A 57,671-nucleotide genomic window follows, 5' to 3' on the forward strand; every position below is an offset into this window, starting at 1 on the left:
AAACCTGCAGCTGGACGAACAGGGACATTTGTTTCATCAGAAAAATGCTCATTCAGGGCGCTAACTTTTACTTTTATTTCTGCATTTCCAATTGCCTTATCAGCTATTAATTGGAAAGCCAGCAGCCCCTCGCTATTTGCATTCAATTGTATGCTTTGAGTTATATCTCCATCAATTTTTACAGGCCCATTAACACTAATAGTTACTTTCGCTTTTGTTGATTTTGTTGTTGTATTCGTTAATGTAATGGGGAAGACAAGCTTATCACCCGGACTCAATATGCGCGGTAAAGCTGAACTTATTACAATTGGATCGGCAACTTTCATTTCTTTTTCAGCCGATCCAAACTGATTGTCCTTATAAGCAACTGCCATTATTCGAACAGCACCCGAGAACTTAGGAAGCCAGGCTTCGAATGTGCATTCTCCTTTTGAGTTTGCTTTTAGCTGTCCACTCCATAGCGATAGTAACTTTACTCGTTTATTGGTTAATGGATTTACCCGTTTTGATAAATCCAGACTTACATCTCCCGCTGAGCTTGAACTTTGACCAACTTCAGGATATAAGTATTTGTATAAGTCGTAAGAATTGACTTCCAAAGCCCTTCGTTGATAGAAAAACTCATATGGATTAGGTGAGTGGTAATTGGTCATTTGCAAAATACCTTCATCCACAATGGCGATGGTTACTTCTGCACCAGGCTTGGTTTTGACGGTAATCTTTTGCTTGGCTTTAGATCTTGATTTCTCAACAGCTGTAATAGCTACATCAAGTAAATTTGACTTATCCTCTACTACTAAATTGGTTACTCCATGAGCAATGGTCAAGAAAATATCTCTGTCGTCAATTCGTTTTAAAGCTGTAGCTGTAATATAAACATTGGGAATATGTTCGTTGGTAAGCGGCAGTGTTAATTTAGCAGCCTTGTTTTTAGTATCCAGGTGATAATAATCCATGATTCCAGCTCTTTCAACTGTTACTATCAATTTGCCTTCAAAAGGAGATTTGAATAATAGTTCTGCTTTTTCCCCTTTCAAATAGGATTCCTTATCTTTTTCTATAGATATTTCGCCTTCTTTACTTACTTCAAAAGAGGTATACTCAGTATCTGCCCAGCCGTAGGCGAAAAACTTGCGATAAACATATCCTTGTCCATTGCTTGACATAACCCGGATTTCATATTCTCCAGAATTGGCTGGTGAAAAATTCAGGTAAGAACTTTTTCCCTTAATTTGGATCTTTTTACTGAGAACAACTTGTTCGCGTTTTTGGGAATTGTAATACAACCTTCTACCACTCTTTTCCATTACTGTTTCCCAATAATAGCGCTTGATCACCACTTCTGCTTCTGAACTTTTCAGCATTTGCCCTTCTTTGTTCAAAGCAATCAGGTTAATTTTAATCGGCTTTCGTGTGCTAACCCAATAATCAAAATTCTGAATACCATAAAAAGTGTTTTGAGTAAACAAGTCAAAAGAAGATATTCGATTAACAGGTCTACCTGTTTCATCAAAAACAGTTGTATACACTTTTCCACTAATCACACCTATACCGGTTGAAGTTGGTAAATCAAAGTCAACCACTGCTTCACCATTTGCATCAGTTACGGTCTCATTCACTGTTTGATCGAAATAAATGGTGTTATCAGTTTTAACATTAAATGTATAGTCTTCATATCCTTTGGGATAAAAATATTTTTTTGACAGATTAAGTTCAACCTCTACATTTCTATTTGCTGCTGGTGGTCCAAAAAGATTGGTTGCCTTTACAGCTACCTGAAAATTATCGCTTGGTTTGTATTCCTTCTTATCCAGTTTTGCTTCAACACGAATTCGATCAGGCATAAACTCTTCCACACTAAAACGATAGGTATTTAATAGCACATCATTTCCTCCATAAACTTCCAGCGAATACATACCTGTCATACTTGCCTGAGGCAATGAAAAAGCAATTTCACTCGCTCCTTGTAGGTTTACTTCTTTTTTAAAACTCAAATATTGCCTGCCATTTGGCAATATTACCTTCACTTTTAAAGGAATCGATTTTTCAATCTGCCATTGCATATTTCGAACAACCGTATTGATAAAAACAGAATCTCCCGGACGGTAAAGATTGCGATCTCCATATACAAAAACATCATAATCCAAATTAGCTGTAATTTTCCCGCCTACATCATATCTCGACATTTCAAGTCGACATTGATTCATGGAAAGGAAATTAAAATCATTTCCTTGCTGTGCGGTAATCATGGCAATGGAATAACCATCAATTTTTGATTTCAGATTATCGAGAACTGCCACCCCATTATTATCGGTTGTAGCCGTATACACATTTTGATTATTCGTACTGATAAAGCGCACTTCCATTCCTGAAATAGGCTTGGCATCTTTTAAGGAATTGGCAAAAACAAAAATCTCATCCAAACCCTCTTTAACCATCAATCCAATATCAGAAACAGAAACCATCTGCATATCTTTCAGCCACCGCTTGTCGGCTGATTCAATTTTAACCAGATAAAGTCCTTTCAGAGAATTATTATAATCGAATTCATCCAGTTTTATATTTAGCAAGGAAACATTCCCGCTGCGCTGTAAAGATTTTGTATTGATTTCTTTTGAAAATATTTCCTGTCCATAATTCGAATTAGGCTCGTAACCATAATACTCATACCAACGCTCATTCTCATAATAATCATCCCAACCTTTGCCTTCTCTCAAATAATGCAAAATATTATTTTCAAATATTTTATAAACTGTGAGTTTAACTTTCGGAACACTGATAATTCGGACAGCAATGTTTTTATTTCCTTTGGGCGAAAGATAAATGTTGCCCTGATCTGCAAATTCAATGTGAGGTTCGGGGGATCCAAAATTTATTGTTTCTGAATAGTCCTTGCCCATTTCTTTATCAAAAACACCTTCTATAGCAGCAGAGATGGTTACAATATAGGATTCGCCTTCCAGAAAATCTCCTTTTATCGTAAATCCATTTGGCAACATTTCAACTTCATACGAAATCGATGGCTTAATCTTAATAAATTGCTTTAAATCGGTGCTTATTATCGGCTGACTAAACAATACATTCAGCGAGCCTTTACCATCTTCGAAAAAGGAATTCATGCTTAAAACCTGCAATTTATCTTTAGGCGGTATACTTACCGTTTGCGTTATTGATTTGTCTGTAGTGTAATCATGGTCTTTCAGTTTCAAACCTTTTTTAATTGTCAGGTTCACCGAATTAGCCGAGTTTTTTTCAAAGGAAGATGCCTTAACTGCAATATCCACTTTTACAGAAGCTTCTTTTGTTAAAATTAAAAAATCAACAACTTCGCCTTTGATTTCTAATTCCAATAATTCCTGAAGCTGAGCTGGCTCAATATCATAATTAAAATTCAAACCTATCCTCAACAATATATCTCTTTTTCCATCATCGCTTAAAGCCCAATATGAATCTGATGAGCTCAATCCCAAATAAGGTGTATGAAATTTAATCGCCTCTTTGGATATTTTCTTTGCCTCTTTACTAACCTTTTTAATGGCTTTATTAATGACAACTTCATAATCTGTACTTGCTTTGAAAGGATTGTTTGGGGCGAACATCAAACTATTTGGAGACTCCCACATAAAGCGACCAACTACTTCAGGTTTAAAAGTAAGGTAGGCAGTTGAATCCCAAATATTTATTATGGAGTCTTCCACAATATCCTGATTGAATTCAAAATATAGGTTTTGATTCAAACTTATTTCATCAACAAAATTTGTATTCTTAATACTAATTTTACCCTTACCTCCGCAAGATGATAAAAACAGACCGAATGATAATAACAATAATGGTAGATAGCTTTTCATGAGATGTGATTTTTTGATTTAGAATGAGTACATATTAACGCAAAAGTTACTATTAATAATTGAATTAGAAATCGCTTACAAAAACTCAACGAAAAAAGCCGTTTCGTATTTTAATTGTGAATAAATCTTTATAATTTCCGTTTGTCAAACACAAAATATCGACATTTGTATTAATCCATAAATTAACATATCGAACATGGAAATCATTAAAACAGAAATAGAAGGCTTGCTCATTATTAAGCCAAAGGTATTTGAAGACGAAAGAGGCTATTTTTATGAATCCTATAATGAACAAGCCTATCAGGAAAATGGCATTGCAATGAACTTTGTTCAGGATAATCAGTCAAAATCGAAAAGAGGAGTTTTGAGGGGTTTACATTTTCAAAATCCGCCTTTTGCTCAAGGAAAACTAATTCGTGTATTAAGTGGATGTGTTTTTGATGTGGCAGTAGATATTCGAAAAGATTCCGAAACATATGGTCAATGGCATTCTGTTATTTTATCTGAAGACAACAAACTTCAATATTGGATACCACCAGGCTTTGCTCATGGTTTTTTAACCTTAGAAAACGACACTATTCTTTCCTATAAATGTACTGAATTATACAATAAAGAAGCGGAAGGATCCATCCGTTGGAATGACCCTGATCTCAAAATTAGCTGGAGTTATTACGACCCTATCCTTTCTGATAAAGATAAGGATGCGACACTATTTAAAGATTTTGTAAGTTTGTTTTAATTCTTAAATCCATTTAGTCGAAATGCAACTTAAAATCGAACAAACAGCAATTGAAGATGTAAAAATTGTTGTGCCTGAAGTATTCGAAGACGAAAGAGGTTTCTTTACAGAAATCTATCGTGCCGATCAATTTAAAGAATTGGGATTGCCTCATCAATTTGTCCAATTGAACCACTCCCGATCAGCTAAAAATGTGCTACGCGGCATCCATTTTCAATGGGAGCCACCTATGGGAAAACTCATGCGTGTAACTTTTGGAGAAGCTTTTTTAGTTGCTGTTGACATTCGTAAAGGATCGCCTACTTTAGGAAAATGGGTTGGCGTTACAGTCAATGCAAAAGATAAGAAACAAGTTTTTGCTCCAGCAGGATTTGCTCGTGGTTTTTGCGTGCTATCCGATTTTGCAGAAATTCAATACCTGACAACAGGTGTTTATAATAATAAAGCCGAATCCGGTATTTTGTGGAACGATCCTGCTATAGGAATCGAATGGCCTGTAAAAGAGCCCCAGTTATCCGGAAAAGATGAAATTGCTCAAACACTCGACCAATGGCTTAACACTTCTAATTCTGACTATTTTAAATATTAAAAAATGAAAATTCTTGTTGCCGGAGGAGCTGGCTTTATAGGCTCAGTGATGGTTCCCAAATTAGCGGAACGTGGATACGATGTTACAGTACTTGACCTGCTATGGTTTGGTAATCACCTGCCAAAAAGCATTAATGTTCTCAAGAAAAATATTTTTGATCTAACCGATAAAGATTTAGTTGGATTTGATCAGGTCATATTCCTTGCGGGATTATCCAACGATCCAATGGCTGAGTTTTCACCCAAAGATAATTTCATACAAAATGCATCGGCACCTGCTTACCTCGGCTATATTGCAAAAGTTGCCGGTGTTAAGCGATTCATTTATGCAGGTTCATGTTCCGTTTATGGTTATACTGTAAATGAATTGTATGATGAAAGCTCTCCTGCTATTTCTAATTACCCTTATGGTATTTCTAAACTTCAAGGTGAACATTCTGTATTGCAAATGCAAGATGAAAATTTCAGTGTAGTCGCCTTCCGTCAGGGAACTGTTTCAGGATTCAGCCCAAGAATGCGTCTCGACCTGATCGTGAATACCATGTTTAAATCGGCTCTGGAAAAAAATGAAATTACAGTCAATAATCCTTCTATTTGGAGACCAATTTTAAGTATCAAAGATGCAACCAGTGCTTACATTCGTGCTGTTGAAGCAAATTATGATATTTCAGGTGTCTTTAACATTGCTTCTGGAAACTACACAGTAGGTGAAGTAGCCGATCTGGTGAAAGAGGTTGTGGAAGAAAAAATGGATAAAACCATTCACTTGAATATTAAAAACATCCAGGATTTCAGAAATTACAAAGTCAGTTTTGAAAAAGCAATGAATATTCTCAGCTATAAACCAAATCACGATGTGAAAAGCATTGTTGCAGATTTGATTAGTAATCTGGATTATTTTAAGGACTTTGCGAACCCTAATTTTTACAATATCAATGTATTTAGAAGTTTAAAAGAAAATCAGGGTAGTATTTAAAAAGAAAAGATGAAAGTTGCAGTTATAGGAGCAAATGGCCAGTTAGGATCTGATATTATAAAAGAATTTAAGCTGGCAGGAGATGATGTGTCAGGAATCAATCATTGTGATGTTGAAATTTACGATATTGATTCTGTGAACAGTATTTTCAAGCTTATTAAGCCTGATTTAGTTGTTAATACAGCGGCTTATCATAATGTAGAAAAGTGTGAGCAAAACGCACTGAGAGCCTATCAGGTTAACTCCATGGGTGCTCGAAATTTAGCCATGGCCTGTAACGACCAGGATATATATTTGGTGCACATTAGTACCGATTATGTTTTTAATGGAAATCAGAATGTACCCTATCTTGAAACTGATTTGGCAAAACCATTAAATGTTTATGGAAATACAAAGCTTTCTGGTGAACATTATATTGAATCAATAGCTGAAAAATATATGATTCTACGAACTTCCGGCCTTTATGGCAAAAGCCCATGCCGAGCTAAAGGTGGTTTGAATTTCGTTCAGCTTATGCTAAAGCTGGCAAAAGAACGAGATGAAATTCGTGTAGTCGATGATGAGATACTTACTCCTACAAATACGGCTGAATTAGCCAGACAAATTGTTAAGATCAAGCATCCTGATGTTTATGGTCTTGCTCATGCTACAGCAGAATGCATGTGTTCCTGGTATCAGTTTGCACGAGAAATATTTGAAATAACCGGCACAAAAATTAACCTTCAAGTTGCCAGTCAGGATGAATTTCCTTCCAAAGTAAATCGACCTGATTATTCAGTACTGGAAAATAGCCTTTTAAAGCAATACAATCTGAATGTATTCAATCATTGGGAAACAGGACTGAAAGAGTATTTATTGCCTGAATAAGATTTAATACTTACATGAAAAATTTATTTGCTAAAGAAGCAATTCTGCTTCTTTTAATACTATTGTATAGTTTCTCAAGTATTGGCCAAAAGGCTAAAACCTATGAGCTTGATGAAATAGATATCAGCACCAGTCGTGTAAAAAGCACAATGAGCGAAACATTCAAAAGCGTGATCATTATTACAAAAAATGATATTGCTCAAATGCCTGTTCAAAATTTGGAAGATGTGTTAGAGTACTTTGCAGGAATTGACATCCGACAAAGAGGTATTTATGGAGTTCAATCAGATATTTCAATTCGTGGAGGAAGTTTTGAACAAACACTAATTCTGCTAAATGGAGTAAAAGTTAGTGATCCTCAAACGGCTCATCATAATATGAATCTACCCATTCCACTTGATCAAATTGAAAGAATTGAAATTTTAAAAGGCCCTGGAGCCCGAGTTTATGGTCAAAATGCTTTTGCAGGTGCAATCAATATAATTACAAAAACTTCTGACAGAAAAAGTATTCACATTTCGACAGCAATAGGTGAACACAAATACAACAAGGAAAGCTTATCGCTCTCTTTTCCTATAAATAAATACCATCAAAATCTGACTTATTCAACCTCTGGATCAGCAGGATATAAATTAAATACCGATTTCAGAAATCATCAATTGTTTTATCAAGCAACGCTTAATAATGTTTTTAATGTAAATATGGGTTATGTCGATAAGAGCTTCGGTGCAAATGGATTTTATACAAATTTATTTCCATGGCAATGGGAACACACTAAAACATCTTTTATAAATTTAGCTTGGAAGGGAAAGGGCAAAATTCATTTTGAACCAAAATTGTATTATCGCAACAATCAAGATGAGTTTTTATTGAAGAGAGACACTCCCTCATTTTACATGAATCAACACACAACACATATATTTGGAGCTGATTTCAATGCTGAATTTTCATCACAAATAGGGAAAACATCAGTCGGTGGTGATTCAAGATCAGAATACATTTATAGCTCCAGTCTTGGAAATCATAACAGAACTAATTTGGGATTATTTGTTGAACATAAGTTTATTTTTAAAAAACTTGTCGTTTCACCAGGTGCCTATGCTAACTGGAATTCAAGCAATGACTTTTCAATATTCCCTGGGATTGATGCAGGATATCAACTCGGTGCTTTTGCAGAAATATTTGCAAATATGGGAAAAACGTATCGCACACCTAGTTTCACTGAACTATACTATAATTCTCCAGCAAACATTGGAAATGCAGATTTGAAAGCTGAGGAAGCCACTTCCTTCGAACTTGGATACAGATACAAAAAAGAAAAATATAGTTTTTCAATAACAGGATTCAGACAGAATGCAACAAATCTTATTGATTGGGTTCGAAAAAGTGATACACTTGCCTGGAAGGTTGTGAATTTAACTAGGGTGAATACTACCGGTTTAGAAGCAGAGCTCAAATTGTTCCCTCAGAAAATTTTTAATAAAAACACCTTTTTACAAGGCGTATATATTAATTATACGTATTTGGATGCGAATCAGCTTACATCTGAATACCTTTCGAAAAATGTTTTAGATTATCTCCAACATCAGTTAATTGCTTCAGTTTTTTATCATATTACGCCTAAATTACATCAAAGTTGGAAAATCAGGTTTGAAGACAGAATTGGCTATGAAGCGCATACTTTATTTGATAGCCGAATATCCTATAATACTGAAAAAACACGCTTCTATGTAGAAGCAAGTAATTTATTTGGGATAACATATTATGAGTTTGGCGGATTAGAAATGCCTGGCAGATGGATTCGTTTGGGTGTTGATATAAAACTTAATTTGAAAATAAACAAAAAAAAATCCCAACCTTTTGAGTCGGGATAATATCTATTGATAATTATTCTCTATTCTTCGATTTTCCAGTCAGAACCACCTGGCTTGAATGAAATCAATTCAACTTCAAAAATCAATGTTGCTCCTGCCGGGATAACTTCACCAGCACCTCTTTCGCCATAAGCTAATTCTGAAGGAATATAAAATTCATATTTACTTCCTGCATTCATTAATTGTACACCTTCTGTCCAACCTGGGATCACCTGATTCAACCCAAACTCAATGGGTTCGCCTCTATCGTAGGATGCATCAAAAGTTGTCCCATCAAGTAATTTACCTCTGTAATGAACAGTAACCATATCGGTAGCACTTGGGCTAGGGCCTTCTCCTTTTCTGATGACTTTATATTGAAGTCCTGAGGGGGTAACTTTCACACCTTCTTTGCTTTTGTTAGCTTCTAAAAAAGCTGCTCCTATTTTTTTATTTTCTTCTGACATACCACTTGTTTTACCTTGTTGTTCTTCTTGTAATTTTTGCTGGAATACCATGAGTACTTCATTCTTCTGTTCTGCAGTAAAAACAGTGCTCTTTTCTTTAAAATCAAGCATAGCTTTTGCTAAAATCAATGGATTTACAGCAATTTTCTGCTTTTCAAAATTATCAGCTATATCCATTCCAATTGCATAACTAATGGAATCCTCCATGTTTTCAATTTTGACTTTCTTGAGACTTTGCGCTTGCAAACTAAAGGATAAGGCGAAAAATAAGCTTAATGCTAAAAAGATGTACTTTTTCATGTTTATTCAGTTAAAAAAAATCCCAGTATAATAACCGGGATTTCGATTCAAAAATTATTTTATTGTGCTGGAGCATCCAGTGTTTCAAATGATATTAATTCTACTTCAAAAATAAGTGTGGCTCCCGGAGGAATTACTTCACCAGCGCCTTGATCACCATAAGCTAAATCGGATGGAATATACAATTCGTATTTAGCACCTGGGCTCATTAACATAACACCTTCGGTCCATCCTGGAACAACTCTGTTTAAAGGAGTTACAAGAGGTTCGTTTCTGTTATAAGACTCATCGAAAATAGTTCCATCTAATAATTTTCCACGATAATGAATGGTAACAACATCTGTTGCCATTGGTTTGGCACCACTTCCCTCTCTAATCACTTTATACTGAAGACCTGATTGAGTTTCCATAACACCTTCTTTCTTCTTATTTTCTGCCATAAACTCGGCACCTAATTTCTTATTTGGTTCAGCATCAATCAATGCTTTTTCTTGTTGTTTTTGACTGCTTTTTAGTTGCATTTCCTGTTGCCAGGCCATTAATACAGCATCTTTTTCTTCATCTGTAAAGAAAGCATTTTCTTCAATATATTCTTTGTAACCAGCAGCCATTGCATCTGCATTGATTTCATATTCTTGTTCGATAAAATTCTTGGCAATATCCATTCCTATGGAATAGCTAATAGAATCTACATTATTTTCTGGTTCAAAATCTTTTGATCCAAATTTCAATCCATCTTTACAGCTTGTGAAAACAAACAGCACGAGGATTACAAGGCTAAGTAAGTACGTTAATTTTTTCATTATTTTTGATTATTTATTTAATTCTGAGGGCGCAAAGATATTAAAATCATCAGATTAAGACTCCTGCCTGTTTGATTTATTTTTCAGAATCAGGACTATCTTTAATGACTTTTATTAATTCAACATCAAATATTAATACTGCACCACCGGGTATTGATGTTCCTGCACCTTGATCTCCATAGCCTAATTCAGGTGAAATAAAGAACTTGTATTTTGCTCCTTCCTTCATCAATTGCAAGCCTTCGGTCCATCCTTTAATTACACCAGCAAGTGGAAAGGTGATGGGTTCGCCTCTATCATAGGAAGAATCGAATTTCGTTCCATCGATCAATGTTCCACTATAATGTACCATTACCTGATCTGCAGCAGCTGGTTTTGCTCCACTACCTTCTCGCAATACAATATATTGCAATCCAGAAGAGGTTGTTTTTACACCTGCTTTATCTTTATTTGCTTCCAAAAACAGAACACCATCTTTCTTCATACTTCCTGCTTTCTTAACGCGCAAATCAGCTACATACTCAGTCAGGATTTTATTACTTTGATCGGCATCAAACAAAGAAGCTTGTTTGTTCATCCCAATAATTATAGCATCTACTAAGAGCTGAGGATTAATTTCGATGTTTTGCTTGTAGAAGTTTTGGCCCAAATCGTGACCAATGATGTAACTAATGGAATCAACTAAGTTTGATAACTTCACTTCTTTTTCATTTTGAGCAAATGAAGTGCTATTTAATCCCACTAAAATAACTAGGGTCAGTAAAATTGAAAATGTTTTGAATCTCATAATACTCTTTTTATTAATAAATATGTAAATTGGCCTTGTTGCTTCATTATTTCAGATGTGCAAATTACAAAATATTGTAGTTGTCAAATTGACGTATATTTAATTATAAAAGTTGCACGTTTTAATATAATAAATAATCGAAACAGCTATGAAATGATCATGCCAGTAAAGCAAAACACATGAAAACATTAGTCAAAACAACTGTTGTAATTATCTTACTTTCTTTATTTTCAATTCCTGTGTTCTCACAAGGAAGTGGCTTTGGGGATCAGCAAAAAAAGTATGCCCGAGTACGACAAGCCTATAATGACAAATACGATTATATAGACAATTTACTCAAGAAAAAAGGCATCAAACAATTTCATTATGAGCTCTTTATCATGACTTATAAAGCAGAGCAGATTGTTGAAGTATGGGTTAGGCCAAAAGAGAAAAAAGAATTTATACTACTGGTTTCTTATGATATCTGTAGCCCATCGGGTGATTTAGGGCCCAAACGTAAGCAAGGAGATTTGCAAGTGCCAGAAGGTTTTTATAAAATTGATCGCTTTAATCCTGCCAGTAATTTTTATATTTCATTGGGCGTAAACTATCCCAATGCATCTGATAAAATACGAGGAAATAAAGCCACACCTGGAGGCGATATATTTATTCATGGTAATTGTGTAACAATAGGATGCATACCGCTTACTGACAATATTATTAAAGAACTTTATTTATTAGCCATTGAGGCCAAAGATAATGGACAAGATAAAATTAGGGTGTTTATGCTTCCATTTAAAATGACAGATGAAAACATGAATGAAAATAAAAACAACCCACATTATTCTTTTTGGACAGAATTGCAACCAGCTTATTCCTACTTTATGAAGAATAAGCTTCTTCCAACCATACGAATTGATGGACAAGGGAAGTATCTCATTAATCCATAAAATCTGTATCCACAATGAATACAGAAAATAACCCTACAGGCATCGAATTCACTCCTGCCCAGACTAAAGAGCCTGAAAAACAATCAAGTTATCAGCAAAATATCATCTATGCAATCTCAACATGGGTAGCAACACTCCTTATTGTAATTCCACTATTTATAATAATCTATAAATTCATTCCTTCCATCAAGTTTGTTATAGCCGACAAATATGTAATACGGCTGGATCAGGTTCTTACATTTATAGTTATTTTTTTTCTGATCCGCTTATTAGTAAAACTACTTAAAAAATTTGTAGCCGGAATTGTTATCATGATAATCGTTTATTTGACTTTTAATTTATTTCTGCACAAATACAGTTTTTCAGATATTTATAAGGATTATAAATCGTTGGTAATCTATTTAAAGGAGGAGCCCATAAAAGTTCCTTTCGTGCCTGAATCAGCCTCATTCAGAAATGGGATTAAAATCAGGGCTGCCATTCAAGCAGAAAACCCCGTTGTCCGAAATTTTGCTGTTGTGCTTTCGCTTAAGCATTTCAATGATCCCAATTTATACCGGAGATATGGAAAGGTAATTCGCTATTTCTCCATTTTCAAGGATATCAATCAGAGATGGCAATATGTTTACGACCCGGTTAATTCAGATTATTATGCATCTGCACGTGAAAGTATCATGCATTTATCTGGCGATTGTGACGATCATTCAATAGTTATGGCTAGTTGCATAATGGCTGTAGGTGGTGAAGCCAGAATAGTTCGTACGGTAGGCCACTTATATCCCGAAGTAAAAATCTGCCACAAACAGGATTTGGTAAAATACAACCTGCTTATCAGGCAATTGTTCGAAACAGAAGGCAAAGACATCTTTTTCCATGAAGATGAAGATGGTTATATTTGGTTAAATTTTGATTATACCGATCGTTATCCCGGTGGCAAATTCATGAATCAAAAAATTATTGGCATATTAAAACTTTAATTCTTTACAATGAAAAAATATATCATTCTACTTGCTCTTTGTATTTTATTGCCTGCTTTAACCTTCTCTCAAAAAGATGAAGACAAAGACCTGATGAAATCATCCACTTTTTCTGGATTAAAATTCAGGAGTATCGGCCCTGCTTTGATGTCAGGTAGAATAACAGACTTTGCTGTAAATCCAAACAATATCCATGAATATTATGTGGCGGTGGCATGCGGTGGCGTATGGAAAACGCAGAACTCAGGAACCACCTGGAAACCTATTTTCGATAGTGAGAAATCATTCAGCATTGGTTGTGTAACCATCGATCCCAATAATCCACATACTGTTTGGGTTGGTAGTGGAGAGAACAATAGTCAGCGCTCTGTTAGCTGGGGCGATGGTATTTATAAAAGTCTGGATGGCGGACAAAGCTGGACCAATATGGGTTTGAAAAAATCTGAACATATTGCAAAAATCATTGTTCATCCAAATAAATCAAATATAATTTATGTTGCCGCACAAGGACCACTTTGGGGTCCAGGTGGAGATCGTGGACTGTACAAAAGTATAGATGGTGGTACAACATGGGATGCTGTTTTAACCATCAGTGAAAATACAGGTGTGACTGATGTGGTGATGGATCCAAGAAATCCAGATGTTTTGTATGCAGCTTCCTACCAAAGAAGACGTCATACGTGGACATTAATAAATGGCGGTCCTGAAGGTGCCATTCATAAAAGCACAGATGGTGGGAAAAATTGGCGCAAACTCTCAAAAGGAATTCCAGCAGGTGATATTGGCCGAATTGGTTTAGCTATTTCGCCTGTGAATCCAGATTATTTATATGCGATTATTGAAGCAGCGGAAGATAATGGAGGATTTTATAAGTCTACTGATAGAGGTGAATCCTGGACAAAAACCTATAAATACAATACCGCAAGCGCACAATATTACAATGAGATTTTCTGCGATCCTGTTGATGCAGATAAAGTTTACATCCTAGATACGTATACAAGCTATACAGAAGATGGAGGAAATAGTTTCAAACGCTTAGGAAATAAAAATCGTCATGTAGATGATCATGCTTTTTGGATTAATCCAAATAATACCAACCATATTCTTATTGGTGGAGATGGTGGCATTTATGAAACTGTTGATTTTGCACAAAGTTGGGAGTACAAGGCAAATTTACCCATAACTCAGTTCTACCGAGTTTCGGTTGACAATACAATGCCATTTTATTATGTTTATGGTGGAACCCAAGACAATAGCACTCAAGGAGGACCATCACAAACCACCAGTATTTCGGGTATTACCAATGCCGATTGGTATTTAACAAAAGGTGGCGATGGTTTTGAAACGGTCATCGATCCTATTGATCCGGATATTGTGTATTCTCAAAGTCAGTATGGCTGGTTGGTACGTTACAACAGAAAAAGTGGTGAATCGATTGGAATTAAGCCCATAGAAAAGAAAAACGAAGAACCCTATCGATGGAATTGGGATGCTCCATTAATTATAAGTCCACATGCACATAAGAGACTTTATTTTGCGGCCAACAAACTTTTTAAAAGTGATGACAAAGGCAATACCTGGCAAATTATCAGTCCTGATTTAACACGTCAAACAGATCGTGATAAATTGGAAATAATGGGTAAGGTTTGGCCTATTGATGCTGTGGCGAAAAATGCATCAACCTCTATTTATGGTAATATTGTTTCTCTGGCTGAAAGTCCTAAGAAAGAAGGCTTGCTTTATGTTGGAACAGATGATGGTTTAATCAATGTTTCGCTTGATGGTGGTCAAAATTGGAAACGCTATAAAAATTTTCACGGAGTTCCAGAATTCAGTTATGTGAGTTGTATTACGCCATCTCTGTTTGATGAAAATGTGGTTTTTGCCACTTTCGACAATCACAAAATGGCTGATTTCAAACCGTATATTCTGAAAAGCTCCGACAAAGGAAAAAGTTGGACAAACATTAGCAGCAATCTGGAAGAGCCTGATGTTGTTTATACAATAGTTCAAGATCACAAAGACAAAAACCTTTTGTTTATTGGAACCGAATATGGAGTTTACTTCAGTTATAATGAAGGCAAAAAATGGATACAATTAAAATCTGGTTTACCAACAATAGCTGTTCGCGATATTGCCATTCAGCAAAGAGAAAGTGATTTAGTACTGGGTACTTTTGGACGCAGTTTTTATATTCTCGACAACTACTCAGCATTGCGAAATTTAAATGATGAATCATTTGAAAAACCAGCCATCATCTTTCCAATCAAAGATGCTTTGATGTTTGTACACGAGAGACCTTTGGGAAGTGAAAAAGGATCTCAGGGTGATGCATTTTATACGGCTAAAAACCCAGATTTTGGAGCAACTTTTACTTATTATTTAAAAGAAAGTCCGAAAACAAAAAAACAAGTTCGTAAGGAGAAGGAAAAAGAAGCCATCAAGAATGGGGAAAAACCACCTTATCCAAGTTTTGAAGAATTGGAAGCAGAATCACTTGAAAAAGCAGCCTATCTACTATTTACGATAAAAGATGCAAGCGGTAATATTATCAGAAGACTACATGCAAACGCGAGCAAAGGATTGCAAAGAATTACATGGGATTTACGCTATGCAAGCAACGGGACTGCCCGATTGAATTCGAAAAATGAGCAGGAAGGTGGCTTGCTAACATTGCCAGGCGAATATAGTGTTCAACTTGATTTGGTTGAAGATGGCAAAACAACAGCTTTGTTTGAAGCTGTAAAATTTACTAGCAAGTTTTTGCATGATGCTGAAATTAATGCAGTAGATAGAGCTGAACTTTTAAGCTTTACACAAAAAATCAGCGAACTAAGACGAGTTGTTTCAGCAAGCATCGAATTTTCTAACAACTTGGATAAAAATAGTCGATTAGCTCAACAAGCATTAAAACTAGTTGATCAACCTAATGTTGCTTTATTGCAAAAGGCAAGAACAATTGAATTGGAAAATAAAGTAATCACAAAAGCATTAACAGGCGATAAAATTCGTACAGAGCGCAATGCACCTGTTCCTCAATCCATTAATGGCCGCTTAGGAACCATTACATGGGAACTTTGGAAAACCAATGACAAACCAACTCAAACACATTATGATAGTTATCAAGCAGCAAAGGAAGAGTTTGATATCGTTTACGACAAAATGAAAAAATTATTGGTACAATATAAAGCACTTGAAACAGACTTGGAAAAACTAAAGGCTCCAAATACGCCAGGTAGGTTGCCGGATTGGAAGTAGAATTTTGGAATTACGGATTTGTTGGTGCGAGCTTGCCCCCCTTGTTGGTGCGAGCTTGTAGCTCGTACCATTAACTACATCTTATTCTAACAAGCAGATTTTTACATTACCTGAAATGCCTACATAGTCTCTTGCACTACTATATTTCCAATGATGAGGTTCATCCACAAATCCTGCTACAACTGGGTTATTGTGTACATAATCTAATTTTTGTTCAAGAACATGATTGCTCCAAAGTTCAATTGGTTGCTTATGTTGTTGCCAGAATTGAAAATCTTGAACATTACTATTTTTCATTCCTGCATCTCTCATCATTTGTAATATCCATTTCCTTCTGCTTTCTTGTTCATTCCCATCAATTTCTTTTCTCATTTGTTTTGAGGTAAATGTTTTAAACTCCTTAATTAGCTTTGAGGGATTATTATTGTTGTCTCGGAAAATTAAATGAATGTGACTGGGCATAATGCAATAGGCATAAACAATTAATCCTTTATTGTCTGTGCAGTAATTCAGACTATCAGTAATAATATTGAAATAGTCTTCACGTATGAAAATATCAATCCAATTTATTGTAGCAAAGGATATAAAATAAATCCCTTCTGGATTATACATTTTGTATTTTCTGCTCATGTAATCAAAGTTACAATATTTGGATTGAATGAATATTAGTGGAGGTACGAGCTACAAGCTCGCACCAACTTTGGGTTGCTCATTTGGTATATAGACCATTTGTTTCATGCAATAAGCCTGTTTAGCCGCAGAAACTATATATTTGTATTCTATTTTAACAAAACGACAAATCATTGAGTTTGATTTCTAAGACCTTCAGTTTAAGCGCCAGAACATTTAATGGTCTGGAATCGGTTTTGGCCAGAGAACTTGAGCAAATAGGCGCTCAAAATGTACAAGCAAAAAAGCATTCTGTTAGCTTTTCAGCTGATACCGAATTAATGTACAAAGCCAATTTATGGCTACGAACTGCTACAAAAATATTGAAACCCATTTCCCGATTCAAATTTTCAAATGATCAGGGTTTATACCATAAAATACAAGAGATTAATTGGAGTAGCTATTTATCGGTTAGAGACACCTACGTAATCGATTGCACACTGATTGAATCCACTATTCAGCATCCACGCATAGCTGTATCCAAAGTAAAAGAAGGTATTAATAGCTATTTCAAGAAGGCGAAAAACACCATTCCAACTATCGAGTTAAGCAATCCTGACTTTCGGATACATGTGCATATTTATAAAGAAAGTTGCACTATTTCCTTAGACACTTCTGGTCAACCATTGAACCACAGAGGCTATAAGCAAGATCAACAACAACGCTATTTGAACGAAGCTTTTGCTGCCGGACTTATTCTTATATCTGGTTGGAAAAAAGACAGCTACTTCATCGATCCAATGTGTAATATAGGAACCATACCTATTGAAGCGTCTTTAATTGCCAACAATATTGCTCCTAACATTAGTCGGGATCATTTTGCATTTATGGAATGGAAAGATTTCGATAAAAGTGTATGGAACAAGGTGGTGGAAGATGCACATGCTGCTATTCGACCATTTTCCAAACGAATATATGGATATGATGAACAACCATCATTGATAAAAGCCGGTAAATCCATTATTTTGAATTCAAAATTATTTTCAAAAATCCAATTGGACGTAGCTCGTTTTGATGAAGTGAACCCAATTCAGGATAAAGGAATGGTGATAATATGCCCTCCTCCTTCTGATAAAATTCAACGAATGAGTCCCCGTGATTATTATGAAAAATTAGGCAATATGCTTAAATCCAAATACATAGGTTACACAGCCGTTATTTATAGTCAGGACTTGGATGCTTTAAACTTTATTGGATTAAAGTCGATTTTTAAACGTAGCCTGTATTATGGTCAGTTTGAGGGTAGAATACAAAAATTTGAAGTTTTAGCATCGAGCAAAAAAGAATACGACTATTGACAATCTATCAAGCTTTCTGAAATACTCTATTATTTTATTTGATCATCCGTTAATATACCAGTTGTTATTTGATAAAGCAATTGTTAGTCTATCAAATAGCTTATCTCCAAAGTATCTTCTGTTAAGTTTATAGCAGAATTCATCTAAATATAGCTGTAAGTATTTGCCACTAATCTTGTGATAAATTCCCAAAAAGTTGCGTTTTGCATTGCTAATCGCTATATGAGCCCAGGGCAGAGTCTTTGTTGTTGTTTCTTTGGTTGATTTTTCTGTAATGTGAATTTCAACATATTTAGAAATATCAACATAACTGGTGCTTTTGTCACTAAATACAATGCTTTTCTCGTTAATATTATCCTTTATAACATCATCGATTTCAGTGGAAGCATGAGTTTCCAAAACTTTCATCTTAAAATACCTGCAATGTTTTGATTGCTTTCCTGTCTTAATATCTTCAAGTGGTATAGATTCAGCCATAACAGCAACATTAACCTGTCGTTTGCTTCCACGACCTCGCTTTAAATTTTTTCTGACCATGCTGTTGGTTTCTGTCTCAAAATATCCTTCATCAAATTCAAGCATTCCAGCCAATTCATAGAGACTATCCCTTTTCCCCATAGCTTGATGGATCTTATGCATCATTGACCAAATGGATTCATAGCGACTATGATCAAGTTGCCTTTGCATTTCTGTTGCAGATATGCCCTTCTTTGAGAAGCTCATAAAAGCCATGGCTAAGTACCATTTTCTTATCGGTAATTTTGCATGTTCCATCATCGTTCCACTTCGCAGGCCTGTTCTAAATCGGCATTCTGAGCACTGCCATTGCCATTTCCCTTTTAACCAATAATGCTTGGTGCTGCCACATTTCTTACAGCTTATACCCTGGTGTTCTCGAACCTTCCTAAAATGATCCCTACAACTATTTTCATCTGGAAAATCGGAAATAAATTTGATTATATTCACGTCATTTAATTTTTCCCAAGTTATTAATAGTTTTTTAATAAGTGGTAATTTTACGGACCATCAATTATTTTATGTATTTTTACATACATAATCTCTTTTAGTTAATCTAATGTTAGCAAACAGAAATAGAAAAAAAAGCGCCTATACATTTACCTTCATTTATATCCTTTGCTTATCTGGAATCATCGTCATAACAGCAATAATTGCACACCGAATAGATTCTAAATTCAAAGAAAGTATAGTCGAACAATGGTCAACTCAATTGAGTTCCATAACACAAATTTCTTCTTTGAACATTGAAAGTTTCTTCTCAAAATTTGGTGATAATCTATTAACTATTTCAGTCAATCCATTGATTCAGGAAAAGGCCCTTTCAGCAAAACATGATGTAAACGACACCTCTTTTTGTTGCATCAGAAACCTATATGAAATTCATCAAAATGATATAAACGCCATATTAATGCAGGACAAAAATGGTGAATTTATATTAGGCTATCCTGAATATTTATTTGAAAATTCTAAACATTTGAGAAGGTTGGGAAATGTATATCCATTCGACACATTTGCTCAGGGGGAAACTTATGTAAGTGATGTTATTACCAATAATCACAACCTTCAGTTTTTTGTAATTTCAGTACCTATCTTCAGAGATAATGAATATCTAGGCTTAATTAGTTGGGTTATTTCCATTGACAAAATCACGAAAAAATACCTTGATCCTGTAACCATTGGTCAAAATGCTTATTTATGGATGATTGACAATTCGAATAGGATTTTAGCACATCACGATTCAAATTATTTAGGTTTGAATTCATGGTATATCATGAAGGATCTTGAAATCACCCAGAAAGTTGCTGGTTATTCTACTGAAAAATCTGAAATATATTTGAAAGAGTCGAGAGCTTTTTTTGAAGAGCTTCATGCAAATAATTCTGGAACTGGCAGATACATTGATTTTGCTCATAGTAATTATTGTCTGGCTACTTATCAGAAAATACCCATATATAATAACCTTTGGACTATTATCACAAATGTCCCCTATACGCTAATCTTAGAACCGGTGAAAAAAAACACTTTCAAGGTTTATTTATTATCAGGTGTTGTTATCAGCATTTTAACCTTATTAATGCTCTTATTATTCCGCTTGCAACGAAGTGCACAATTATTGGCAAAAGAAACGGAATACCATATTGAATTGGCCAAGAAAGCAGAACAAATAAAGGAAGAAAGGCAAAAGAAACTGACTGCCCAAATTGATGGACAGGAAATTGAAAGAAAAAGGGTTTCCAGAGAAATTCATGATGGTTTGGGGCAATACTTATTAGCACTAAAAGTCCGACTTGAGGAATTATATATCAAAATCCCAAAAAACTTAGCCACTCGAATCGAAGACTTACGATCGATCTTTCAAAAAACTTTAGACGAAACAAAACGTATTTCAAACAACCTATTGCCCATATCACTTGAAGAATTGGGTTTGATAACATCCATCAAAAATCTTTGTCATGAATTCAAAATCAATTCCAACATCAAAGTTGATTTTGTATCTCACGGAATATCTGAATTAATAAGCATCAAGCAAAAAACCTATATCTATCGAATTTGCCAGGAAGCATTAAGCAACATTCAAAAACATGCTGATGCAAGTGAGGTAAATGTTCAGCTATTGGGAAATAATGAACAGCTTACCTTGATTATTCAGGACAATGGCAAAGGATTTAGTTATGACATAGGATATTATACCAAAGGAAATGGATTAAATAATATTCGAGATAGAGCAGAAATATTGAATGGGAGTTGTGAAATTGAGAGCACAAATAAACAAGGAACAAATATTAAAATAAGAATTCCTCTAGAAAAAAAATATGCAAAAGATAACAGTTATTCTGGTTGACGATCATCCTATTTTTAGGGATGGGATCAAGTCAATGTTTGAAAATTCAGAAGAAGTAGCTATTGTGGATGAAGCCAGCAATGGAATTGAAGCAATTGATAAAACATTTAGTTTGAAACCAGATGTGCTGATAGTTGACTTGTCGATGCCGGGTATAACAGGAATTGAACTCATTGAAAGAATTAGAGGATTTAATAAGGAAACAGCCATTATTGTTCTTTCCATGCACAGCAAAGAGGATTATATATTCAAGGCCATTCGGGCTGGCGCAAATGGATATCTACCTAAAGAGGAAACAACAAAAGAAGAGTTATTAAAGGCAATTCATGAAGTACGAAAAGGAAATGAATACTTTAGTCATTCCGTAAGTCAAACCATGCAAAAGCATTTCTTAAACGAGGCAAAAAACAATCAAACCGATTTGCCCGATTATGAGTCACTTTCCAAAAGAGAAAAAGAAGTGCTTAAACTAGTAATTGAAGGCTTAAGCAATACAGAAGTAGCTGCTAAACTTTTTGTTTCTTTGCGCACAGTCGAAACGCATAAAAGCAATATCCTTCAAAAGTTACAACTGAAAAATACAGTTGAATTGGTCAAGTTTGCTTTAAAACACAATTTGCTTGAAATTTGAGTTTTAAGCTGATTTTTTATAATAGTAAACTGAAAAAATCCTCTTTTAGTGATTCACGTAGTGTTATTTAGAATTTCATCTAAATTAAAAAACAAATTAAGGCCATTATGCATTTTGATTAATTCATATTATAATTTGTTTTAGTCAGCACATCATCTCTCTTTACCTCCATTTAGTCTTTTTGACACTTATTCCATTATTTGCCTAACACATTGAATCATCCATTCTATTATGATGCGCTTAATCTAAAAAACCACTCTTTTGTGCATTTCCCTTCAAAATAATTCATTTATTTTTTTACACTACTTTCAATATGATGACATCTGGTTACATTTGATTCGAAAAATAGACTAAAGGACTATAAACGAAATTTATCTGTACGAAATAAAATAACATGAAATCTAAAATTTACTCAGTTGCCAGCTTTTTAGTGATTATTTGCATCCTTATTCCTAAGCTTAGTTTGGCACAACAATCGGTTGATATAAAAGGAGTTGTTATTAGCTCAGAGTCTCAAAAAGCAATTGGAGGTGCCAATGTAATTTTGTCGCCAAGCTATTTTGGTTCTGCAACAAATTCTAAAGGAGAATTTAAAATTTCCAATGTCAATCCAGGTACGTATAAAATAACTGCTTCCTATTTAGGATATAAGCATTTTGAAAAAACCATAACAGTTTCAGGAAAAGATCTTGTTGTAAATTTTTCATTGTACAAAGGACCCATTATATTATCCCCAACTGAAATCGAAATTAAAGGTGCTGCTACCATGCCTCATGCAAAAATGAAACTTACACAGTCGATGATAGAGGAAGAAGCAACCCGTGATATTGGTGATTACTTACGATTATTTCCTGGGATATCTGGTATTCGAAAAGGTGGTTCCAACATCGATCCAGTGGTTAGGGGATTCAAATTTGACCAATTGAATATTCACATGGATGGAGGTATTCGTATTGAAGGAGGTTGCCCAAACCGTATGGATCCAACTTCAGCCCATGTCGAAATGGAAGACATCGATAATATCGAAATTATTAAAGGCCCTTATGTGTTAAGATACGGCCCCACATTTGGAGGAATTGTAAATCTGGTAACAAAAAAGCCAAGCCCTTCTTTAACAGGTGACTTTGAAATTCATGCCCGAGCGGTGAAGGGTTTTGAAACCAATTGGAGAGGAGATAAAGAACATTTGCAAATTTTTGGCGGTACCGATAAAGTATATTTCTCATTAGCAGGAGCACAACTGCGCTATGGTGACTATTTAGATGGTAAAGGCGATGCAGTCAGCTCTGGTTTTCACAAGTGGAATTACAATGGTAAAATCGCTGTTCGACCCTGGAAGAATCATGAGATCATGTTCTCATATATTGAATCACATGGACGAGATGTGAAATTTGCAGCCTTACCCATGGACGAACGTTCAGATAATACACAAGTAATGGCTTTGGATTATACGGCTAAAAAGATTTCTGACAATATTGAAGATATTAAAATAAAACTCTACAGAAGCTATGTTGACCATATTATGGACAATAAGGAAAAGTCATTTGGCGACACCGTTGCTGCAGTTTCAGCAATTGATCCTACAGTGATTGGTGGCCGGGCTGAAATAGGATTAAACCTTGGAGAAGGTCATATGTATATTGGAACCGATTTTGAAACTGTTGAGAAGTTTGGAACCAGAACAAAAAATTTCTATGCTATGCCTCCAACTCCAGCAGGTTCTTTTCTGATTTATGTAGAACCATTGTGGGCAAATGCTAATTTAATAAACAATGGTGTATTTGTAGAGTATAGTAATAAATGGGATAGTTGGGAGTTCATATCTTCCATGCGTTTCGATTATAATCAGGCCAGTTCTGACACTATCCGAATATTCTCTCCAAATGGTAAAATCCTTAAACTGGAAAATGGGGAAACAAATAGTGAGTATGCCAATTTCTCTGCTAGTGTAGGAATTAATAAACATCTCAACGAAAACCTTTCCGTAGGTTTAGGAATTGGTCGTGGTGTACGCAGTCCAAATATGTTAGAGCGATACATTATTTTATTACCTGTTGGCTTTGATACATACGATTATATTGGCAATCCATCTTTAAAACCTGAAGCCAATCATCAAGCTGACTTAAATATTAAATATGAAAATGATGACATTGGTGGGTTTTATGTGAATGGATTTTACTCCTATGTAATTGACTATATCTCTGCACATGAAATTACAACCTATAATGGAAATCCAATTTTAGCAAATACCAATGGTGTACTTGGCGTAAAAGAGTTTTACAATGTCGAAGATCCGGTTTCTTTTACCGGTTTTGAATTCTCTTATGCCACACCAAGCAAATTCAAATTAGGAGGCCAGGTTATAGCATCCTACACACAAGGAACATTTGGAAGCAATTACCTGAAACTGGATAAAATATTAAATGATCCCTTAAACGAAATCCCTCCATTTGAAGCCAATGTTTTGGTTAAATACAAAATGTTCAATAATAAGCTAATTCCAAAAGCCGGACTAAGAATAGTTGCTGCACAAAACCGAGTATCCGAATCCTTTATAGAATCTGCAACGCCTGCTTTTACTTTACTTGATTTTGGTTTAGTATACAAGTACTCAAAATTTCTTACAATCACAGGTGGGATTGACAATATTTTAGATACTGAATACTTTGAACATTTGAACCGCAGAGCACTTGGAAGCTCTCAAAGTATTTATGAACCTGGTCGTGTACTTTTTGTTAACATGATCGTAAACTTATAAATTCGCTTTAAATCAATTGTTATGAAAAAGATAAAACATATAACCTCCATTTTAATAGTGATAACATTTTTTGCCGGAATTAGCTCTTGTGAAAAAGATGTAAATCCTCGAACTGTTGATTATGCTATCAAAGGGCTTTCATCAGAATACAAAATTTCTTATACGATAAATGGTGAAAATTTCAATAAAGTAATTCAGGGTAAAGACACCGTGATTTCATTTCTATCAAACAAAGGAGAAGTATTGTATTTTGATATAAAATATAAAGATGATGTACACAAAATGTCAAATTTTGCAGCACTGATTCGTGTTAATAAAACAATTTTTAGAGAAGCATATGCTTACGACATGAAATGGGCAGATTCTGCTACAGTTAATATTCCATACCCCTTTGAAATAATACTACGGGGAACTGTCCCTTTCTAATTTGAAAACGGTGAGCAACCGGCTAGCAATAGCCGGTTTTTTTTAAAAAAAGACCAGATAATTATAATAATAAATAGAAATAATCAGTTTTTAGTGTAACACGTAGGCGCTTTAAGAAATACTGCTAAATAATGTGACAATAGCACCTATTGCACAAACTTCCAACACAAAATAAAAAGAACCTAAGAGCCCTTAAGCACATATTTATGGGATAATTTCTTTTCTAAACTCCCCACAAATAAATTCTCATATTAGCTTTTTTTTCGTTTTAAAAAAGTTATTTTGGCTACAACTCTCGAAAATAATTCATTTATTTTTTTACCCACTCAAAATAGCAAAACTCATGGTTACTTTTGATAACTAAAACAGACTAAAGAACATTACAACCGATTAGTGTCTTTAAAATATTGAAATGATTAAGTCAAAAAAAATAGTCCAAATTGTTATATTCTTCATAGCCTCCTTATTGTTTGCAAACGCTCTTTATGCTCAGAAACAAGCCAGCATTACAGGAGTTGTAATTGATGGTGATTCAAAGAAAATACTTGAAAGAGCAAATGTTCAATTAAATCCAACAACAATTGGAGGCGTTACAAATGAGCATGGTGAATTTCATTTAAAAAATATTACTCCTGGAAACTACACTATACAAGTAACATTTATGGGCTATAACCCAATTTCCAAAAAGATAACTTTATCTGCAGGAGAAACCAAAGTCATTAGCTTTTCAATGGCAACAACATATTTTGAACTTAGTGAAGTTATTATTAAGGATTGGGCACAAAAGCATGTTCCTTATGTAAAGTCTGATCTGTCAAAAATTGAAATAGAAGCACTGGGAACCCGCGACTTAGGAGATTATCTTCGTTCAGTTCCTAACGTTTCAGCCATCCGAAAAGGTGGTACTCAACTTGACCCGGTTGTGAGAGGATTCAAATACGATCAACTTAATGTACGAATTGATGGTTTTTTACGAATTGAAGGAGGATGCCCTAATCGTATGGATCCAAATGTTTCTCATATTGAAGTGGATGATATTGAAAAAATTGAAATTATAAAAGGCCCATATGCATTAAAGTATGGACCTGCTTTTGGAGGTTTTGTAAATATTATCACAAGCAAACCTACACCATTTGAAAGCAGCAAATTTGAAGTTCATGCCCGAGGAATTAAAGGATATGAGAGCAGCTGGAATGGCACAAAAGACAGAATAAATGTTAAATTAGGCAACAATAAGGTCTACTTTAACCTTTCAGGCAACAATCAAAAATATGGTGACTACAGAGATGGAAATGGATTAACAGTTCCATCTAAATTCAGAAAATATTCTTTTACAGCTGAAGCCGGATATAAACCTAAAAAAAATCATGAGTTTCTATATTCATATGTTACATCTCATGGTAGAGATGTAAAGTTCGCTAGCCTGCCCATGGATGAGCGCTTGGATGACACCTGGCTTATGTCGGCTCAGTATATTATTATGAAGCCAACTGAAAACATCAAGAAAATACAATTCAGGGTATTTGAATCCAATGTGCACCACGTAATGGATACACGAGAGAAATCTATTTCTGACACAGTGCTGGCAGTTTCAACAGTAGATGCTATTGTAAAAGGTGTTTCTGCTGGAATGGGATTAAAAGCTGGAGATGGAGGAACATTGATAGTTGGTGCTGGATTTGAGCATACTTTTAAAGATGGCAAACGGGTTAAAACCATGTATAAAATGCCTGCTGAGCCATTTATTCCAACAAAAATTGAGAATTTGATGAATGCTATCATCACCAACTTTGGAACAGTAGCTGAATTTGAAAAAAAGATGGAAACAATAACCTTGGTTGCAGCAGTCAGATTTGATTTGAATTCTGCAACTTCAAATCCGATTATTGTTTACAAAGCTGGATCATCTGCAATACAGGATACTATCTCAGAAGTAAAATCACAGTTTGCTAACGTTAGCTTCAGCTTTGGATTAAACAAATACCTAACAGAACATTTAACAGCTGGTATCGCTATCGGCAGAGGTGTTCGAAGCCCTAATATGTTGGAACGATACGTAAATTTACTGCCAATTGGCTACGACAACTATGATTATTTAGGAGACCCGGCCATTAAACCTGAAGCTAATCATCAAGCCGATCTCACTTTTAAATATGAAACAGATGAAATTGGAAGAATTACTTTGAATGGATTTTATTCAGTGGTTACAAATTACATTTCGGCTCGTCAGATTCCTCCGGCAGAATACCTCCCCAACTCGACAGGTGTATTAGGTGTAAAAGAATTTTACAATGCAGACTTGGTATTTTTCAGAGGAATTGAACTCACATACTCAACTCCATCTACCTATAAATTAGGAGGTTCTGTTATCGCATCCTACACACACGCTACCATGTCATCTGCTTGGGACAAACTTCTTGAAATTAAGAATGATGCGTTATACGAAATTCCTCCATTTGAAAGTACAATTTCAATTCACTACAAAATGCTTTCTAACCGACTGGTTCCAAGAGCTTCCATTAGGTTCGTTGCAGCTCAAAACTATGTTTCAGAAGCGTTTCATGAACAGCCAACTGCTGGTTTTGTTGTGGGAAATGCAGGAATAACCTATAAGCACAGTGTAATTGTAAGTATTTCAGGTGGTGTCAACAATATTCTCGACACCCCTTATTTCGAACATCTCAGCAGAAGAATGATCGGTTCAAATAGAGATTTCTTCGAACCCGGAAGAATCTTCTACATTAACTTGATTGTAAATATTTAATTGAAAATCATGAAAAATTATTATAAAGTTATTGGACTCATATTGATTCTGTTAAGCGGAATGCTATTTCTTTCCTGTGAAGAAAACAAAGAAGACGTTTCAATAACATATGCAGTAAAAGGCTTAAGCTCTGATTTTAATGTCACTTTCCTCAATGAAGATGAAGAAACTATTCGGATAGACTCCGTATTGACAGACGATTGGAATTATTCTTTCATTGGAAATAAAGGAGACATCGTATATATCTATGTTCGCTACCATGAGGATGCAAGCTTATCCAGCAACTTTTACGTAGGCATAGAAGTAAATGGTAAAGCCTATAAATATTCAAACTCATTTGATAAAGACTGGGGAACCGCAGGTGGAAAATACAGGTATCAAATCATTCGCTCAGGAACTGTCCCTTTTTAAAATTTTCAAAAACAATTAATCTTTAGTTCATATGAAAAACTTACGCATACTGATAATCGTACTAGCTGTATCAGTACTATCAACCGTCAACCTTTTTGCACAACATAGCCTTAAAGGGAAAGTAATTGACAATGAAACAAAAGAAGGTTTAATAGGAGCCAGCATTCAAATTGCTGGAACAGAAATTGGAACAGCTACAAATGTTCAAAGCGAATTTGAGGTAAAATCTAAAGTTGCTTTTGATCTAATCATTGTTTCATACACAGGATATGAAACAAAGAAAGTTGCTGTTTCAGGTGATTTTATAATTATTGCTCTGGAACCAACAGCCATTGAGCTCGATCAAACCATTGTTACAGCAAGCAGAGATCAACAGGACAGAAAAGATGCATCTGTATCGATGAATAAAATTCAGAAAGCTGAGCTCAAAGAAATAAATGCCAATTTTCATAGTCAGGTGTTAAGTCGGGTTGCCAGTATTCATATTGCAGATTTTGGGAATGAGCAAATGTCGATCAGTATACGTGAACCACTTTCATTTTCCAGAAGCCATGTGGTCATACTTGAGGATGGAATTCCTATTGGTCCTACAGCACTTACTTCAGGTGGCGATATTAACAATATCAACCTTCATGGTATAGGGGCTGTTGAAGTTTTGCGAGGTCCAAATTCATCACTTTATGGAAGTGAAGCAATTGGAGGAACAATAAACTACCTTTTATCTAGTCCAACATTAGTTCCAACTGCAGGTTTTACACTTATTGGAAATGATTTAGGTTATAAGAAAGTTGGATTTAATGCTTCAAACACTTTTAAAAAGTTTGGAATTGCAGCATCTGGCTATTGGGCTCAGCGCAGAAATGGATACAGACAACATTCCGATATGGATAAACTCACTTTTACACTGAAAGCAGAATATTTGTTTTCTTACAAAACAAAACTAACAGCAGCTTTAACCTATTTTGATTTCACAACCGATTTTGCAGGAAGTCTGGATAGTGCAGAGTTTTATACTGATGACTCGTATAACCAACATACGTTTGCTTATGTCAACAGCAAAGGATTAAGATCTTATATAAGATTAGATCATTATTGGAACGAAAACAGCAAAACATTTTTCACAGCTTTTGTGCGAAATTTCAACGAAGAAGAAGTCCCAACTTACAGAATCCGAGCAATTGCTTATTATCCTACAACCAAATATGCAGGTGAATTTGTTGACGAACAATACAATAGTGTAGGTTTAATTGCTCAGCACAAACAAAAACTTAAATTTCTGAACTCATCTTTAATTGGAGGTATTAGTTCTAACTACACCCCTGAATTGTACTACAGCGAAGTAATTGATGTCACCGAAGAAAATGGCGTTTATACCGATTACAAAATGACAGGGCCGGAAATTCAGGATTTCAATGCAGTTTTGCTCAGTTCAGCAGCCTACCTGCATTATGAAATTACTCCTATTGAAAAAATGAAAGTACTGGCTGCACTGCGCTACGACCGATTGGATTATATCTACGACAATCATTTAGATCCAAATGATATATCAGGTGCACGCGATACGACTGATGCATTCCAGCATTTAAGTCCTAAAATTGGTTTGACGTATGATTTAGGCAAAAACCGTGGTTTCTATGCAAACTATAGTATTGGTTTTGCTCCTCCATCATTTAATCAATTATACAAAACAACAAAGGTTCCTGTTCTGAAACCTTCAACCTATTACAATTATGAATTTGGTGGCTGGTATAGTTTTGCCAAAAAGAAAGGATCGGTTGATATTAGCTTGTATAGAGCTGATGGTAAAAACGAAATCGTAGAAGTGTATGAAGGAGGTGCATCTACTTTAAAAAGTGTAGGTGAAACAAGACATAGCGGAGTAGAATATACATTTAAGTACAAATTCCTTAAGGATTTTAACTTCCGATTTTCTGGCAGCAATTCTATACACGAATACATTTCATTTGACGAGGGTGCCCATGATTACAGCGGTAATGAAATGAGCATTGCTCCTCATTTTATCGCAAACTCATCATTAACCTATAAACCGCTAAAAAACAAACTAAAGGGATTATGGATAAGTGCTGAATGGCAATATATTAGTGAATATTACATGAATGAAGACAACTCAGAAAAATATGGTGGTTATAATTTTGGCAATGCTCGTTTAGGTTATACATTTAAAAGTGCAAGTATATGGTTCAACGTATTGAATGTTACCGATGAATTATTTGCAGCAAGAGCAAGCAAATCCTATTATGGGAACCCAACTAACCCCATTATTGTCAGGAGCTATTCCCCTGGAATTCACAGAACATTAGAACTGGGTATATCCTATAACTTCACTGGAAAGAAAAAACAAACAAAATAAGCCTACATACATGTATACAAAACTGAAAACTGTCAGTATTATCCTTTTGTTATTCATGAGTTCATGCTTTTGTTTTGCACAAGAAAACATTTGGTTATCAGGTGATCCACCACCTCAGGCAAAGCGCGTGGTTAGGCCTTCAGGTATGCAACATTATATGGCTTTTCGAAACAACAGAGGTCAGGAAAAACTAATTCTTTGGCCACGTAATGGAGACACACCAAAAGGTTCATCTTACATTGACTCTTTTAATACTGAACCGGAAATATTTGTTGTTTCTCCAGCTGGCGATTTGCTTGAATACAATTTATCAACTTCAGATAAAGGCTTTGCACTAACCTATGCTTTTGATTTGGAAGGCTACCATAATATTTATTTCCTTTGGAAAGAAGTGCGAGACGAAACCTTGTTTGTTCATGTTGCAAAAGCTGAACGATTAAACCATAAATGTCAAAATGGACATCGAAGTATCTCAGGTAAAATCAAGGTAAAATCTTTTCCCGAAATTGTTCCGTTTGAAATAATCAGGAACAGGTTTAAACCTACTGAAGATTTTCATTTAATTCTTGCATCTGGAAATGTTGCTAGTTTTAGTGCTTTGGAAAACAATGAAGCAATTGAAGATGTTGAATTCATTTTTGTCACAGAAAAAGGCTGGTCAAAAACAGTTAATGCAAATGAAAAGGGAATAGCCGAATTTCAGATACCTGAAGACTATTTCTCCAAAATGAAAGAACTAAACAAGGATGAAACATATCACTTTTTATTAACAGCAAAATATTCAAACAGTACAAGTGGCGAATACCAAGGAAAAGCCTATAGCAAAATTTCTTATGTATGTACCTATGCAGGCGATTATGAGCCAAGCCCATCCTTATACAAATCATCCTTCTGGCCTATCATCATCATCCTATTTTCAACACTGGCAATAGGCTCATTTATTTTTTATAGCAGAAGCAAACGAAGACGATTTTATTAAAACGATGCAGATGAATAAGATCAAACATAAAATCAATCTTGCAAATATCTCACGATTCAGAACCATTATTCAAATTCTGAGTTTCATACTCATTATGTATGGTGGCTATGCAGCAATTACGATCAGCGAGCGCATTCCTACTTTTGCCTGCCCTTATGCAACAGGAAGCGCAGGAACCTGCTATCTTATTGCCATGCAACATGGACTTCACATTACATGGGCTGATTTTGCCAGCTATAGGGGATTTGGTTTTTACACAGGACTTTTGATTTTCCTTGCCTGGTTTATTGTTTTCAATAAGTCGTGGTGTGGATTTGTTTGTCCACTTGGAACCATACAGGACTGGATTACAAAATTGCGCAAGCTGCTGGGCATTGCTTTCACAAAATACGATTCTAAATTGTTTAAAAAACTGAGGTTTATCAAATTCATTGTATTGGGTTTGCTCATTTTGATTCCCCTTGGAATGAGTAACTCACTTTTTGGATTACCTCACTTTTCTCATGACTTGGGAGCTCCTTTCTGCCAGATATGTCCTGGCAGAACGGTTCTCCCTTTATTTACAGGTAGCACATCTGAATTATTCATTGATTTTGCAAACAATACAACCATATTCATGTCTACTTTGGGTATCATAATTTTTGTCACTTTCATTATTGGATCATTCTTTAAAAAGAGATTCTTTTGCTTTTTCTGCCCTATGAGTGCTTTGCAATTTTTGTTTAGCAGAATCGGATTATTGAGGATGACAAAAGTGGGTAGCGTATGTACAAAATGTGGGAACTGTTCACGGGTTTGTGATATTGGAATTGAACAAATTGCAGAAGACATCACCAGTAAATTCATTGTAAAAGACGATTGTATGATGTGCTTCAAATGTGTAGAAGCCTGCCCAGAGAATGATTGTTTGAAAGTATCCTTTGCAGGTATTTCTATTTTGAACTCAACAGATGAAGGATTTTTTAAACGCTATTCAGACAGTAAAACCTTCAAGATTGATACAGATAGCAAGGAATTAATTGACCAAAAGAAGAAAAATGACTAAAAATAAATCCCAAAATACAATTTCGCGCTACGAAAGGATGAAGAAAACCTCCACCGTTCATTTGGCGATGGAATATGCTAAAAGCTTGAAAGAAGTTGTCGATGATTTCCCTTACAATCCCGAAAGCATGTATTTCTTTTATGACAGAATGAATGCGTTTTTGGATGCTGAAAACACGGATTTAGCGAATAAGAAAGTCATTGCTACTTCCTGTATTTTTGTGCCTGAAGAAATTATTTATGCTTTGGGAGCAATACCGCTACGCATTTGCAATGGGGCATATTCCTATGATCAGATAGGTGCTGAATTTATGCCTGCCAAAGCATGTCCTTTAGTCAAATCAACAATTGGACAACTTCACGTCAATAATTTCCCAATGGGTGCCAAACCACAACTCATTGTTAACCCAACTTCTTGCGATTATAAAAAGAAAATGCCTGAAGTAGAAACAGCTTCTGAAATTGAGTTTTATACGCTTGAACTACCCGCTACAAAAGAAACAGAAGCATCCAAAAGTTATTGGATACAATCAATTGATGCTTTTATAAAAAAACTGGAAAAAACAACTGGAAATAAACTAACACGTAAAAAGCTCAAAGAAGCCATTAATTTAGTTAGTCAGGCTCAACAGCAATATCGCAGATTGCACACCATAAGAAAGCAGGGCCCTGTTATTTGGGGAAAAGATGTTATTCTACTATCCAATAGTTACTTCTTCGAAGACATTAGAAAATGGACTGAACAACTTGAAAAACTTAATGATGAACTAGAAGTACGAGTTGAAAACAAGCAATATGTGGTGAAGGAAAATGCACCAAAAATTTTGCTTACCGGTTCACCCTCTATTTTTCCTAATTTGAAAACACCCGTATTGATTGAACAAATGGGCGGACTCATTGTAGCCGATGAATTTTGTTCCTCCAACCGTTTGCTTTATGATACAGTGGCTGTGGATGAATGGTTTTTATACGACATGATTCCGGCATTAGCCGATCGTTACCTCAAACCTTGTACTTGTCCGAATTTAACTCCAAACACTGATAGAGACCGAAAACTCATCAATACAGCAAAAGAATTTAGCGCTGATGGAGTCATCTATCAGGCTTTTGCCGGATGTCAGTTATATGAAATGGAATCGCTGCGTATTGCTAAAAAGTTAGAACAAGAAGGCATTCCCATGCTCTACATCGAAACAGATTATAATCCTGATGATTTAGGTCAGTTATCAACCCGAATAGAAGCTTTTCTCGAATCCTTAAAAGCAAAGAAATCTAAAACTCAAATAGCATGAACATCTATTGTGGCATCGACATAGGCTCCTCTTCCATAAAAATAGCTTTGCTTAACGAAGAGGTGAAACTCATTGCCCATTCCATCTCTCCCACCGGTAGTAGTTTCCGTAAGAATGCTACGATTGCATTGGACAACCTTTTAAGTAAGCATCAAATCAGTCAGACTCAAATCAAATATGTTGTTTCAACTGGCTATGGACGCAAGTTATTTCCAACTGCAGATGAAAACATCAGTGAAATTACTGCCAATGCCACTGGTAGTAAGCATTCATTTAAAAATCAATCGGTTTTAAGGAGCATTATTAATATTGGAGGACAGGATTCTAAAGTCATTGTTTTGGATGCAAATGGTTATGTTAAAAACTTTGTAATGAACGATAAATGTGCAGCAGGAACCGGACGCTTTTTGGAAATGGCTGCACGTAATCTGGAAGTAGATATTGATGATTTAGGAGAATTGCATTTTGCCAACAAAAAACCACCACTGGCTGTAAACTCAACCTGTGCTGTATTTGCTGAATCCGAAATTATATCATTATTAGCAGCAGGACATGGGAAAGAAGAAATTGCCTCAGGCATACATTACTCCATTGCCAGACGTATTGCCCGATTAGCATCACGAGCAGGAATAGATGATGCTGTTTTGTTTGATGGAGGAACTGCCCTCAATAAAGGTATGCATGCCGCTTTAGAAGATGAACTTATGCGCGATATTTTCATACCTGAGCATCCTCAAATTACCACGGCAATTGGTGCAGCACTATTGGCCAAGCAAGCAGTTGAAAACAAATAAATTACCATTTAATGCTGTCATTCCTGACAAGCGAAAGCATGATCAGGAATGTCTACCTCCACTTTGTCATTCCTGACGAAATGAAATGCAGATCAGGAATCTCCAAATCCTATTTTCAACCAATTCGTTATCTAAAATCCAAAAAAAGATTCCAGAATGACGAATTCACATCATATTTTGTATTTGAAGCATACAATTAAATCCTTACATTTGTGTAAACACAATATGAAGAAATTGCCAAATACTACTTGGTAATCCCTTTGGGAAAACCAGTATTTTTCTTGATAAGAATAGTTAATATGGCCATTGTGTACTATTTATTGCTGAACCATAGAGTAAATGAAAAACATGGAAATTCCAAAATTTCACGAAACATTTAACCCTATCCTTGAGATACTGTGTGACGGAAAAACTTATCATTCAAGGGAATTAATTAATCAAGTAGTTGCAAAATATTATTCTCATCTGCCCAAAGAGTTATTAGAGCAAGAGACAAAAAGTGGCGACATACTATTATCTAATAGAATAGCATGGGGGAAATCATATTTGAAAAAAGGCGGTTATATTGAATTTCCTAAGCGAGGTATGGTTAAGATAACTGATAAGGGTCTTAATTCATTATCTAAAAAATTAGAATTAGAAGAGATTGAAGGTGATGAAAATTTTCTTGACTTTTATACAGAAGAAAAGAATAAAAAGAATTTTAAAAATAGCAAGATAGAAAATTCCACACCTCAAGATTTAATTGATTCAGGATTTTCACAAATTGAAGCAGGAGTCAAATCTGAATTCTTAGAAAAACTGAAAGTTATTGATCCTTTTTATTTTGAGAAAGTAATTTTGATATTACTTAAAAAAATGGGATATGGTGATTTTATTGAAACCTCGAAATCCGGTGATGGAGGGATAGATGGTATTATCAATGAGGATAAACTCGGACTCGATAAAATTTATATTCAAGCAAAAAGATATGGCGAAAATAAAGTTAGAGAGAAGGATATTAGGAATTTTATTGGAGCCATGAGTGGGGATACAAGCAAAGGGATTTTTGTAACAACATCTATATTTCATGAAGGAGCTATTAAAAAAGCATATGATGCACACCATACTATCATTTTAATTGATGGAAATAAATTAGTTGATTTACTACATGAATTCAATGTTGGCGTTCAAATAAAATCTATTTATGAATTAAAGGAGTTGGATTTAGATTTCTTTGATGGAGAATAAATAAAGCATTGCATATTATCAACAGCATGATCAAAAACCTTCAAAAATATAATCAACTCTCTCGCTCTTTTTAGAATACTGGTTCCCGAAAAAGATAAAAAACAAATTCAGAAAACATTGAATTAAGATTTCATCAATAAAAACACAATTTCTATTATGGAAAACATTGCTTATTGTGGATTATATTGTGGAGAATGTCCCAATCACACAGGTGTTATAGCCGACTTATCACGTGACTTAAGAAAAGAACTTCGTAAGTATCGTTTTGACAAAACTGCTGAATTATTAGCTGAGATACCTTTTTTTAAAGACTATAAAAAGTATGATGAATGCTATCAGGTATTAGGTGCAATGGTTAAAATGCGTTGCAATAAAACATGTCGAAATGGAGGTGCTAATCCAAATTGCAAAATCCGAAAATGTGCTCAGAAAAAAGCATATGATGGATGCTGGCAATGTGAGGAATTTGAAAGTTGCGAAAAGCTCCAGTTTTTAACAACCAGTCATGGTGTTGCACACCTTAAAAATCTTAAAATTATTAAAAGAAAAGGCACTGAAGAATTTGAAAAAAGTGAAAAACACTGGTATAAAACAAACTAGAAGAATTTCAAGAAACACTTTGTCGTATCTTTACAATAGAATAAAACAAAACTATCATGACAAAACAATTATTATCTTTCATTACAATAGCTCTTTTGCTTTTATCAGGATGTCAAAATAAGGATACAACTGAGGAATCATTAATAGAAACTGAAGAAGTGGCTGACGAAAATTTAATGGAAAAAAGTCAAGAATCAGCAGATGAAGAAATTCAGGAATACGGACTCCTTAAAGCTATTGAAGATGGTGTTTACCCCATGTTTATTCTAACTATTGAATTTCCAGAACGAAATATGACTGCTGACTTTAACCTCAACATTGAAGAAATTTCGCTAGATCACACATCACTTTATGAACTCAAAGATAAATATGTGACTTTATACTATTTGAGCGAGATGGAGAACATGCTTGCTTATATTCAGTATGAAGGAAAATCATTACTTGGTGAATACGCTCCTGAAATGGATCCTGAATGGAAAACAATAAGTGGAGTTTTGAGTGGAGCAGAAAGCGAAACGATGAGTGACTTGCCTGACGAAATAATTGTTACGACAAATGAAGGAGAGAAAATTAGTTTTAAAGAATACATTACACCCGAAATAGTTACCGCTAATGGGAAAGAGGTTGACGTATTTTATACCATAAGAGGAACTGAAACAATTACCAAGCTGGTAGCATCTGATTCCGATTAGTTTTAATGATTAAAAAATGGATGTGTCCAGATTATTACATCTGGGTTTACATTTTTAACCTGTGAGAAGAATTCTTTATTGAAAGAAGAAAAGAACCGACATTTATGCTCTTTTCCTGATTGTTCTTTATAAGTCAATATCCAAAAACGCCCACCATTGACCTTTGTTCTACTTCTTTTTATACTTATAATGGATGAGAAATGTATCGCCTTTTCTTTTGTCCCATGAATGATATAAAAGTTTTCACTGTCGTGTTTAAGTCTTCGAAATCGGCTCAATAAATAAAACATCCCAAGGCAAATTAAGAAAAAGATAAAATTTCGGAATCGGTTAATATCTGTATCTATTATTTCTAGAACAATGCCTAATACAATTGGGATAAGAATAAATCGCGTCCACCGGATACCATAGGTAATTGTTTTTCTATTCTTCATAGGCTAACAAATTTACAATAGCCCGAGCTAAGCAGCAATATAGTGAATCACAAAAAGACAAAAGTCTATATTGTTTAAAAATATATATGAACGCAAATGCTTAATGCAGTATTATTGCCCTGTGAAACGATTTCTCAAACGACTATTTCCCATCCTGTTTATCGCAGCTTTCCTTCTTACTATTTATGGTTATTTAGAAAGTCGATGGTTGAAAACTAATCGTATTGAAATTGCTCATACCGACATCCCAGAAAATTTCAAAGGCAAAAAAATTGTGTTCATATCGGATATTCATCATGGCCCCTTGTTTTCACAAAAAAGAGTTAAAAAGCTAGTTGATAGAATTAATAAGCTAGAACCTGATATTGTTCTAATGGGAGGAGACTATATTCACTGGTATCCCAAAAATGTACATACTGCTTTTGAAGAACTGAAAAACCTTTCTGCAAAATTGGGTGTTTACGGAGTTCTAGGAAATAGTGATCATTGGCAAGATCCAATTCAAACACAATTATTAATGAACAAGTCGGGCTTTCATTTGTGCGAAAACAACTCATTTTGGGTGAAAGATGGTTCCGATAGCATTAAAATTGGTGGTGTGGGAGATTGGGTTGCAGGATACCAAAAGTTGAATCGCACCACAAAAGATGTGATTGATGAGAATTTTTGCATTTTGTTGTTTCATCATCCCGACTATCTTGAAGCATTGGATGATGATCGGATTGACCTTACTTTTTCGGGCCATACGCATGGTGGGCAAGTAACTTTTTTTGGGTTATTCGCGTTTTATCTGCCATCAAAAAATGGACAAAAATATCGCTATGGCTTAGTAGAAAAAGGAAACAGAATTTCTTATATCAGCTCAGGTATTGGTACTGTAATTCCTCCTATTCGTTTCTTTTGCCGACCAGAAATTGTTGAAGTAACACTTAAGTGATATCTTCGTTTTACTTTGTGTCTTTGAGCCTTGGTGGCAAATAAGTATACTGAATAAAGAAATTTACTAAAACTGTAATTATTGCCAGGTAAATTATTCAAGCTGGAGATTGCTTCTGAACCTTTCAGATTCATCGCAATGATGTTCAAGTGCAAACCTCAGGATCCTCAATATTGCCTTCTGTTACATTGTCTTTAAACTTTTTCTGAAAACGCAAAGCCACATTGACCAAAGCAATTAAAATAGGCACTTCAACCAATGGTCCAATAACCGCAGCAAAGGCAACTCCTGAACTGATTCCAAATACAGAAATGGCAACAGCAATGGCCAATTCGAAATTATTGCTGGCAGCTGTAAAGGCAATTGATGTGGTTTTACTGTAATCTGCTCCAATTCTTTTTCCCATAAAAAAGGAAATAAAAAACATGATCAGAAAATAAATCACAAGCGGGATCGCAATTTTCAAGACATCCAATGGTACTTTGATAATGTTTTCACCCTTATAAGAAAACATAATTATGATCGTAAATAGTAAGGCAATTAGCGTTATTGGACTAATTTTGGGAATAAATTTGCTATGATACCAATCTTTGTCTTTTATCCGAATTAAAATAAATCGGGTTAAAAAACCAGCAATAAAAGGAATTCCAAGATAGATAAATACACTTTTGGCAATTTCCCCCATAGTAATCTGGCTTACAAGATCTGTGGTTTCCAATCCGAACCAGCCAGGCATAATAGCAATGAAAAACCAAGCATAAACAGAGAAAAACAAGACCTGAAATATAGAATTAAAGGCAACCAATCCGGCAGCATATTCTGTATTGCCCTTTGCAAGCTCATTCCAAACAATCACCATGGCAATACATCTGGCTAAGCCAATAAGAATTAAGCCATACATATAATCAGGTTGGTTCCGCAAGAAAATTATCGCCAGAAAAAACATCAAAACCGGACCAATAAGCCAATTCTGAACTAAACTCAAACCCAGTATTTTGAAATTCTTGAATACCTTTCCCAGCTCTTCATACCTCACTTTAGCTAGAGGAGGATACATCATCAAAATTAAACCAATAGCAATTGGAATATTGGTTGTCCCAGCCTGAAATCGATTGTAAAAATGAATAATATCGGGATACAGATATCCACCCAACACACCCAATAACATGGCCATAAAAATCCATAGTGTTAGGTATCGATCTAAAAAGGATAATCGCTTTTTAGGCCCCATCCTTTTTTGTTTTTGATGCGGTAATGGTTACGCTGAAAATACCTGTATTTCCAGTTCTAAACTCATTAATTTCATCTTCAGTCATGTAATGAACCAAAATTTCAACTGGCACCATCACCCGCTTAATATTTTTAATTTCAGGCTGATCAAATCCCGATTTCTCTATGATATCAATATAGGATTCAAGTTGAATAGCTCCAGCCACACATCCTACATATAGTTCTGCATCATCACGAATTGAATCTGGCAATTCCCCTTTAATAACCATATCTGAAATAGAGAATACTCCACCATACTTCAAAACACGATAAATTTCTTTAAAGGCTTTTTCTTTATCAGGGACAAGGTTTAATACACAATTGCTAATTACAATATCTATTTCTTGATCATTAATGGGTATATTTTCGATATCACCTTTAATGAATTCAATATTTTGATAGCCTTTTTGCTGTTTATTTTCTTGTGCTTTATCAACCATTTCATCGGTAAAATCAAGCCCAATAACTTTACCAGCATCACCCGTTAAATGATGTGCAAGAAAACAATCATTTCCCGCTCCTGAACCTAAATCAAGTACAACATCACCTTTTTTAATCCCAATAAATTCTGTCGGAATACCACAACCAATGTGTAAATCTGCTTTATCAAAATAACCGGGTAAACCTTCATAACACTGACTAAAGGAGGTAATGGTATCGTCCCGATGAATCTCTGAACTACAGCAACAACAGCTTGATTCTCGCCATTTCCCAAGAGCTACTTCTCCATATTTCTCTTTTACCAACCGCTTTTTAAGATCTTTTTCCTTCATCTGTTTTAATTAATTATTCGTAGCTGAAACTTTGGGTGGAAGCATGTTGGGAGTAAAGGAATTTGACAATATGAATGAGCTCAAAACTACTTTAGCTATTTTGCCTGATCTAATCATAATGACATATTTACATTCATAAATAAATATAGCATTTCTCTTGCAATTTGTTTGCTTCTTTCATCATATTTTTCAATCTCAAAAGCAGTACCATCAAATTCTTTAGGATCATCATAGGGCAAATAAAACCTTTTCTCAGCACCTGGAATAAATGGACAACTCTGCTCTGCATCTGAGCAAACCATAATGGCTGCAAAGTCATCTTCAGGATTATCAGGATGCGTGTAAACTTTCGAAAAAACGATCATTTCATCAGCATGCTCAGCGAGTTTCACTACATAACGTGGGTTCAATTTATTAACTGTACTCTGATTATTAATTATAAACCCAGATCTACGTAGAGATGCAATAGCTCTTTCATTCGCTGCCGTTGCCTCTGTTCCCCCTGAATAAGCACGAAAATCATCCAGCTGAATCCATTTGGCAGCTACTTGTGACCAAAGTTGTCCGAATAGGCTTCTGCGTGAATTATGGGTGCAAATGAAACACAGTTTCATATCTACACTATTTTGAAAACAATAACTTATGTATTGCGCTATCTCTTTCAACAATTTTTTCCTGACATCTGAAATAAGCTCAAATTCATTGATTCGTTCGGAACAATAAACTTGCAAATCGCGATTTAAATCTTTCATAATTATCGAATTATTTTATTCCTTCAGTATTCAGTTAGCATAATTTTTCTGTTCATTATTGAGAATTACCAGCATGTAAGAAAAGTTTTGATTGCAAATCTTCATAAGCCAAAAAACCTGTATGTCTAAAGTATTCTTTCCCATTTTTATCCAACAAAATCTGACTAGGAATGGCATACACATTAAAATATTTCCCCATCATTTTACCACTATCCGTGCGCATATCAATAAATTCAACATAAACGCTTGTCGGATATTTATCTTGAACCTCCTCCATTACTTTTTCCATTTTGTAACAGGAAATACACCCTTTTGCTCCAAATTCAAGGAAACTAAGGTCAAAATCTTTTGAGTTATTTGAATAATTATACTTCTCTGTTATTAAATTCTTTTGAATAGAATCTTTTGATGATGATTGCTCTACGGAAATTCGAGTTATTGTTTCAATTAATTTTTTCTTTTGAGAAAACAAGAAGACTATCAGTGCAATTGAAAAAATCACAAAGAAGATATTTATTCCTTTTTTAAACGATGGACTCATTGAGTTCGTAGGTCAACCTATATTTTATATTGCACCAAAAATTAATCCAGATATTGTTGCCATAATCACAACTAAAATAACATACACAACTGTTTTTTGTGTTCCCATTACACCTCTAATCACCAGCATATTTGGCAAGGATAAAGAAGGGCCAGCAAGCAATAATGCAAGAGCAGGACCTTTACCCATACCAGCAGCAATTAAACCTTGAAGTATTGGAACTTCTGTTAGTGTAGCGAAATACATAAAAGCTCCAACAATGGATGCAAAGAAATTTGAAAATACAGAATTTCCTCCTACTAGCTTGGCAATCCATTCTGCCGGAATAACTCCGGCCATGGCTGTTTCATCATGTGTTGATCCTAATAGAAATCCAGCAATTACAACTCCTATGGCAAGCATCGGTATAATCTGCTTGGCAAAATCCCAAGTTGATAAAGTCCATTCTTTATTTTCATCATCTTGTTTGTCAAAAAGTGTAATCATGCTCAATCCTGCAATAGCTACTACAATAGCTATTAAAGGACTTGATGAAACAAAAGCAGAAATTGCAGTAGCTATACCAGCCAGCAAAACCCAATGCCATTTTATTTTCAGAATAAAAACTAGTGATAAGGAAAACAATAATGCAAAAACCGAAGTAATTAGCCACTTGTTTGTCCATAACCAAAACCAGCCACCACTTGTGATTCCATCAGCAGGTTTGCCCCAATTTGCAAATACGAGAATAATGACTAAAACAAAGAAATGAAATGATGTTTGCCACATAGGGCGTTTTTCAGGCAAAGGTTTGATATGCATCTGTTCATCTGCTTTCACCTTCTCTTCTTTCTTGTAAATTAGAGACATAACAATACCAATAACAACTGCAAAAACTACAGCTCCAATAATTCGGGCTATTCCCATTTCAACGCCTAAAATTCTGGCTGTTAAAATAATTGCCAATATATTAATGGCTGGACCTGAATACAGGAATGCGATTGCAGGACCTAAACCGGCACCGCGTTTATGAATACTGGAAAATAAAGGCAGTATAGTACAACTGCATACGGCCAAAATAGTTCCCGAAACACTAGCTATTGAATAGGCAACCCACTTCTTAGCATTTGCACCAAAGTATTTTAATACCGAAGCCTGGCTAACAAAAACAGAAATTACACCTGCAATAAAAAAGGCAGGCAATAGGCATAAAATTACATGCTCGCGCGCATACCATTTTGCTAAATCGAGTGTAGCTGCAAACGCTTCCTGAAAACGCAAATTTTCAAGAGGAAGAAAAAACACGAACAAAAAAACAATGATAATCCATGTAAGTATTTTAATTTCTTTTTTCCATTCCATTACCTCTGATTTAAATAAAAAAGAAAAGGACCATATAATATATACCTACACCTATAAATAATACGGCAACCACTCGTCTGAACCATTTTTCAAATAGCTTCACTTTGTTGTAAAAATTACCAATACCTGATATTGTATAAGCTAATAAATAAGATATAATGATAACAGGTAGCCCAGTTGCAATAGCAAAAACGATGGGCAAATACAAGCCTTTTGCAGAAGTTATTGTAATAGGAATAAGCATTCCGAAAAACAAAACACCACTGTAGGGACAAAAAGCCAACGCAAATAAGATCCCAATAAACAAAACACTCCAGTATGAGTTTGTTCCTTTCTCTTCATATTTTTTTGTGAGTTTGCTAAAGCCCGGAAAATTGATTCGGATGATATCTAACATCAGGATGCCTATAATAATTAATAGTGGCCCTAGAAATTTCTCTCCATTTGATTGGAAAAAGCCTCCCAACTCAAACTGTGAAGCACCAAAAAAGAATAACAAGCCTAAGGATGTATAGGCTATGGCCCGACCTAAAGTATAGATCAGACCACTGATAAATACTCTGTTTTTATTTTCCAGATCCTTGCTGATAAATGCAATAGCAGTAATATTTGTTGCTAACGGACATGGACTGATGGCCGTCATAATTCCCAACAAAAAGGCCGATAATAAAGGCAAATTTGCACTGGAAAACCATTCTTGAAGAAATTCCATTTCAGACTATTTTAATAATTCATCAAGTTTTTTCTTGAATTCTGCTATATACTTGGTTTCATTTTTTCCATTAGAAAAAGCAAAATTGGTCAGATTTAATTTCTCATAACCCACAGCTATTTTTTTCTCAATAAAAAGAGATGAGGAAATTACATTGAATTTTCTAGCAATTGCTTTGTTCTCGGCTTTATCAATATTGATTACCTCATAGGTAATCAGTCCTTTTTCAATTTCTTTAGCAAAATAAGTATCCAAGGTGGTCTTGGTATGCTTTTCAATTGAATTGCATGTAAAGCATCTTCTTTCACCATGAAAATAATATACTTTTAATTGAGGATTATCTCCTTTTTGCATAATAGCTGTATCCAAACTTTGGGAGGGGATACTCAATAAAATTGTAATAATACTGATGAGTAATAGTTGCATTTTGTTTTTGTTTATAGATTATAAAACTTTTTCAATTTCCATTTTTATTGCCTCTCGTATTTTATCAGGATGAAGTTCAGCATTCATAAATGCCATTTCGGTTAGGTTGTAAATAGTTTCGTGATTATTAATTACAGTTCGCACGAATAAACCTGATCTTGTCACTTGAAATTCCTCAACCAAGGCCTCATTACCCGATTTATCAAAATCAATTTCCATCACTTTGACTAATCCTTTTTTGATTTCTTCTTCATAGTTGATTCTTGTATAACCTTTTGCCACTCGAGCTACTGCTTTACATGTAGCACATCTGCGCGTTCCATGAAAGTAATAAACCTCGGCTATATCAGCCTCGTTTACCGTTCCTTCACTTTGCACATAATTATCAGCCTCATGAGATGTTTTGTTTTTATCAGCTGGTGAACAAGAAAAAAGCAAAACAGCAAAACATATTATAAGTGTGTTTTTCATATCGGTAAGCTTATATATTATCTTGAATTATTTTCTTTAGTTCCTCCTTATTCGGAATTCGCCCGCTTAAAACTAACTTTTCGTTGATAACCAAGCCGGGGGTTTTCATCACGCCATAGTTCATTATTTTAATAATATCATCAACTAACAAAACCTCTGCTTTTACATTTAGTTCGGCAATGGCATTAATAGTTTCTTTCTCGAGCGTATGACATTTCGGACATCCAGTCCCTAAAATCTTAATATTTGTTCTTATTAGTTCCATTTAATTAATTATTTAAGTCTGTTTTTAGCAACTTATATTTCTATCTATAAATAAATTATCGATCAGTTTCTTGGCCTGCACCCAATTATCAGCATTAACACAATATTTGATTTTAGGCGGACTAATTTCACCTTGTATCAAGCCTGAGTCTTTTAATTCTTTTAAATGCTGTGAAAGAGTTGAACGGGCAATTGGTAACTCTTCGAATATATCTCCACTATAACAACAAGATTGATTGGCTAATATCTCCATGATTTTCACTCTTGCAGGATGTCCCAATGCTTTGGCAAATCGGGCAAGCTTAATATGTTCATCTGAATAGTCCATTATATCATTTCGTATTTCGCAAAATTACGAAACAAAGATAAGGAGACAATTATTACATAAACAAGACATTTTTAATATTGTTATAAGACATTATGACAAGCTTTTCTGACATCAAATAATTGCCTATTTTTTGTAAAACTAGAAACATTCTAATCACACAGCAAATCAAAAATTATTTGATATGATAGGTAAAGTTATTAGCTTTTCTCTGCAAAATAGATTGATCATTGGGATACTTACTTTAGTTCTTATCAGCTGGGGTGTTTATAATTTTACAAATTTGCCAATAGATGCTGTTCCTGATATTACGAACAATCAGGTTCAGGTAATAACAACTTCACCAAGTCTAGCCCCTCAGGAAATTGAGCAGTTTATTACTTTTCCAGTTGAAACCTCAATGGCTAACCTACAAGATGTTACTGAAATACGGTCCATATCAAAATTTGGCCTCTCTGTAGTAACCATCGTATTTAAAGACAATGTTGATCCGTATTTAGCCAGACAATTGGTGAGTGAACAACTAAAAATCGCTGAATCTCAAATACCTGAAGGATATGGGACTCCGGAAATGATGCCAGTAACAACTGGTTTGGGAGAAATATATCAATACGTTATCGAAACGAAAAAAGGTTACGAAGATGTTTACGATGCCATGGAAATAAGAACTATACAAGACTGGATTGTAAAAAGGCAGTTGGCAGGGATACCTGGAATTGTAGATATTAGCAGCTTTGGTGGTCTTGTTAAGCAATATGAAGTTTCTCTTAATCCACAGACACTTGTTGGGATGGATATTACCATTCATGAAATATTTGAGGCTCTGGAGAAAAATAACCAAAATTCAGGCGGAAGTTACATAGAGAAGGGATCGGAAGCTTACTATATTCGAGCAGAAGGTGTTATTGAAGATATTTCAGACATTGAAAATATTGTTGTTAAAAATATCAATGGATTGCCAATACTCATTCAGGATGTTGCCAAAGTCCAGATTTCAGCACCTCCCCGATTTGGTGCCATGACCAAAGATGGCAAAGGCGAAGCCGTTGGCGGAATAACCCTTATGCTTAAAGGTGCGAGCACTTCCAAAGCAATAAAAGATGTTAAGGAAAGAATTGATAGAATCCAAAGCACTCTTCCTGTAGGATTAGAGATTAAGCCTTACCTAGATCGTTCCATATTAATTAAGAAAACCATCCATACTGTTTCTAAAAACCTGGCAGAGGGTGGTTTGATTGTTATCTTTATACTGATTCTTTTGTTGGGAAATCTAAGAGCTGGATTAATTGTAGCATCTGTAATTCCATTGTCCATGCTATTTGCCTTTTCGATGATGCGGATTTTCGGAGTATCAGCTAACTTAATGAGTTTAGGAGCAATCGACTTTGGACTTATAGTGGATGGCTCAGTAATTATTGTAGAAGGAATTATTCACCAGATATATCTGCAACACAAAAGCAAGTATTTAAGTCAAACCGATTTGGATATGTCCATACAGCAAGCTGGAAATAAGATTGGAAACTCTGCTGTATTTGGCGTCATTATTATACTGATCGTTTATATTCCAATCCTGGCATTCTCTGGAATTGAGGGTAAAATGTTTAGACCAATGGCTCAAACTGTAAGTTTTGCTTTATTAGGGGCATTGCTTTTATCATTCACCTATGTTCCAATGATGTCTTCGCTTTTTCTAAACAAGAAACTCAAAACAAAAGCCACTCTTGCAGATAAAATTGTTGGATTTTTACAGAGAAAACATGAGCCGGTTTTGCTTTTTGGTTTGAAAAGGAAAGGCTTAATGCTTGGCCTTGCCAGCATCATCATTGTTATTACTTTCTTTATGTTTTCCAGAATGGGTGGAGAGTTTATACCAACTTTAGAAGAGGGAGATTTGGCAGCACAAATGACCTTAATTCCGGGTTCTTCTTTATCCCAAAGTATTGCTTCCTCCACAAAAGCTGAAAAAATTCTACTGGATAATTTTCCAGAGGTCAAAACAGTTGTTTCAAAAATAGGTACTGCAGAAATCCCAACTGATCCAATGTCTATTGAAGATGCAGATATCATGATAATATTAAAGGATAAAAAAGAATGGGTAAACGCTAAAACACGAGAAGAGCTGGTAGATAAAATGAAAGATAAGCTAAGTGTATTGCCTGGATTATCATTTGAATTTCAACAACCTATTCAATTACGCTTTAATGAACTGATGACAGGAATAAAAGCAGATGTTGCAGTTAAAATATATGGAGATGACTTGGATGAACTCTACAGATATGCAAATGAAACGGCAAGTATTATTCAAAACATTAAAGGAGCAGGCGATGTTAAAGTCGAACAAATAATTGGTCTACCTCAACTTAGAGTGAAATACAATAGAGAACAATTGGCAAGATATGGCCTTAATATAAATGAAATAAATAAAATTATCAGAGCTGCTTTTGCTGGTGAATCTGCGGGCATGGTTTTCGAAGGTGAGCAGCGCTTTGATTTGGTAGTAAGATTGGATAAGAATTTCAGACAGGATATACAAAGCCTGGAAAGACTCCGAATTAATCCCCCAAAAGGTGAACTTATTCTTCTAGAACAAGTTGCTGATATCAGTATTGAAAATGGCCCTATGCAAATTTCAAGAGATAATACCAGACGAAGAATAACAGTTGGAATCAATGTTCGAGACAGAGATATTCAAAGTTTTATAGATGAAGTTGATGTAGAACTTAAACAGAATTTAAAACTAGCAGCAGGATATTACACAACCTATGGTGGACAATTTGAGAACTTACAATCTGCTAGAAGAAGTTCAATTATAGCAGTTCCCATTGCATTAGCTGCTATTTTTATTTTATTGTATTTTGCATTTAGTTCGCTTCGTCAAGCAGCAATGATTTTCACTGCCATTCCCTTATCTGCTGTGGGTGGAATTTGGGGATTGCTAATCAGGGGAATGCCTTTTAGTATTTCTGCAGGAGTAGGTTTTATTGCTCTTTTTGGTGTTGCAGTTCTAAATGGAATCGTACTTATTACCTATTACAACCAATTAGAAAAAGAAGGAGAATCTGATATTTTTCAGCGTGTTGTAAAAGGAACTAAACTACGGTTAAGACCAGTGATAATGACGGCTACAGTTGCTGCACTTGGTTTCATACCAATGGCTTTATCAACAGCTCCAGGTGCTGAAGTACAAAAACCTTTGGCAACAGTAGTTATTGGAGGTTTAATAACTGCAACATTCCTCACATTGGTTATCCTACCTCTCATTTATTTAATGTTTAATCGCGATAAAGTTCAAAAAGAGATATGATAAAAATTAACCACATACTGGTTTTGAGTAGCATTCTTTTTAGTTATCAACTCCTAGCTCAAAATACTTCTGATACAATACTTTTAAATGAAGATAAAACAATTGAGATTGCTTTTGAGAATAATCTGAAACTCAAAAACAGCAAACTATTGGTTCAAATTGAAAGGGAGAAAAAAGCTTTAGCTTTTGATTTACCAAAAACTCAAGTAAACCTTGATTATGGTCAACTAAACTCAATAGTAAATGATCGTTTCATAGCTGTAAACCAAGAATTTGAGTTTCCTACAGTATATTACAGGGAATTGAAACTGGCAACTGAAACATCACAATTAGCTTTACTAAAGAATAATCTTTTCGAAATGCAATTTAAAGCAGAAGTGCTTACTACATATGTAAAATGGCACTTTGCATATAGTGAGCTCAATTTAGCGAATGATGAGTTAGTCTATTATCAGAAGTACAAAAAATCAATAAATGCAAAATATAACAGTGGAGAAATCAACTATTTAGCCAAATTGATGGCTGAAAGCAAACTTGGAGAACTCGAATTGAATCAACAAAGAAAAAGAGCTCTATTGGTTGAGGTAGAAAACGAACTAAAACAGCTACTTCAAATTCAGAATCCAATTGCACCTTTAGAAGGCAAAGTATTTAAGTTACCCTATGAAAGGTCTATCAGAAATGCATCTCCTCTAATGATTTCTCTTGCAAAGCAGGAACTGCTTGTTGAAGATAGAAAAACTAAGGCCATGAGATCCAAAATCAGTCCTGCTTTTTCTGTTGGTTATTTCAACCAAAGTATTGATCTCACAACAGCTTTCACAGGATGGCAATTTGGAGTAGGAATTCCATTATTCTTTTGGAGTCAAAAATCAGCATTAACTGTCGCTAAACTAAAATATGAAATTACTTCTAACACTCTTTCTGAAAAGGAATTAGCATACAAGTTACAGTTAAATTCTATGGAAACTAAATTAGACCAATTAGTTTTGGAATTAGGCTATTATGAAAGTCAGGCATTGCATCAGGCTCAAACAATATTAGAGCATGCTGGTAAAAGTTTTGATGCAGGAAACATTAATTACTTAGAATATTTACAAGCAATTTCGAATTCATACAGTATACAAAACAGATACCTGATTGCACTTAATAAATATAATCAAGCTACTATTGAATTCAATTATTTAATCGACAATTTATAGATTATGAATAAATTTTACATCTTACTAATCCCAGCATTTTCTCTAGTATTTTTTGCTTCATGTAACAAGAATAATGAACCTGAAAATTTAGAAGCATTTGACTCAAATTCCAATGAAATTGTTTTTACAAAAGAGCAATTAAAAGAAGCAGGTATTGAGTTTGGTCAGATCGAAAAGAAGTTATTGTCATACGACATTAAAGCAAAAGGGAAGTTAACTGTTAGTCCAGAGAAACATGCATTTGTTAGCTCAATGATTGGTGCTCAGGTAAAAACCATATTTGTTGTCAAAGGATCCTATGTCTCAAAAGGCCAGGATTTGGCTAAGCTATCCCATCCTGACATAATTGAACTACAGCAAAATTATTTAAATACAAAAAGTGCATTTGAACAGAAAGAAAAAGAATACCAAAGACAAAAAGTGTTAAAAACCGACAATATTAACTCAGCAAAAGATTTTGAAGAAACAGAAAAAGAATACTTGTCGGCTCAGGCAAATTATTTTGGAAGCAAAGCAAAACTTGAACTTCTGCATATTTCAATAAGCAATCTTAATAGTGGCATAATAGCAAAAGAGTTTGCTTTGAAAAGCCCAATAAACGGGTATATCAATGAAATTTTTATTACTAATGGTGCATTTGCCGAAACCAATATGCCCTTGTTTGAAATTATGGATATCAGTAGTTTACTCATTGAGATTAGTGTTTTTGAAAAAGATATACTGAAGATTAAAAAAGGTCAGCGAATTACTTTTACACTGGCCAATGTTAAACATAATGAATTAGAGGCTAATGTAATTGCTATTGGAGGGTCAGTCGAACCAAATGCAAATGTGGTTAAAGTTTTAGCTGCCTTTGATAATCCCGACAAACAATTTATTCCTGGAATGTTTGTAGCAGCTTCCATTCATACTGATGAAAAACTATTTGATGCTTTACCCGAAAGTGGAGTTATTCAAATAAACAGCAAGCATTTTATATACTATACAGAGTCAAGCAGCCATACTAATGATATTACTTTTAAACGTGCAGAGGTCAATATTGGTTTTAAAGAAGATGGTTTTATCGCAGTAACAGTAAATAGCAAGATTCCAAAGAATGCTCGAATAGTAACAAATGGAGGATATTTCATCAAAGCATCTGCCCTCAATTTGGAAGAATGATTTGAGCCTCGCCTTATCCTTATTTAGATTTATTATAATTAATTTGGTTTGTAACATATTCCTATTTACTTTTGAATAGGAATTACCCAGTCCTGTTACCATTTTATTTATAACCTTTTAAACCAATAAAAATGAAAAAATTAAGCTCATACGTTATTGTATTTGCAGGATTAGTGATGTCTTTTTATTTTGTTTCATGTGAAAAAGATGACCCAAATGCACCATTTGTAGCTGTTCAGGATGATTTGAATATGGCAACAAATGATTTTGATTTGAATGTAACAGGCAAGCCCTATGGAGATGCAACAATCTCTCATAATGGATCCAGCATGCCTGCCGATTCAACTTTTAGAGATATTTTTACAAATTTGAAGAAAAACGCTGATGATGTTGAAAAAGGAACCATTATTACAAAGCATACTTACCTGATGGATAATGCTGGGATGAAAAGCGACTTACAAGTTACTTTTGCGATGATCAAGCGTGAATCTGGTTATTTTGCTGATGGAGGAGATTGGGAATATGTAATGATGCCTTTTGATGCTTCGGTTGATTATACAATGAATCCAAATGGATTGTTACCTGATACAACCTCAACTATGCGTGGGAAACTAGCCAATTGTGCTGCTTGCCATGCTTCAGGAGGAACAGATTATATTTTTATAAAATAGATGTTGATATTAATCAGAAAAGGGATCAGCCAAATGAGGTTGATCCCTTTTTTTATGCACTCAATTTTGGTTTTATTATCCTAAATTAATATTAATAATCTTTTGTATTTCAGTCAATTTGTTATTGTATTCAATATCTGTATCCTTTAAATCATTTACTGTTTGACATGCATGAATAACAGTGGAGTGATCTCGATTTCCAAAATGCTTCCCTATCACACAAAGTGATGAATTGGTTAGTTTTTTAGAAAAGAACATAGATATCTGACGAGCTTGAACAATTTCTCTTTTTCTTGTTTTAGATTTAATATCTTCGACAGTAATACTTAAGTGATCACCAACCAGTCGTTGAATATGCTCAATCGTTAACTCTTTCGAAGATTTTTTGATAAAATTCTTTAAAACTTCCTTAGCCAGATTGATATTTATTTCCTTTTTATTAAATGATGCTTGTGCCAGCATGCTTATTAAGGCTCCTTCTAATTCCCTGACACTGGTATTTACATGATAAGCTACATACTCAACAACATCACGTGGTAATTCAATACCATCAGCATGCATTTTATTTTCCAGGATAGCAACCCTTGTTTCAAAATCAGGCTTTTGTAAATCGGCAGATAATCCCCATTTAAATCTCGACAGCAAACGTTCTTCCAATCCCTTCATATCTTTTGGAGAAGTATCCGAAGTAAGAATCAATTGCTTTTCGCTTTGGTGCAAATGATTAAAAATATGAAAGAATATATCCTGCGTTTTTTCCTTGTTGGCAAGAAACTGAACATCATCTACAATTAATACATCTATTAATTGATAAAAATTAAGAAAATCATTGACAATGTTGTTTCTAACTGATTCGACATACTGATTAGTAAATTGCTCAGCCGAAACATAAAGAACCACTTTGTTTTTAAAGCTATTCCTTATTTCATTACCAATAGCTTGAGCAAGATGTGTTTTTCCAAGCCCCACTCCTCCATAAAGGAATAGTGGATTGAACGCAGTTCCGCCAGGTTTTGACGCTACAGCTAATCCAGCTGATCTGGCCAAACGATTACATTCACCCTCAATATATTTATCAAAAATAAAGTTTCCGTTCAATTGAGGATCCACTTTAATTTTCTTCAGACCAGGAATAATAAAGGGGTTTTTAATGCTATTGGATATATTCAAAGGCATTGTAACCTCCATACCTTCATCGGCATTTAATTGTGAACCAGGCATGTTGATTGTTCTTGCTTTACCATTATCGGAGCTATTCTCCACAATAATATTATACTCTAAGCGAGCACCAGGACCAATAACCTTCTTTATTGTACGTCTTATTAAATTGACATAATGCTCTTCCAACCATTCATAGAAGAAAAGGCTAGGCACTTGAATTGTGAGAACTTTGCCCTCTTGCCTTACTGGTTTGATTGGGTTAAACCAGGTTTTATAGCTTTGCATATTAACATTATCTTTAATAATGTCAAGGCACTTCTCCCAATACTCAATGTGTTTATCACTCATAATTTTTTTGCGAAATAGTAATTGTGGATAACTTTCCAAACGGATATAAAGTTCCAAAAATTTTCAACGATTACGAAATTAATGTGAACAAATTTTTCTAAATATTTTTAAGAAATAGAAACTGAGGATGCTAGCGTAAAAATATTATTTTTTTTAGCATTGAAATAAAAATCGACTCTTCCAAGGTTAATTCCAGCCCAACCTACCTGAAATACACGGCAGTCATTGCTTTCAGCGTTTTTGACCATTCTAGGTTCAGATAAAAAAGTATGTGTGTGCCCTCCAATTATCAAATCTGTATATCTTGTATTTTTGCCAATTACTATATCACTTATTTTATGTGATTCATACTCAAAGCCCAAGTGAGATAAACAAATAATTAGATCGCAGTTCTTTTGAGTTTTCAACATCTCCTCTTCTTGCATGGCAATCTCTAGCGGATTCTTATAGACTGTATCACCAATGAGTGAATCAGGAACCAGGCCATCCAACTCAATTCCTAAACCATAAACCCCAACCCGAATTCCGTTTAAATCAAACACCTTATTATTAATAGACTTTTTGTCCATAATGGTAGATGAAAAATTGTAATTAGAAGAAATAAATGGAAAAGTTGCTAATTCAGCTAATTGTGATAAACGTTCAATACCTGCATCAAAATCATGATTTCCAATGGCAGCGGCATCATAACCCATTTCTGACATCAGTTTAATCTCCAACTCACCCTGATAAAAATTAAAATAGGGTGTTCCTTGCAAAATATCGCCAGCATCAAACAAAAGAACGTTCTCATTTTCATTTCTAATTTCCCTTACCATAGATGCTCTGCGGGCAAAACCACCTAAACCTTGATTCCTACTTCCATCCATCGGAAATGGCTCAATTCGGCTATGCACATCATTTGTGTGTAGAATAGTAATTTTCCGAACATCTTGCTTGGCTAATAAATTAAGAGGCAAAGAACTCAATGCAGCAGCACCTATACCACCAAGCCCAGAATATTTTAGAAAATTTCTTCTATTCATCTATCCTTATCCTCCCTTGAAGTTCTGCTGAAAGTTCATTTCCGGCAACTTGTTCCAATTTAATAAAATCGATTATCATATCTCTAAGGCGAACTCCAACTAAATCTCGATAGCTTATATCTTCTAAAAAAGACATCCCACTACCTCCATTTGCAAGATAATCGATAGTAGCTACTTTATATATTTTTTGCTTATCAATCTCTTTTCCTCCAATTGTTGCTTCAAATATTGTGTCATTTTTGATAGTGAGCATTAAGCCTGATACAGCAAGTTCTCCACCTAAAGCAATGTAATCAAAAAGTTTGGTCAGCGTTTCATAATCCATTTCTAAAACAATAATTTCATTCTCGAATGGCATCAACTCATAAATCTTACTTAGGCTAATGTCTCCTTTTGGCAATATTGTTCGTAAGCCCCCATTGTTTGTAAAAGCAAAATCAACTTGTTTATGCAACTGATTTGTGGTCATTTCAAACATCAAATCCGTAACAAAATTCCCCAAAAGTCCTTCAGGAAAATCTTTACTCATTTCTATTGCTGAATGACCTATAACCTGGTTCATTGTTAGCGACAGGCTATCTTTATACGGCTGAATCAGCTCATTTATTCGACTATCTTCTGCTACATGTTCGTTAACAGAAATAGAATTGGCTTCAATCTGTTGTAATGTATATTGAGATTTACAGGAACTTATTGAAACAATAAGTAGCCAGATTAAAAATAATCTCACACTTCGTCCTGCTATCTTTTTACTATTCATTATTAATTCAGAAATTTAAAATAATTGAGCAGCCTCTTTCTTCAACATAGCAATAGTAGCTACAAGTAAGGACCTTACACTATTGCTATTGGCAATAATTGTCTTGGTAAGAACAACAGCTGTTTCGGTATCCGACATTTTTTCTTTTGCCAGATTTAGTTGTTTAATGACTTCTTCTTTCGCATTAACAAGCATTTGCCAACTCTCATTCGAGATGTATAATTGCTGGGCCAGATTGTGCTCAAACTCTGACCTCACAGTTGATAATAGTTGCAAATGAAAATCTGCTGCACTCAAATTATTCTTATTCATGCGCATAACCATTGCAGAAGGGCTCATTCTTTCTAAGAATAGCACCAATCTTTCGTATGCTTGTAAACGTAATAAAATGGTTTCTTTATTTACCAAAGCTTTGTTCTCAATATATTTCTTATCTGTTTCATTTTTAAGAAAAAATTTGATCAAATAAAAGGCAGTAAAAAAAACAATTACTGCTGGCAATACAATTTTGAGTAATTCGAGCATAAAATCCATGGTAAACTTTTAATGCAAAAATAAGCCATTCAAATTATTAATAGGCTTATAATTGAATAATGAAAACAAGATACTTAAAAATAATATCTATTTGAATAACGCATAAAATACCTAAATTGGTATGCTTTAATAATTCATTTTTGATGAAGAATACATTAATATATAAGTTACTTCATTTCGAAGACCTATCGCTTGCATTCAGATATGTAATGGGTAATTTGTTGAGAAGTATTCTTACCATTTTGGTTATCGTTTTTGGCATCATGTCGCTTGTTGGCATGTTAACAGCTATTGATGGATTAAAAAGCTCCCTATTAAGTAATTTCTCTCAATTGGGTTCAAATAGTTTTTCAATCAGCGATATTAATTATTTTGCTTCCGAAAATGGCCGCCCTGTTCAATATCCAAAAATAAGCCATCGCGACATTCGTATTTTTAAAGAACGTTATACGAATAAAGCTATCGTTTCTGCTAATTATACAGCCTCACAAAGTGCAATTGTGAAATTTAAATCAAATAAAACAAATCCACGAATACGCGTTATTGGAACAGATGAGAACTATTTTGTAAGCTCTTCGCTAAACATTGATGAAGGCAGAAACTTCAATCACATCGAAACCCAATACGGAGCCAATGTTGTTATTTTGGGAAGTGGATTAAAAAGAGAATTATTTGGAAATGCAAATGCCATGGGAAAGGTTGTTACATCGGGTTCAGGAAAGTATAAGGTTATTGGGATACTTGAAAAAAAGGGAGCAACTTTCGGCATGTCTTATGACCATATTTTTATCGTCCCAATGAAGGCAGCCAGAAAAAATTTCGCTTCACAAAATGAATCTTATACATTAGGCGTTCAGGTTTCCAGTTATGAAAAACTGGATGTTGCTGTTAATGAAGCAATCGCTATTTTCCGTATGGTTAGGCAATTAAAACCAAAAGATGAGAATAATTTTGATTTGCAAAAAAGCGACAACCTAATCAATATCATTACCAAGCAACTTCGGGCAATAACCATTGTTACATTAGTTATTAGTTTAATCACTTTAATCAGCTCAGCAGTAGCATTAATGAATATAATGCTCGTTTCAGTTAAAGAACGAATTCGGGAAATTGGAACTATGAAAGCACTGGGTGCAACTGTTGATAATGTAAAAAGACAATTTCTATCTGAAGCACTGATAGTCAGTCAAATAGGCTCTGCTTTTGGAATTGTATTTGGCATAGCTATAGGGAATCTATTTGCCAGCAAAATGGGTAGCGAATTTGTCATACCATGGGGTTGGGTAATTTTTGCAGTTATTATGAGTATTGTCGTTGGCATTACTGCAGGTTATTATCCCGCAGTGAAGGCTGCGCGCATGGACCCCATCGATGCATTGAGACATGAGTAAAATATAAATTTCAATTACTAGATTGAATAAAATATTGAGTTTTCAACAATCCCACCATATCATTTAAATCGTCAGGATAGCATTAAGTTGTATTTTTCTTGAAAATAAATCTGGCTTTAATAAACGGAATCATCAAAATGCGTTTTAAAATAATCAAAATCTTAATTTTTCTGATCCTACTGACTCCCTTATTCAGCTATTTATGGTGGCAATTTTCAAAAGAAAAACCAGTCAATATTTACATATTAGACAAAACAGTATCTACTTTCCAACGCAATGAGCATCTAGCATTGAATTGGGTGCTAAACCAATACAGATATACAAAAGATGATCTTTCATCCTATCAAGCCAATACTGATTATGATGGATTTTATCCATTAAAAAACAAGCAGTTCTACACACAGGACATGGACTCCTTGGATGAATCTCAATTGGATAGTCTTTCATCTGCTCTGGATTTAGTTTATTATACCGACCTCTATGGAGTGTATGAGAATGAATGGTATTACGACAAAAATGAAACGGAACATTCAAAACTCATTTATGGTGGGATGACCGAAAATGAATATCTTTTATTGGAGAAAATGAAGAATCAGAAAAAATTAATTATTTCTGAGTTTAACATGATTGCCTCCCCTACATCATCCACAATCAG

Annotated in this window: 49 protein-coding genes and 1 pseudogene (1 of these 50 running past the window's edge); 29 read left to right on the forward strand and 21 right to left on the reverse strand. The window is 34.7% G+C overall.

All coding sequences use genetic code 11. From position 1 onward, the window contains the following. The coding region (locus HOG71_10340; GenBank protein ID MBT5991236.1) for an alpha-2-macroglobulin family protein at nt 1-3,848 on the reverse strand (3,848 nt) is incomplete at its 3' end. 196 nt (nt 3,849-4,044) lie between these two features. Between HOG71_10340 and rfbC (HOG71_10345) the strand changes: the two genes are divergently transcribed. The 5 genes from rfbC (HOG71_10345) to HOG71_10365 are packed head-to-tail and all read left to right on the forward strand — an operon-like array spanning nt 4,045 to nt 8,892. Beyond that, a complete protein-coding gene (gene rfbC, locus HOG71_10345; GenBank protein MBT5991237.1) occupies nt 4,045-4,587 on the forward strand; it encodes a dTDP-4-dehydrorhamnose 3,5-epimerase in 543 nt (180 codons plus the stop codon). Nucleotides 4,588-4,609: 22 nt separating this feature from the next. Beyond that, nucleotides 4,610-5,176 (forward strand): dTDP-4-dehydrorhamnose 3,5-epimerase, encoded by a 567-nt coding sequence (rfbC, locus tag HOG71_10350; GenBank protein ID MBT5991238.1) that lies wholly within the window; start codon nt 4,610-4,612, stop codon nt 5,174-5,176. A 3-nt stretch (nt 5,177-5,179) separates the two neighbouring features. Continuing rightward, on the forward strand, nt 5,180-6,151 hold the full coding sequence (locus tag HOG71_10355; GenBank protein ID MBT5991239.1) for an SDR family oxidoreductase: 972 nt from the start codon (nt 5,180-5,182) through the stop codon (nt 6,149-6,151). 9 nt (nt 6,152-6,160) lie between these two features. Further along, nucleotides 6,161-7,018: a dTDP-4-dehydrorhamnose reductase gene (gene rfbD, locus HOG71_10360; protein MBT5991240.1), complete on the forward strand. Its 858-nt coding sequence runs from the start codon at nt 6,161-6,163 to the stop codon at nt 7,016-7,018. 14 nt (nt 7,019-7,032) lie between these two features. Then, nucleotides 7,033-8,892, forward strand: a complete 1,860-nt coding sequence (locus HOG71_10365; protein ID MBT5991241.1) for a TonB-dependent receptor — start codon at nt 7,033-7,035, stop codon at nt 8,890-8,892. 20 nt (nt 8,893-8,912) lie between these two features. Here HOG71_10365 and HOG71_10370 read toward each other — a convergent pair whose 3' ends face one another. From HOG71_10370 to HOG71_10380, 3 genes are all read right to left on the reverse strand, one after another. After that, nucleotides 8,913-9,638: an FKBP-type peptidyl-prolyl cis-trans isomerase gene (locus HOG71_10370; GenBank protein ID MBT5991242.1), complete on the reverse strand. Its 726-nt coding sequence runs from the start codon at nt 9,636-9,638 to the stop codon at nt 8,913-8,915. Between the two features lie 59 nt (nt 9,639-9,697). Further along, nucleotides 9,698-10,441, reverse strand: a complete 744-nt coding sequence (locus HOG71_10375) for an FKBP-type peptidyl-prolyl cis-trans isomerase (GenBank protein MBT5991243.1) — start codon at nt 10,439-10,441, stop codon at nt 9,698-9,700. A gap of 76 nt (nt 10,442-10,517) precedes the next feature. Beyond that, a complete protein-coding gene (locus tag HOG71_10380; protein ID MBT5991244.1) occupies nt 10,518-11,228 on the reverse strand; it encodes an FKBP-type peptidyl-prolyl cis-trans isomerase in 711 nt (236 codons plus the stop codon). A gap of 179 nt (nt 11,229-11,407) precedes the next feature. Between HOG71_10380 and HOG71_10385 the strand changes: the two genes are divergently transcribed. From HOG71_10385 to HOG71_10395, 3 genes are read left to right on the forward strand one after another with little or no spacing between them, the layout of a single operon-like run. Next, entirely contained in the window at nt 11,408-12,160 is a 753-nt protein-coding gene (locus HOG71_10385) for a L,D-transpeptidase family protein (GenBank protein ID MBT5991245.1), read from the forward strand. A gap of 14 nt (nt 12,161-12,174) precedes the next feature. Then, the gene (locus HOG71_10390; protein ID MBT5991246.1) at nt 12,175-13,137 is read left to right on the forward strand and encodes a transglutaminase; all 963 of its coding nucleotides are present in this window, start codon (nt 12,175-12,177) and stop codon (nt 13,135-13,137) included. 9 nt (nt 13,138-13,146) lie between these two features. After that, the gene (locus HOG71_10395) at nt 13,147-16,395 is read left to right on the forward strand and encodes a glycosyl hydrolase (GenBank protein ID MBT5991247.1); all 3,249 of its coding nucleotides are present in this window, start codon (nt 13,147-13,149) and stop codon (nt 16,393-16,395) included. Nucleotides 16,396-16,476: 81 nt separating this feature from the next. Here the strand turns inward: HOG71_10395 and HOG71_10400 are convergent, their stop codons facing one another. Beyond that, a complete protein-coding gene (locus tag HOG71_10400) occupies nt 16,477-17,025 on the reverse strand; it encodes a transposase (protein ID MBT5991248.1) in 549 nt (182 codons plus the stop codon). Between the two features lie 179 nt (nt 17,026-17,204). On the opposite strand from HOG71_10400, the gene HOG71_10405 reads away from it, so the two are divergent. Next, nucleotides 17,205-18,362, forward strand: a complete 1,158-nt coding sequence (locus HOG71_10405; GenBank protein ID MBT5991249.1) for a hypothetical protein — start codon at nt 17,205-17,207, stop codon at nt 18,360-18,362. A 42-nt stretch (nt 18,363-18,404) separates the two neighbouring features. On the opposite strand, the gene HOG71_10410 is transcribed toward HOG71_10405, so the two are convergent. Further along, entirely contained in the window at nt 18,405-19,328 is a 924-nt protein-coding gene (locus HOG71_10410; GenBank protein MBT5991250.1) for an IS1595 family transposase, read from the reverse strand. Nucleotides 19,329-19,437: 109 nt separating this feature from the next. Here HOG71_10410 and HOG71_10415 point away from each other — a divergent pair, with 109 nt between their 5' ends. The 14 genes from HOG71_10415 to HOG71_10480 all read left to right on the forward strand — a co-directional run bounded on the left by HOG71_10415 (nt 19,438) and on the right by HOG71_10480 (nt 37,214). Beyond that, the gene (locus HOG71_10415) at nt 19,438-21,222 is read left to right on the forward strand and encodes a hypothetical protein (protein ID MBT5991251.1); all 1,785 of its coding nucleotides are present in this window, start codon (nt 19,438-19,440) and stop codon (nt 21,220-21,222) included. Then, nucleotides 21,194-21,853, forward strand: a complete 660-nt coding sequence (locus HOG71_10420; GenBank protein ID MBT5991252.1) for a response regulator transcription factor — start codon at nt 21,194-21,196, stop codon at nt 21,851-21,853. The genes HOG71_10415 and HOG71_10420 overlap by 29 nt, the downstream gene beginning before the upstream one ends. A 394-nt stretch (nt 21,854-22,247) precedes the next feature. Beyond that, nucleotides 22,248-24,611 (forward strand): TonB-dependent receptor, encoded by a 2,364-nt coding sequence (locus HOG71_10425; GenBank protein ID MBT5991253.1) that lies wholly within the window; start codon nt 22,248-22,250, stop codon nt 24,609-24,611. A 21-nt stretch (nt 24,612-24,632) separates the two neighbouring features. After that, a complete protein-coding gene (locus HOG71_10430; GenBank protein MBT5991254.1) occupies nt 24,633-25,037 on the forward strand; it encodes a hypothetical protein in 405 nt (134 codons plus the stop codon). Between the two features lie 412 nt (nt 25,038-25,449). Then, nucleotides 25,450-27,801, forward strand: coding sequence for a TonB-dependent receptor (locus tag HOG71_10435; GenBank protein MBT5991255.1), 2,352 nt, complete (start codon nt 25,450-25,452; stop codon nt 27,799-27,801). 9 nt (nt 27,802-27,810) lie between these two features. Continuing rightward, nucleotides 27,811-28,212, forward strand: a complete 402-nt coding sequence (locus tag HOG71_10440; protein MBT5991256.1) for a hypothetical protein — start codon at nt 27,811-27,813, stop codon at nt 28,210-28,212. 31 nt (nt 28,213-28,243) lie between these two features. Then, on the forward strand, nt 28,244-30,583 hold the full coding sequence (locus HOG71_10445; protein ID MBT5991257.1) for a TonB-dependent receptor: 2,340 nt from the start codon (nt 28,244-28,246) through the stop codon (nt 30,581-30,583). 10 nt (nt 30,584-30,593) lie between these two features. Then, nucleotides 30,594-31,562: a hypothetical protein gene (locus tag HOG71_10450; GenBank protein ID MBT5991258.1), complete on the forward strand. Its 969-nt coding sequence runs from the start codon at nt 30,594-30,596 to the stop codon at nt 31,560-31,562. Nucleotides 31,563-31,572: 10 nt separating this feature from the next. Further along, the gene (locus HOG71_10455; protein ID MBT5991259.1) at nt 31,573-32,607 is read left to right on the forward strand and encodes a 4Fe-4S binding protein; all 1,035 of its coding nucleotides are present in this window, start codon (nt 31,573-31,575) and stop codon (nt 32,605-32,607) included. Beyond that, nucleotides 32,600-33,898 (forward strand): 2-hydroxyacyl-CoA dehydratase, encoded by a 1,299-nt coding sequence (locus HOG71_10460; protein ID MBT5991260.1) that lies wholly within the window; start codon nt 32,600-32,602, stop codon nt 33,896-33,898. The genes HOG71_10455 and HOG71_10460 overlap by 8 nt, the downstream gene beginning before the upstream one ends. Continuing rightward, nucleotides 33,895-34,692 (forward strand): CoA activase, encoded by a 798-nt coding sequence (locus HOG71_10465; GenBank protein ID MBT5991261.1) that lies wholly within the window; start codon nt 33,895-33,897, stop codon nt 34,690-34,692. Before HOG71_10460 ends, HOG71_10465 begins: the two co-directional genes overlap by 4 nt. Before the next feature lie 348 nt (nt 34,693-35,040). Then, the gene (locus tag HOG71_10470; protein MBT5991262.1) at nt 35,041-35,922 is read left to right on the forward strand and encodes a restriction endonuclease; all 882 of its coding nucleotides are present in this window, start codon (nt 35,041-35,043) and stop codon (nt 35,920-35,922) included. 153 nt (nt 35,923-36,075) lie between these two features. Further along, complete coding sequence (locus HOG71_10475) at nt 36,076-36,522, forward strand: DUF3795 domain-containing protein (GenBank protein MBT5991263.1); 447 nt, start codon at nt 36,076-36,078, stop codon at nt 36,520-36,522. Between the two features lie 56 nt (nt 36,523-36,578). Further along, a complete protein-coding gene (locus HOG71_10480; GenBank protein MBT5991264.1) occupies nt 36,579-37,214 on the forward strand; it encodes a hypothetical protein in 636 nt (211 codons plus the stop codon). 2 nt (nt 37,215-37,216) lie between these two features. Here the strand turns inward: HOG71_10480 and HOG71_10485 are convergent, their stop codons facing one another. Next, on the reverse strand, nt 37,217-37,648 hold the full coding sequence (locus HOG71_10485; GenBank protein ID MBT5991265.1) for a hypothetical protein: 432 nt from the start codon (nt 37,646-37,648) through the stop codon (nt 37,217-37,219). 103 nt (nt 37,649-37,751) lie between these two features. Between HOG71_10485 and HOG71_10490 the strand changes: the two genes are divergently transcribed. Beyond that, on the forward strand, nt 37,752-38,585 hold the full coding sequence (locus HOG71_10490; protein MBT5991266.1) for a metallophosphoesterase: 834 nt from the start codon (nt 37,752-37,754) through the stop codon (nt 38,583-38,585). Between the two features lie 145 nt (nt 38,586-38,730). Here the strand turns inward: HOG71_10490 and arsB are convergent, their stop codons facing one another. The 10 genes from arsB to HOG71_10540 form a co-directional block, all read right to left on the reverse strand. Continuing rightward, nucleotides 38,731-39,816, reverse strand: a complete 1,086-nt coding sequence (arsB, locus tag HOG71_10495; protein ID MBT5991267.1) for an ACR3 family arsenite efflux transporter — start codon at nt 39,814-39,816, stop codon at nt 38,731-38,733. Continuing rightward, nucleotides 39,806-40,627 (reverse strand): arsenite methyltransferase, encoded by an 822-nt coding sequence (arsM, locus tag HOG71_10500; GenBank protein ID MBT5991268.1) that lies wholly within the window; start codon nt 40,625-40,627, stop codon nt 39,806-39,808. The genes arsB and arsM overlap by 11 nt, the downstream gene beginning before the upstream one ends. Nucleotides 40,628-40,740: 113 nt before the next feature. Further along, on the reverse strand, nt 40,741-41,379 hold the full coding sequence (locus tag HOG71_10505; protein MBT5991269.1) for a protein-tyrosine-phosphatase: 639 nt from the start codon (nt 41,377-41,379) through the stop codon (nt 40,741-40,743). 55 nt (nt 41,380-41,434) lie between these two features. Continuing rightward, nucleotides 41,435-41,881, reverse strand: coding sequence for a thioredoxin family protein (locus HOG71_10510; GenBank protein MBT5991270.1), 447 nt, complete (start codon nt 41,879-41,881; stop codon nt 41,435-41,437). A gap of 63 nt (nt 41,882-41,944) precedes the next feature. Further along, nucleotides 41,945-43,261 (reverse strand): hypothetical protein, encoded by a 1,317-nt coding sequence (locus HOG71_10515; GenBank protein ID MBT5991271.1) that lies wholly within the window; start codon nt 43,259-43,261, stop codon nt 41,945-41,947. Nucleotides 43,262-43,271: 10 nt separating this feature from the next. After that, complete coding sequence (locus tag HOG71_10520; GenBank protein ID MBT5991272.1) at nt 43,272-43,973, reverse strand: sulfite exporter TauE/SafE family protein; 702 nt, start codon at nt 43,971-43,973, stop codon at nt 43,272-43,274. Between the two features lie 6 nt (nt 43,974-43,979). Continuing rightward, nucleotides 43,980-44,399 carry a thioredoxin gene (locus HOG71_10525; protein ID MBT5991273.1) on the reverse strand — a complete coding sequence of 140 codons (420 nt, stop codon included), beginning with the start codon at nt 44,397-44,399 and terminating at the stop codon, nt 43,980-43,982. A gap of 18 nt (nt 44,400-44,417) precedes the next feature. Continuing rightward, entirely contained in the window at nt 44,418-44,870 is a 453-nt protein-coding gene (locus HOG71_10530) for a hypothetical protein (GenBank protein ID MBT5991274.1), read from the reverse strand. A 10-nt stretch (nt 44,871-44,880) separates the two neighbouring features. Next, nucleotides 44,881-45,135, reverse strand: a complete 255-nt coding sequence (locus tag HOG71_10535; protein MBT5991275.1) for a thioredoxin family protein — start codon at nt 45,133-45,135, stop codon at nt 44,881-44,883. A gap of 24 nt (nt 45,136-45,159) precedes the next feature. Further along, nucleotides 45,160-45,462: a winged helix-turn-helix transcriptional regulator gene (locus tag HOG71_10540; GenBank protein MBT5991276.1), complete on the reverse strand. Its 303-nt coding sequence runs from the start codon at nt 45,460-45,462 to the stop codon at nt 45,160-45,162. 181 nt (nt 45,463-45,643) lie between these two features. Between HOG71_10540 and HOG71_10545 the strand changes: the two are divergent. From HOG71_10545 to HOG71_10555, 3 genes and pseudogenes are all read left to right on the forward strand, one after another. Continuing rightward, a pseudogene (locus tag HOG71_10545) lies at nt 45,644-49,965 on the forward strand (CusA/CzcA family heavy metal efflux RND transporter). 3 nt (nt 49,966-49,968) lie between these two features. Then, a complete protein-coding gene (locus HOG71_10550) occupies nt 49,969-51,126 on the forward strand; it encodes an efflux RND transporter periplasmic adaptor subunit (protein ID MBT5991277.1) in 1,158 nt (385 codons plus the stop codon). Between the two features lie 131 nt (nt 51,127-51,257). Then, nucleotides 51,258-51,797 (forward strand): hypothetical protein, encoded by a 540-nt coding sequence (locus tag HOG71_10555; protein MBT5991278.1) that lies wholly within the window; start codon nt 51,258-51,260, stop codon nt 51,795-51,797. A 75-nt stretch (nt 51,798-51,872) separates the two neighbouring features. Here HOG71_10555 and dnaA read toward each other — a convergent pair whose 3' ends face one another. From dnaA to HOG71_10575, 4 genes are all read right to left on the reverse strand, one after another. Continuing rightward, a complete protein-coding gene (gene dnaA, locus HOG71_10560; protein MBT5991279.1) occupies nt 51,873-53,306 on the reverse strand; it encodes a chromosomal replication initiator protein DnaA in 1,434 nt (477 codons plus the stop codon). A 107-nt stretch (nt 53,307-53,413) separates the two neighbouring features. Next, on the reverse strand, nt 53,414-54,331 hold the full coding sequence (locus tag HOG71_10565) for a twin-arginine translocation signal domain-containing protein (protein ID MBT5991280.1): 918 nt from the start codon (nt 54,329-54,331) through the stop codon (nt 53,414-53,416). Next, nucleotides 54,324-55,091 carry a 5'-nucleotidase C-terminal domain-containing protein gene (locus HOG71_10570; protein MBT5991281.1) on the reverse strand — a complete coding sequence of 256 codons (768 nt, stop codon included), beginning with the start codon at nt 55,089-55,091 and terminating at the stop codon, nt 54,324-54,326. The genes HOG71_10565 and HOG71_10570 overlap by 8 nt, the downstream gene beginning before the upstream one ends. A gap of 15 nt (nt 55,092-55,106) precedes the next feature. Next, entirely contained in the window at nt 55,107-55,625 is a 519-nt protein-coding gene (locus HOG71_10575; protein MBT5991282.1) for a hypothetical protein, read from the reverse strand. Nucleotides 55,626-55,768: 143 nt separating this feature from the next. On the opposite strand from HOG71_10575, the gene HOG71_10580 reads away from it, so the two are divergent. Both HOG71_10580 and HOG71_10585 read left to right on the forward strand, forming a co-directional pair. Beyond that, nucleotides 55,769-57,016 (forward strand): FtsX-like permease family protein, encoded by a 1,248-nt coding sequence (locus tag HOG71_10580; GenBank protein MBT5991283.1) that lies wholly within the window; start codon nt 55,769-55,771, stop codon nt 57,014-57,016. A 137-nt stretch (nt 57,017-57,153) separates the two neighbouring features. Beyond that, nucleotides 57,154-57,671: the beginning of a hypothetical protein gene (locus HOG71_10585; GenBank protein ID MBT5991284.1), read on the forward strand. 631 nt of this gene lie beyond the right edge of the window; only the first 518 of its 1,149 coding nucleotides appear in the window; its start codon is at nt 57,154-57,156; its stop codon lies beyond the right edge, outside the window.

This window comes from Bacteroidota bacterium, from assembly GCA_018698135.1.
Lineage (GTDB): Bacteria > Bacteroidota > Bacteroidia > CAILMK01 > JAAYUY01 > JABINZ01.

Excerpts from the sequence above, each read along its gene's own strand:
- rfbC (MBT5991237.1), top strand. The coding sequence starts at position 4,045 with ATGGAAATCATTAAAACAGAAATAGAAGGCTTGCTCATTATTAAGCCA.
- rfbC (MBT5991238.1), top strand. The coding sequence starts at position 4,610 with ATGCAACTTAAAATCGAACAAACAGCAATTGAAGATGTAAAAATTGTT.
- HOG71_10355 (MBT5991239.1), top strand. The coding sequence starts at position 5,180 with ATGAAAATTCTTGTTGCCGGAGGAGCTGGCTTTATAGGCTCAGTGATG.
- rfbD (MBT5991240.1), top strand. The coding sequence starts at position 6,161 with ATGAAAGTTGCAGTTATAGGAGCAAATGGCCAGTTAGGATCTGATATT.
- HOG71_10365 (MBT5991241.1), top strand. The coding sequence starts at position 7,033 with ATGAAAAATTTATTTGCTAAAGAAGCAATTCTGCTTCTTTTAATACTA.
- HOG71_10370 (MBT5991242.1), bottom strand. The coding sequence starts at position 9,638 with ATGAAAAAGTACATCTTTTTAGCATTAAGCTTATTTTTCGCCTTATCC.
- HOG71_10375 (MBT5991243.1), bottom strand. The coding sequence starts at position 10,441 with ATGAAAAAATTAACGTACTTACTTAGCCTTGTAATCCTCGTGCTGTTT.
- HOG71_10380 (MBT5991244.1), bottom strand. The coding sequence starts at position 11,228 with ATGAGATTCAAAACATTTTCAATTTTACTGACCCTAGTTATTTTAGTG.
- HOG71_10385 (MBT5991245.1), top strand. The coding sequence starts at position 11,408 with ATGAAAACATTAGTCAAAACAACTGTTGTAATTATCTTACTTTCTTTA.
- HOG71_10390 (MBT5991246.1), top strand. The coding sequence starts at position 12,175 with ATGAATACAGAAAATAACCCTACAGGCATCGAATTCACTCCTGCCCAG.
- HOG71_10395 (MBT5991247.1), top strand. The coding sequence starts at position 13,147 with ATGAAAAAATATATCATTCTACTTGCTCTTTGTATTTTATTGCCTGCT.
- HOG71_10400 (MBT5991248.1), bottom strand. The coding sequence starts at position 17,025 with ATGAGCAGAAAATACAAAATGTATAATCCAGAAGGGATTTATTTTATA.
- HOG71_10415 (MBT5991251.1), top strand. The coding sequence starts at position 19,438 with ATGTTAGCAAACAGAAATAGAAAAAAAAGCGCCTATACATTTACCTTC.
- HOG71_10420 (MBT5991252.1), top strand. The coding sequence starts at position 21,194 with ATGCAAAAGATAACAGTTATTCTGGTTGACGATCATCCTATTTTTAGG.
- HOG71_10425 (MBT5991253.1), top strand. The coding sequence starts at position 22,248 with ATGAAATCTAAAATTTACTCAGTTGCCAGCTTTTTAGTGATTATTTGC.
- HOG71_10430 (MBT5991254.1), top strand. The coding sequence starts at position 24,633 with ATGAAAAAGATAAAACATATAACCTCCATTTTAATAGTGATAACATTT.
- HOG71_10435 (MBT5991255.1), top strand. The coding sequence starts at position 25,450 with ATGATTAAGTCAAAAAAAATAGTCCAAATTGTTATATTCTTCATAGCC.
- HOG71_10440 (MBT5991256.1), top strand. The coding sequence starts at position 27,811 with ATGAAAAATTATTATAAAGTTATTGGACTCATATTGATTCTGTTAAGC.
- HOG71_10445 (MBT5991257.1), top strand. The coding sequence starts at position 28,244 with ATGAAAAACTTACGCATACTGATAATCGTACTAGCTGTATCAGTACTA.
- HOG71_10450 (MBT5991258.1), top strand. The coding sequence starts at position 30,594 with ATGTATACAAAACTGAAAACTGTCAGTATTATCCTTTTGTTATTCATG.
- HOG71_10455 (MBT5991259.1), top strand. The coding sequence starts at position 31,573 with ATGAATAAGATCAAACATAAAATCAATCTTGCAAATATCTCACGATTC.
- HOG71_10460 (MBT5991260.1), top strand. The coding sequence starts at position 32,600 with ATGACTAAAAATAAATCCCAAAATACAATTTCGCGCTACGAAAGGATG.
- HOG71_10465 (MBT5991261.1), top strand. The coding sequence starts at position 33,895 with ATGAACATCTATTGTGGCATCGACATAGGCTCCTCTTCCATAAAAATA.
- HOG71_10470 (MBT5991262.1), top strand. The coding sequence starts at position 35,041 with ATGGAAATTCCAAAATTTCACGAAACATTTAACCCTATCCTTGAGATA.
- HOG71_10480 (MBT5991264.1), top strand. The coding sequence starts at position 36,579 with ATGACAAAACAATTATTATCTTTCATTACAATAGCTCTTTTGCTTTTA.
- HOG71_10485 (MBT5991265.1), bottom strand. The coding sequence starts at position 37,648 with ATGAAGAATAGAAAAACAATTACCTATGGTATCCGGTGGACGCGATTT.
- HOG71_10490 (MBT5991266.1), top strand. The coding sequence starts at position 37,752 with ATGCAGTATTATTGCCCTGTGAAACGATTTCTCAAACGACTATTTCCC.
- arsB (MBT5991267.1), bottom strand. The coding sequence starts at position 39,816 with ATGGGGCCTAAAAAGCGATTATCCTTTTTAGATCGATACCTAACACTA.
- arsM (MBT5991268.1), bottom strand. The coding sequence starts at position 40,627 with ATGAAGGAAAAAGATCTTAAAAAGCGGTTGGTAAAAGAGAAATATGGA.
- HOG71_10505 (MBT5991269.1), bottom strand. The coding sequence starts at position 41,379 with ATGAAAGATTTAAATCGCGATTTGCAAGTTTATTGTTCCGAACGAATC.
- HOG71_10515 (MBT5991271.1), bottom strand. The coding sequence starts at position 43,261 with ATGGAATGGAAAAAAGAAATTAAAATACTTACATGGATTATCATTGTT.
- HOG71_10520 (MBT5991272.1), bottom strand. The coding sequence starts at position 43,973 with ATGGAATTTCTTCAAGAATGGTTTTCCAGTGCAAATTTGCCTTTATTA.
- HOG71_10525 (MBT5991273.1), bottom strand. The coding sequence starts at position 44,399 with ATGCAACTATTACTCATCAGTATTATTACAATTTTATTGAGTATCCCC.
- HOG71_10530 (MBT5991274.1), bottom strand. The coding sequence starts at position 44,870 with ATGAAAAACACACTTATAATATGTTTTGCTGTTTTGCTTTTTTCTTGT.
- HOG71_10535 (MBT5991275.1), bottom strand. The coding sequence starts at position 45,135 with ATGGAACTAATAAGAACAAATATTAAGATTTTAGGGACTGGATGTCCG.
- HOG71_10540 (MBT5991276.1), bottom strand. The coding sequence starts at position 45,462 with ATGGACTATTCAGATGAACATATTAAGCTTGCCCGATTTGCCAAAGCA.
- HOG71_10550 (MBT5991277.1), top strand. The coding sequence starts at position 49,969 with ATGAATAAATTTTACATCTTACTAATCCCAGCATTTTCTCTAGTATTT.
- HOG71_10555 (MBT5991278.1), top strand. The coding sequence starts at position 51,258 with ATGAAAAAATTAAGCTCATACGTTATTGTATTTGCAGGATTAGTGATG.
- dnaA (MBT5991279.1), bottom strand. The coding sequence starts at position 53,306 with ATGAGTGATAAACACATTGAGTATTGGGAGAAGTGCCTTGACATTATT.
- HOG71_10565 (MBT5991280.1), bottom strand. The coding sequence starts at position 54,331 with ATGAATAGAAGAAATTTTCTAAAATATTCTGGGCTTGGTGGTATAGGT.
- HOG71_10570 (MBT5991281.1), bottom strand. The coding sequence starts at position 55,091 with ATGAATAGTAAAAAGATAGCAGGACGAAGTGTGAGATTATTTTTAATC.
- HOG71_10575 (MBT5991282.1), bottom strand. The coding sequence starts at position 55,625 with ATGGATTTTATGCTCGAATTACTCAAAATTGTATTGCCAGCAGTAATT.
- HOG71_10580 (MBT5991283.1), top strand. The coding sequence starts at position 55,769 with ATGAAGAATACATTAATATATAAGTTACTTCATTTCGAAGACCTATCG.